Genomic DNA, 57,671 nt, shown 5'->3' on the forward strand with positions numbered 1-57,671 from the left:
TTACCATCATTTGATAAAAATATCTCTTTTGTAAATTTTCCTTTAACTATTGTTGACATATATTATTAAATTTTAAACTAAAACATACTAAATAATGACAAAAAATGCATCCTATTAAATCGTTAATTTTTTGTTTTTAATTCATTTTGAAAATTTTCTATACTTATAAAAGTATAATATAAAGATATTACGTAAGTCAGGAGTAAATTATGTTAGATCTAAAATGATTATTACAAAATCAAGATAAAGCAATAGAAGGTTTAAAAAATAGAAATTTCGACACAAATGAAGTGCTAAAATTAATTGATTTTGTTACAAAAAGAAACAAAAAAACTTTTGAAGTAGAGCAACTTCAAGCGCAAAGAAATCAATTTAGTGAAGAAATTGGAATTTTAAAAAGAAATAAAAAACCGGTTGATAAAGTTTTAGAAAAAGTAAATGAAATTAAAACATTAATTGAAAAAGAAAGTATTGAATTAAATTCTTTAAATGAACAAGTAGAACAACTTGCTCTAAGCATTCCAAATATTCCTTATCATGATGTGCCTGTTGGTAAAAGTGAAGATGAAAACGTTGTAATTAATGAATATCCAACACTAGGAAGAGGTTTAGTAAAAAACGTAAAACCTCACTATGAAATTGCAAAAGATTTAGATATAGTGGATTTTGAAAGATCAGTAAAATTAGCAGAAAGTCGTTTTGTTTTATACAAAAAAGATGGAGCTAAATTAGTTAGAGCTCTTACAAACTTTATGTTAGATACCCATATAAGCAATGATTATGAAGAATTAATGCCAGCACATTTAGTTAACTCAAAAATGTTAATTGGCACAGGACAACTTCCTAAATTTAAAGAAGATTTATATAAATTAGAAAATGAAGATTTATGATTAATACCTACTGCAGAAGTTCCTGTTACAAATTATCACAATCAAGAAATTATTGACTTATCAAAAACTAAGAAATTTGTTGCATACACTAAGTGTTTTCGTTCTGAAGCAGGAAGTGGTGGTAAAGATACTCGTGGATTAATCAGACAACATGAATTTCATAAAGTAGAACTTGTAAAATTGTCAAATAATGAAAATGTTTTACAAGATTTCTACGACACAGTTGAAGATGCCAAAAGTATTTTAAAATTATTAGAAATTCCTTTTAGAGAACTTTCATTATGCACAGGAGATATTGGTTTTAGTTCAGCTAAAACAATTGACTTAGAATTATGAATTCCAAGTGAACAAAAATACCGTGAAACTTCTTCAATTTCTGTTTTCTTTGATTTTCAAGCCAGAAGATCAATGATTAGATACCGTGATAATGACAATAAAATTCAATACGCAAACACTATAAATGGTAGTGGACTTGCAATTGATCGTGTTGTGGCTGCTATTTTAGAAAATTATCAAAATGAAGATGGAACAATTTCAATTCCTAAAGTATTAGTTCCTTATTTTGGTAAAGAATTGATTAAATAATGCAATTAGCTTCAATAGTACTACTTATATTAGTTTTAATTAGTGTTGTTGTCACATTTTGCTATGTTTTTTGAGAAATTAAAAACATTAAGGCAAGAGTTTTAAATAAAAATCACGATAATAATTTACTAAAAGAAAATTTAAATGATTTAAACACTAAAGTTGAAAAACTAAAAGAAGAAATTTTAAAAACAAATGGTAGCTTAGCTGAAAAAATTTCAAACAATATTTCTTCAAATGATAAAACAATCAAAAATATTAATGATAACGTTTTTCACTGAAAAGAAACATTTAGTAATGAGTTTCAAAGTCTTAATAAAAATTTCAATGAAATAAAAGAAAAAATTTTAAAAGATAACACAGAGCAAATTGAAAAACTTACAAATCAAGTTTTAGATAAATTGGAACACATTACAAAAAACTTTAATAATTCAATTGAAAGTGGTTTAAAAGATATTAATAAAACTTTTGAAGAAAAATTATCAAAAGATATAAATGAAAAATTAAATACACATTTTTCAGAAATAGCAAAAAGAATGAATGAACTAAATGGCAGTTTAATTAAATTTGAAACCATTCAAAGTTCAGTTATGACTTTAAATAAGACTTTCACAAATGCAAAGTTATATGGCCAAGTTGGTGAAATTAACTTAGAAAATATTTTAAATGAAATTTTTGGAACTTCTACTGAACTTTTTCAAAAACAATTTAATATTAACCCAAAAAATGATAACAAAGTAGATTTTGCAGTCAAAATTTTTGATAAAAGTAATGAATCACTTTGACTTCCTGTTGATTCAAAATTTAATTTAGAACTTTATAGAAAATATATAGATGATCAAAGTTATTTAAATAAGAAAAATTTAATTGATACAATTAAGCAACAGGCTAAATCAATATCAGAAAAATATATAGTACCAAATATCACATTAGATTATGCTATTATGTTTTTACCTTCTGAAGGACTACATGGATTTGTATATGATAATAATGAATTAGTTGAACAATTATGAAGAAATTATAAAATAATTCCTGCTGGACCATCAGCAATAGTTTCGGCATTAAATTGTGCACACTTATTATATAAGCAAGCACAAATATCTAAAGATGCTCACAAAATAATTGGATATTTAGAAAATATAAAAACTAATTTCCAAAATTTATATAAGAATCTAGCTAATATTAGAAAATACAATCAAGATTCAATTGATAAAATAGATGTAGCTCTAAAACAAGCAGATAAATTTAATAGAAATGTAGAAGATATTTTGGGAAAAAAACTAGTAAGTGATGTAAAAAAAATAAAAGTTAAATCTGAAGAATCAGATGATCTAGAATAAAAAAAGACTTAATAACTTTTTTTATTCTTTTTTTATTATCATTAATAATATAAGAAAAAAATAAGGGAAATATATGAAACAATATTTAGAACTTTTAGCCTTGGTAAAAACAAAAGGTATAAAAAAAGATGATAGAACAAATACCGGAACAGTAAGTTATTTTGGAACACAAACAAGATATGATCTAAAAAGGGGATTTCCTCTTTTAACAACTAAAAAAATGGCATGAAAATCGATTGTCGTTGAATTGCTTTGATTTTTAAAAGGTGATACAAACATTAAATATTTAGTAGATAACAATGTAAATATATGAAATGAATGACCTTATGAAAATTTTAAAAACTCTTCAGAATATAATGGTGAATCAATTAAAGAATTTACACAAAAAATTAAAGAGAACAAGGATTTTGCAAACAAATTTGGTAATCTTGGTCCTGTTTATGGAAAACAATGGCGCAATTTTTTTGGATTTGATCAGATCAAAAAATTAATAGAAGATATAAAAAACAATCCATTTTCAAGAAGACATATAATAAGTGCATGAAATCCTGCTGAAATTGATAAAATGACTTTACCTCCATGTCATGCATTTTTTCAATTTTATGTTAATGAAAATAAAGAACTTTCGCTGCAACTATACCAAAGAAGTGGAGATTTATTTTTAGGCGTACCTTTTAATATAGCTTCTTATTCTTTACTTTTAATGATGGTTGCACAAGTATGTGATTTAAAAGTTGGTGAATTTATTCACACAATAGGAGATGCACATATTTATTTAAATCATTTAGAACAGGTGAATTTACAAATTCAAAGAGAACCTAAAAAATTACCAAAAGTTAAGTTAAATCCAAATATCAAGAATATATTTGATTTTAAATTTGAAGATATAAAATTAGAAGACTATGAATTTTGACCAACTATAAAAGCAAAGGTGGCTGTGTAATGATTAAATTAATTGTTGCAATGGATAAAAATAATTTGATTGGAAGCGGTACAAAGCTTCCTTGAAAAATATCAGAAGAACTGAAACATTTTAAACAAAAAACACTGAATCACGCACTGATTTTTGGTAAAAACACTTTTCTTTCTTTACCACCATTATCATCAAGAAAAATATTTGTTTTATCTGATGTAAACATAGATAAAGCAGATAAAATAATAAACAATGAACAACAACTTTTTAACTTATTTAATGAATATAAAAATAGCGAAGAAACTTTATTTATTGCTGGTGGAAAATTTGTTTATGAGCATTATTATCAATATGCAGATGAATTAATTATTTCTAGAATAAAAGAGAGTTTTAATGGCGATGTGTATTTAAATTTAGATTTAAGTAATTACGAGATTACAAAAAAAGACGAGTATGAAAAATTTGTCGTTGAATACTGAAATAAAAAAAATAATGCAAAGTTATAAAACGTAACTTTGTTTTTTTATTTAAAATTCAGTAATTTTGTTTTACTTTTGAGTATAAAAATAAATTTTATTTTAATTTTAATTAAATGGTTTTATAAATCAAACTTTTTGATATAATTTTTATGCAATTTATTAATTGCCTCTAGCAAGTGGGAGATTTATAATAGTAAATCATTTGCACCACAATTTTTGAAAGGAAAATTTTATGGCTAAAGAATTAGTAAGAATTGCTAAACTACAATTTAATGCTGGACAAGCAAAACCTGGTCCTGCATTAGCTGGTTTAGGAATTGTAATGCCTGAATTCACAAAACAATTTAATGATGCAACAAGAGATAGAGGAAGTGAACCTGTCCCTGTTAAAATTTGAGTATATAAAGACAAATCATTTGATTTTAAAATATTTACTTCACCAGCTTCATACAAATTAAAAGAAGCAGCTAAAATTAACACAGGAGCACATAATTCTAAAAAAGAAGTTGTTGCAACAATAACAGTTGATCAATTAAAACAAATAGCAGAATATAAATTACCAGACTTAAACACTGACGATTTAGAAGCTGCAATGAAACAAATAGCAGGAACAGCAAAAAATATGGGAATTAAAATCGAAGGTTACCCTGCAGAAGAAGGAGTTAACTAATGAAAAAAATTTCAAAAAACTTACAAAAAGCAAGAGCTTTAGTAGATAAAAATGCTGTTTATTCATTAGAAGAAGCTATTGAATTAGCTAAAAAAGCTTCATATGCAAAATTCGATGCTTCAATCGACCTTGCTATCAAATTAAATATTGATACACGTAAAGCTGATCAACAATTACGTGGAGCTGTTGTACTTCCACACGGAACAGGTAAAACAGTTAAAGTTTTAGTAGCAACAGATGATGTTACTGCTCAACAACAAGCCAAAGAAGCAGGTGCAGATTATGTTTATTCAGCATCTGAACTTCCTGAAGTTTTAAATCAAGACAAATATGATTTTGATGTTATAGTAGCTGATCCAAAAATAATGGCAGTTTTAGGAAAATATGGTAAAAAATTAGGACCAAAAGGATTAATGCCTAACCCTAAAACAGGTACTGTAACAATGACACCAGGTAAAACAGTTGAAGAACTTAAAAAAGGTAAAGCAAATTACCGTGCAGAAAAAGCTGGAATTATTCACTCATTAATTGGTAAAGCATCAATGCCTACAAAAGATTTAGCAGAAAATGCTCAAACATTAATTAGCACAATTAAACGTCTAAAACCAGCGGCAGTAAAAGGAACATATATGTTAAACTTAACAGTTTCTGCTACAATGGGTCCATCAGTAAAAATTAAAATTGATTAATTCTTAAACAGCCTTGGGGCTGTTTTTTTATGCAACTTAATCAAAAGAAAAAACATAATTTACTATATACTTAATATGAATTAATAAGGTGGTGATATGAAAAAATCTTCTAAAATAATATTATTAAGTATTTTAGCTTCAATAGTAGCTGCAACTACTTCTGTGGGTGTATATTATGCTGTTATCAATAATTCTAAAACCAATGATAAAAATACATTAAAATTAGTACCTTCAGATAAAAGTAATTCAGATAATAATTCTGAAAAAACTAACAATGAAAATTCAGAAGAAGTAATGAATGAAGAAAATACAAAAGAATCCGAAAAAGATATTAATAATAATTTATCAGAAACTGAAAATTCACAAAACAATACAAAAAAAGATACAGAATCAAACACAGATTCTGAAAACCAAGAACAATCATCGACAGAAACTACCAATGAAAAAGATAACAATATAGAAGCTATAGATTATGAAAATAATGATGATTCTTCAAACGATGAAAATAATGAGTTTGTAAATAAAATAAACAATTCATACAAAAAAATTATTGATGAACAACAAAATTTTTTAAATTTATATCAAATGTCTAAAGCAGAAAATACAAAATATAAATATGAATTTTTATTAGACGAAATAGATAAAATAATTGAAGATTTTGATGAACTCAAAAAGCCAATTAAATATGATGAACATGAATTAAATGTCTATAAACAAACTTACTCTTTTTTACACGATGAATTCTTAAAAATGAAACAACTAAAATCAGATTTATCTGCTCAAAAAGACACTCAACCTGAACATTATTCAGATAATTTTGATAAAAATAATGTTAAAAAAGATGATAATAATTTCAAAAATGATTATAGTAATTATCCTGAATTAGATGCTATTAAAAAATCAACAAACAACCAAAATAATAACTTCAATCCTGAAAGAACATTCATTAATTCACAAGCTTTAAAATTTATTGATTTAGCAAAAAATAATATCTATGATTTCAATGAAAATAATTACACAATAGAGCAAAAAAATAAATTAAATACTTTTCTTCATGGAACAATAATTAAAGGAGAACAAAACAAAAATACACAAATAAGACTGGTTTTTGACTGAATTAGAAAAAATGTTCGATATGCAACACAATCTAATCAAGCTAAATTAAATCCTTTTTTAGTTAAAGAATATTTATATGCTGTTTGTGGTGGTTATAGTATTTTATATAAAGCTTTTTTAGATTTATTAGATATTAAAACTGTAATGGTTATTGGTTGATCTTCAGCTGGTGCGCATCAATGAAATGCTATTTTAGACCCCGAAACTAAACAATGATTTTTCTCTGATGCTACGTGAGGAGTTATAAGTGAAAAATATTTTAGATTAGATGCAAAAGAAATTTCTAATGATCATATGGTTGAACGTGTGTTAAGCTTAGATTACTTAAAAGACAACATAAAATACGAATATTGAAATGGTTTATCAGTAAAAGATTCATTAGTAAATAATCCAAATATTCCCGATAAATTAAATGATATTATTGTTGAAAATATTTCTGATAGTATTTTAAATAATGACAAAATTTATACTCTAAGAGTTCCTAGATTTGTAAAAAATATTGAATATGTAGGAACAAGAGGAATACACAACTTTGAAGTAGCAAAAGAGAATAATTTTTTCAGTTCACAAAATGGTTTATTGTATAGCAAAAACTTCAAAAAACTGTTAATGACACCTAAAAATTCTGAAGAAAAATTTATTGTTATTCCTAAAGAAACAACAGCATTAAATGATGGAAAAGAATTATTTGAATCGCCTTTTATTAAAAGTATAGAAGTTGAATCGGGAAATTTTGCTCTCGCATCATATAAAGGTGTATTATACAACAACAATTTTAGCCAAATGTTATCAATTCCTAATGGTTTAACTGATTTAGTTGTACATTCAAAAGTGAAATTCCAAGGACAAGAAATTTCATTTAAAGATAATATTAAAACTATTATTTTAAATGAAGGAATTACAAGGATTGAAGACTTTACGTTTAACAACTTAAAAAACTTAGATTTTGTCTTAATTCCTTCAACAATAAAAGAAATAAAAGACAATGCTTTTTGACAAATAAATGACATAACACTAAAAACTCATGAGTATAATAAATATGTTGAAGAATTTGCAAAAAATCATAAATTTAAATATGAAATTATAAATAGTAACTAACTTAAATTTAGGTTAGTTATTTTTAGTATTTTTCATAAATAAGTTTGTTATTTTGCATATAGGGTTTTAAAAAAATAAATTTTTGGTAAAATTTTTATAGTATAAATATTTATTTATAAATTTGAAAATTAATAACAAATAGAGGTATTATGACTGTTAAAAAAATATACGAAACACCAGCAAAATTTGATGGACAAACATTTAAAATCGAAGGATGAGTTGCAAACAATAGAGGAAACACAAAAATTCGTTTTTTAGAAATTAATGATGGAAGTTCAGTTAAAAATTTACAAGTGGTTTTAAAAAATGAAAATATAGATTTAGGTTTAGTTGAATCAGCAAGATTAGGTAGTGCAATTTATGTAATGGGGAAATTAGTATATACAGAAACCGCAAAACAACCTATTGAATTACAGGCTGAAGAATTTAAACTTTTAAGTGTATCTGATGAAGACTATCCAATCCAAAAAAAAGAAATTACATTAGACTTTTTAAGAGAAATTCCACATTTAAGACATAGAACAAATTTACTTAGAACAGTATTTTTAATTAGATCAACTTTAGCTCAAGAAATTCACAAATATTTTTCTGAAAATGATTTTATGTATGTAAATAGTCCAATCATAACCGGAAATGATGGTGAGGGTGCTGGAGAATTATTTGTTGTAGATGATGAAAACACAGAACAATTTTTTAAAGCAAAAGCAACACTAGGAGTAACTGGTCAATTACATGCAGAATCATTTGCATTAGGATTTAAAAAAGTTTATACATTTGCACCAACTTTTAGAGCTGAATACTCACACACATCAAGACATGCTGCAGAATTTTGGATGATTGAACCAGAATGTGCATTTTATGACTTACCTAAGATCATAAATCTTGCAGATGATTTATTAAAAACTTCGATTAAAAATACAATTAAAAAATTACCAAATGAATTTGCATATTTAGAAGCTAATGTAAAAAGCAATCTTTTAGAAGATTTAAACAAATTTATTGAAACAAAATTACAAATTCTTGATTACAAAGATGCATTGGAGATTTTAAAACAAAATAAAGATAAATTTGAAGAACAAAATTTTGAATTTGGAATTGATTTAGCTAGTGAACATGAAAAATTCCTTGCAAATGATTACATTAAAGGGCCAGTTGCTGTTATAAATTATCCAAAACAAATTAAAGCTTTTTATATGTATCAAAACTCAGATAATAAAACAGTTGCTGCTTTTGATTTATTAGTACCTGGTATTGGCGAATTAGTAGGTGGGAGTCAAAGGGAAACTGATTACAATAAATTACTAAGTAGAATGCAAGAATTAAACATGAATATTGAACCTCTTCAATGATATTTAGATTTAAGAAGATACGGTGATTATATGAGTAGTGGGTTTGGGATTGGTTTTGAAAGATTAATTATGTATGTAACAGGAATAAGTAATATAAGAGACGTTATTCCTTACCCTAGAACTCCTGGAAATTTAAAAATGTAGGGTTATAATGAAATTAAATATAATAATACCTTTATACAATCCAACAGAAAGCATAAAAACAACACTCTCTAATCTTTTAGAACAAAAAAATAAAAATTTTAATTTGCATATTATTATTGACAATCCTTCATCTGAACATTTAGAAGAAATTTATGAAATTAGAAATTTATTTGGAAATAAGAATTTTCTAATAACAATAAATTCAAGACACCAATCAATCAATAAAGTTATTTATGAAGCTTTATTAGATTCAAACGAAGAATATTCATTTATTTTTTATCCTGATACAGAAATAAACGGTAATTGAGTTGAAAATATCTTAAATGTTTTAAATGAAAAGAAAGTCGATGTTATTGAAACTAGAGCAATGTATCGTGGTTATGTAAAACATGATGAAAAAATTAAACCACTAGAAAATAAAATATATGATTTATCAAAAAATGAAAATCCAATTGTGTTTAGTTCTCCAGTTATGTTTAACAAAGTTGTAAAAACTAATTTACTTACAGATATTTTTGCAAATTGAAAAATATTTAAAAGCGCAAACAAAGAATATTCAGTAGATATAAATTATTCAATTCTTTTATCTGCTAATACTTATTTTTACACAAGCGAAATTGAAACATATAACTGAAATTACACAACTCAAAATATAAATATAAAAAGCTTAAAAAACGAATGAAAATTATTACAGCCTTTATTTGAAAAAAAATATTCAAATTTAGAACTTTGAGAATTTTGTAAATTTTATAACTATCAAATTTTTGTAGCTGGTTATTTAGGTTACATAAAATATTGAAAAATGAGATTACTTGGAAAAAATCTTAACTTAAAAGGAATAAAAGATGCTCTTATTGAGCAACTTGAAAATATTTATAAAAATAAAGAAATTTATCAAAATAATAAATACATAATATATACAAATTTGCAAAGTTTAGTCGATGAAAAATATAAAGTTGAAGAAAATTGAAATGATATTTTTTATAAATTCTTATAATGTCAAAAACAAAAACACAAAATATTAAAGCTTCTTTTTGAAGAAGATTCTTATCTATGATTATTGATTTTATTATTTTCTTTGGATTTTTATTAATAACTTCTATTTTAGTTATAGATAAAAAAATAGCAAACTTTCATAAAAACTATTTTTATTACATTTGAATAGTTTTAATAATTATTTATATTTTATTAATTTGAATAATTATTCCCATCATTTCAAAAGGTCAAACAATAGGAATGTTAATCACTAAACTCAAAATTATTCCTAGTTTAGACAAATATAAATTAAATAATGTGATTTTACAAAGACAAATTTTATTTGCTTGATTATGAATTATTGTTTTGTGTTTATTTATTATTTTTGTGAGCCCTGAAACATTTATTGAAGCATCAAAACTCAATAAACAAACGATAAATCAATTAACCATTACACAAAGAGGATTTATTTCTATTCCTCTTACACTAAGCGCAGTAACGGCTTTTATGGATTCTTTTTTAATCATTACAACAGCTAAAAATTCAAGAATAAGTTGAAATGATAGTTTTTCAAATTCTTTTGTAGTATATAAAAACAAATTCGAAACAATAATAGAGGATGATGATTGACAAAACAATAATATAAAACCCAAAAAAAGAATATTACCAAAAATAAATTTTATAAATTAAGGAGCTAATTATGGAAAATGAAGTAATAAATGAATTTAGTATAGATTCATTAAATGATCAACAAAAGCAAGCAGTATTACACACAAGGGGACCACTTAGACTTATTGCAGGGGCAGGAAGTGGAAAAACCAGAGTTCTGACTTATAAAATTGCTCACTTAATTAAAAACATGAATATTTCACCGTCAAAAATATTAGCTGTAACTTTTTCTAATAAAGCAGCTAATGAAATGAGAGAACGTGCTTTAGACATGATTGATAATACATATGAAAAACCCGTAATCTCCACATTTCACGCACTATGTTCTAAAATTTTAAGAAGAGAGATTTCAAATATAAATTACCCGAATGATTTTCAAATTTTAGACGAATTGGATCAAAAACAAATTTTAAGATTAATATATGGAAAATTAGGAATTGATTCGCAGGAATACAGTACTTCAAGTGTTTTAAGTTATATCGATAATGCAAAAAATCTATTAAAAACTCCTACTCAAGCAATAGAAGAAGCGGAAGAAGAACAAAAAATTTTAAATAAAAAACATTCAGAAAAAGATTTAAGACCTTATATTTACGAAGAATACGAAAACCACTTAAAAAACACTCATTCTTTAGATTTTACAGATTTATTAGTATATACAAGACAAATTTTCTATGACCCTCAATACAAAAATATTAGAGAAAAATGAGAAAATATGTTTGATTATATTCTTGTTGATGAATTTCAAGATACAAGTCAAATTCAATATGATATTGTTAAAGTTTTAGCAAAAAATCAAAATATAACAATTGTTGGTGATCCCGATCAAACTATTTATACTTGAAGAAATGCTGATATCAACATAATTGTTAATTTTGATAAAGATTTTTCAAATGTAGAAACTATTAAACTAGAACAAAATTATCGTTCAAGTAAAAAAATAATTGAAGCAGCAAATAAATTAATTAGTAAAAACATATTAAGAGTTGAAAAAAGACTTTTTACTGAAAATGAAGAAGGTGAAAATATTGAATTTTACTGTGGATTTAGTGATGAAGCTGAAGCAAGATGAATTGCTGCAAAAATTGGTGAACTTAAACGTAAAAGAGTTCAACTAAAAAACATTGCAATCTTATATAGAACTAACTCATATTCAAGAGCAATAGAAGAAGCTTTAATGTTTGAAAATACAAACCATAAAGTTTTTGGTTCAATAAGATTTTATCAAAGAGAAGAAATAAAAGATGCTCTAGCATATTTAAGAGTGATTCACGATGGATCTGAAATTTCACTATTAAGAATTATTAATAAACCTTCAAGAAAAATAGGTTCTGAAACAATTCAAAAACTGCTAACATATGCTTCAAAATACAACGAAGACTTGTGAACAACACTAGAATCTAGATTTGTTGAATTACAAAAAATAACCGGAATAAATCGAAGCACACTCGAAAATATCGCTAATTTAATTAATGCCATTAGATGATCAAGAAGAAGAATTCAAACAACAGGTATTTCCAAAGTTTTATATGAACTAATTTATCATAAAATAAACTATTTTGGTTCTTTAAAATTAACAGAAGATGAATTAGAAAATAAAATTGAAAACTTCAAATCACTAATTGCAGCTATAGAAAATTGAGAACACAAAAACCCAAATAGCGGAATTGATGAATATCTTCAAGAAATAACTTTAATAACTGATAGAGATCCGGAAGATGATGTAAGTTCATATGTTTCATTAATGACTGTTCATAATGCAAAGGGACTTGAATACGATTATGTATTTATTGCTGGACTTGCTGAAAACATTTTTCCACATTATCGTTCTATAGCACCACAAGGCGAAAAACCATCAATGTTTTCAAAACCTAAACCTAATGCTGTTTTAGCAAATCCAGAACTTCTTGAAGAAGAAAGAAGATTAGCATATGTTGCTATAACAAGAGCTAAGAAAAAACTATTTGTAAGTTTTTCAACCTCAAAACATAATGAAGAAAGCAGATTTATACAAGAAGCGGGTGTAAGAGGTACAGGTAGATTGATAGGAATTGCAAATTCATTTAGCATTGCAGATGATATAAATGAAAATATAAAAATAATAGCAGGTGATAAAATCGTTCATTCTAAATTTGGTAAGGGTGTGGTTTTAAGTTCTATGGGAGATGTAATAGAAGTTAAATTTGATATAGATGGTTCTCAAAGAATGCTTTCTAAATCACAAGCACCTATTAAAAAATACATTGATGAGGATGATGATTAATTGTGAGTTTTCAAATATTAATATTTATATTTACTTTAATATTATTTACAATTGTTTGTATCATAATTTTCGCTTATATAAATAAACATAAAAACAATTATGGCGTTATTCCTTTAACAATTGATTATAAAAACAAAAGAATAAAATTATTATCTTATAAAAAAAGTTCAATAAACTTAATGCCCTTTACAAAAAATGAAAAATTAAATAGTGGTAAATGACTTTCTTTTGATGAATTTTCTGATTTATTTTTAGAGCCATATAAAAACAACCTTTCTAAACTTTTTCAAGAAATAATCAACAATAAACAAGATTTAACAATTAATTTAATGACTAAAAAATATAAAATTCAATTAACCCTTATAAGTCCAACTAATATAGAAGAAGAAAATGCTGCACTTTTATATTGACAATCAATATATAAAGAAAAAACTGCGCAATTAACTTATGTTGATGACTATACCAATATAGCTAATGAAAAAAATTCTTTTAAAATTTTCTTTAATTTAAAAGAAAGAAACATTCATAAAAAAGATTTATTTTTAAAATTTATAAGCACAAAATTAAATAAAAAATATAAATATAAAATTTTTGTTAAATATTCAATAATTTATCTTTCTGTTAACTTAACAAAAACACATATATTGAATAAATATTTTTATAAATTGTTAAAAATTTTTGAAGCGTCGTTTTTAAGTAAATTATGTAACGGAATTATTTTTATTCCTTCTAACTTTCAAATTTCTAATTTAGATAACAATATTAACTCAATAGATTACTTGCAGTTTTTAACAAAAAAAGAATCTAAAGTTATTATTTTAAATAATTCTCATTTAACAAATGAAAGAGTTGAGGAATTTGAAGGAAATTACAAAAAAATTTCTAATTTATTGCAAAAAGGAGTAATTAAATACATTGAAAAACCTGTTTATGAGTTTTTTAATAAACCTTCTGATATAAAATTTATTTATCCTGAAATAGATAATAATAATCAAGAATCAAATTATGTTTTAAAGAACACAGGTTTAAAGTACAATTTTTTAGATAAATTTGTTAATATAAAAATAGAAAATAATACAAATATTTATTTTTTTCCAATAATAGATTATGATTTTTTATACTTATCAGGACAAGAAATTAAAAAATCCTTTATAGATAAAATTAATCAAATAAAAATTGTGGTAGTTGTAAAAAATTTAAATAATTTAGATTTAATTTATACAAAAGCATTAAGTTTAAAAACATATGGAATAGATGTTATCGTTGGAGTCGCTACTTTGGATAATAATATTATTCAATTAATACAAAAAATAAATGCAGATTTTGTAGTATTAACAAAAAAAATTACCTCTTCATTAGATACATCAAAAAATTTTAGTTACTTAGTTGGATTACTAAACTTTGCAAAAGATTCTAATGTAAAATTTATTTTTGAGGATTTAGACATAACAAAACAGGGTTATAAAATAAGAAAAAATTTAAATATTTTCTTATACTCAAAGGAGATAGAATAATGAAAAAATTAGGTATTGTTATAGATTCTTTTTCTGGTTTTACAGAAAAAGAAGCAAATGGTTTTGGGTTTGAGTTTCTACCACTACAGATAAATGTAGGTGGTGTTAATAAATTAGAAGGAATTGAAACTTCTAATGTTGAAATATTGGTTCAACTAAGAAATGGGTTAGAATGTAAAACTTCATTACCACCTTTTGCTTATATGGAAACATCACTAAAAAAATGATATGAAAAATATGATCAGGTAATTATCTTACCTTTAAACAGTCATTTATCTAGTGAACATGATTTTTTAAAGAAAATAATAGAAAATAATAATTACGGCGATAAAATAGCTATTTTTAATAATAATTTTTGTGCTTATCAATTTGTTTGGGTAGGTAAAAAATTACTAAAAATGAATGAAGAAAATGCTTCTATAGATGAAATGATAAAGTTTTTAGAAGAATATAATGAAAGTAGTTTAAATTACATAATACCAGCAAATTTAAACACATTAATTCAAAGTGGGAGATTAAAAAAATACCAAAAATTACTTTTAACAAGTTTAAAATTAATTCCTATAATTAAAAATAAAGATGGTATTTCTCCAGATACTGTAAAAAGATCAATTAAATCGGCAATAAATAAATCTATTGAAAAACTTATTTTATTTATTGGAGGAGAAGAAAAAATAAAAGATTATAATTTCTGAATAATAAATACAGGTGATCCTGAATTAGTTAACATAGCAACAGAAACCTTTAAATCATATAATATTTATCCAGCATTTAATACATTGGGGGCAAGTTCAATTATGATCCACGCAGGAATTGATTCAATTAGTGTGGGGGTATCTAAACATATAAATGTATAAACACAATAATTTTCAAGAATTTTATTTAAATAGCAACCAACACAAAATATATTACTCAGTTTCAGGTAATCCAAATGGAATTCCTGTTATTTTTGTTCATGGAGGACCTGGTGGTGGTACAACTTCAGAAGATACTAGATTTTTTGACCCCGAAGTATTTAAAGTTATTTTATTTGACCAAAGAGGATGCGGAAAAAGTTTACCAGCAGCAGAAATTAAAAACAACAACACTCATTTACTAATAGAAGATATGGAAAATATTAGAAAAATCTTAAACATCGATAAATGAATAATTTTTGGTGGATCATGAGGTACAACACTTTCGCTTCTTTATGCACAAAAAAACCCAGAAAATGTTATTCACATGGTGCTTAGAGGTATTTTCTTAGCAAGAAATTCTGATTTAGAATGATTATATGGAAACAATGGTGCAAGTGTATTTTTTACCAAAGAATATGAAAAATTTCAACAATATAGCAATCAAAACACAACACCCTCAATAATTAAGTTTTATTATGATCACATCCAAAACAAAGATCTAAATATAGCAGTAGAAGCAGCTAAGCAATGAGCAGATTGAGAAATGTCAGTTATAACACTTTTACCTAATAAAAATACTATTGAAAATGCTCAAGATATAATAAATTTCAGCATTTTAGAAACTCATTATTTTATTAATAATTGTTTTATAGAAGAAAATCAAATTTTAAATAATGCTCATAAAATAAAAGATATTCCTATTGAAATAATTCATGGGCGTTATGATGTTGACTGTAGAGTTTCTTCTGCTTATGAACTATCTAAACATTTAAATGATTGCAATTTACAAATAATAGAAGCCGCAGGACACTCTTCAAGAGAAAAAAGTATAGAATTAGCTCTTTTTGAAACAATGGAAAAAATTAAAAACGTTTATTAATTAAAAAACAAAGAACCAGTTTTAATACTGGTTCTTTTTAATTTTTTATAAAAATTTAAAAATCATTAAGTTAAGGGTTTTGATTATATTTTAATGTATTTTGTTGCTCTTCCTCTACCAACTTGTTTTATCTTATTAATGTTTTGCAATTCATTTAATGTCCTCTCTATTGTTCTTTTTGATATTTTTGGGCATAAATCATGATGTCTTTTTTAGATAGAGTAATTAATGATTTTTCAAAGACAAAAAATATTATCTCTACTGAAGTTAATTTTTTTTCCAATTAAATTAAATATTTCATCACATTCTTGATATGCTTTTAATAAAATACCTAACACATATCTTATAAAAGGAATTTTATTATTTTTATTATGTCAATTCTCGCTTGATTTTTGTAATTCGTAATAATAAGAGTCTTTTGTTTGTTCAATAAGCATTTCTATACTTATGTATCTTCCAACAAAAAAATGAAATTTATAAAGTAAAAGAAGCATCAACATTCTACTCATTCCCCCATTACCATCATCAAAAGGGTGAATGTATAAAAAATCATGTATAAGTGTGGGTATTAAAATAATGGAAAAATATTTACTTTTATCGCTTCTTTGTAAGCTAATATCATATTATCAATATAATTTTCTGTGTCAAAACTTTTTACAGGTTCAAATCATGTTTTTTTATTTCCAAATGAATCCGCTTCTATGATGATGTTGTCTGATGTTTTAAATTTACCTTTATAATTTGCATGAGAATAAGAATATAGTTGATTATGAAGTGTTAATATATTACTTTTTGTAAACTCGATGTATTCATAATTTTCATTAATTATATCAAGCACATATCTATAGCCTGTAATTTCTTCTTCATTTCTATTTTTAGGCTTTATTTTTTATTCATTAATTCATGTAGTCTTGTGTCATTTGCATAAATTTCCTCTATAACATTTGAATACTTTGTACTTTGTATTTTGGCGTATTAAACTATTTTTTATAGACCTCATTATTACAAAGGCGAAAAAATAACAATAAATTTTAAAAAGAGGGAAATAAGAAATGTATACAGTGCTTACAATAAAACAATACTCAAGACATAATGATTTTGTTTTTGTTGATGTGGTAATGAAAAAACAGTTAAACTTAAATTTAAAATATCACAGTACCTTGCTTTGGTGTTTAAAATAAAAAACCATTTTTTATCTTTATTTTTTATTTTAAATTAATTTTGTTGTTTATTACTCCATATATAGATTTGCAACAATGTTCTTTGTATTCTTGAGTTTGTATATCTTCTACTTGTGCAAGCTTCAATGAATTCTTCTCAAGTGTCTAAATATATATGTTTTTTAAATAAATTTTCCATTCCCTCTGAAACCATTTTAATTTCTTTAAGTATTTCAACAGGGGTATTTTTTATTATTTCTTGAATTTCTTTATAGTGATTTTTTAGTCTATCTGGCATCTTATTTATAATAACCGGACTAAATTGAGAAAAATCTTTATTCTCAAAAATAAGTTCCCTAATATAAGAAGCACTGGCAAATTCTTCTTTTGTAAAATCAGAATGAAATGGTATTGTTCTTTTTATACAGTGTGGTGTGATTTTATAATCATTAAAAACAATTTCTTTTACGTATTCAAATCCTAAAATATCGTTAGGTAATTTAAATTCTTGCCCAATCAATTCTTTTAGTGATTCAGAAGAAGATCTAACAAAAGAAAAACCTTGTTTTAATCATTTTTTTACATTTTTATTATATTGATCTATATTGTTTTTTATTGCATTTGCAGCTTCAACAAACACAGAAATATCTTCAGTTTCTGAACCAAAAAAAACATTATCTATTTTATGTTTATGAATTAATTCTATTGCTCCCTTTGCAAATATATGTGCTGCTTGAGCGCTGTAATTATAATCCAATTTTATAACTTCATTTGCTCCATATTTTAAAGCTAATTCTTTTCTATATTCAAAATCTAAAACATTAAAATCTCCGCGTTGTGTGTAGTTATCGGTTAAAATAATATAAATTTTTTGATCTTTAAAAATTTTTTTTGCTTGTTTTAGTTGATATATGTGTCCATTATGAAATGGATTATATTCCGCAATTATAGCAACAGACATAGTTTCTCCTTTGTTGTAAATATTTATACATTAATTATAATAGTTTATATATAAATATGATGTCAATAACTTTTATGTAAAAAAGTGTCAATATTTATTTATAGACATTTTATTTACATTGATTTTGATAAATTTTAGCTTTTTATTTACCTTTTTTAGACATTTTGATATGATGCGATGGTTTTTACACTAATTTTAAAAAGGTTATTGACATAATATAAACATTTTATTAAATAAAAAAATGTCTATATATAAGTTATTTTTTATATTTTTTACACTTATTACACAACTTATTATTATTAATTAAACTAAAAATAAAAAACTTTTTTCTTTTTTCATCCCCTATCTGGATTTTTAATTTATTTATAATATAATATATAAATTATGTGAGATACAATAACAGCAATAAGTTCAGGGAAAGTAAATCAAGCTATTTCAATAATTAGAATAGCAGGACCTGAAGCAATACAAATAATAAAAAAAATTTTTACAGGTAAAGAAGGGAAAAATAAAGAAATCACATTTGGTCTAATAAAAGATAATCAACAAATTATTGATGAAGTATTAGTTGCTTGATTTCCTGGAAAAAATAATTATATAGGAGAAGATACAGTTGAAATAAATTGTCATGGTGGTATAGTTGTTTCAAATATGATATTAGAATTAATATTATCACATGGGGCAAGAATGGCTGAACCTGGAGAATTTAGTAGAAGAGCATATTTAAATGGAAAAATTGATTTAGTAAAAGCTGAAGCAATAAATGATTTAATTCATGCAAAAACAACAAAACAAGCGCAAATGTCTATTAATAAATTTGATAATAAATTTTCTAATTTAATTAATAATTTTCTAATAGATATTACATATTTAATTGGTCATTTAGAAGTAAATATAGATTATCCAGAAATTACAGATGTTGAAGAACTTACATCAGAACTAGTTAAACCTAAAATAAAAGAATTAATTAATGACATTAACAAAATTATTAAAGTATCAGAAAATGCGACAAAAATTTACGAAGGTATTAATGTAGCAATTGTTGGAAAACCTAATGTTGGAAAAAGTTCATTATTAAATGCTTTAATTAAAGAGTCAAAAGCAATAGTTACTGATATAGCGGGTACAACTAGAGATATAGTTGAAGGGAGTTTTCAAATTGAAGGTATATTATTTAAATTAATTGATACTGCAGGAATAAGAAAAACTACTGATAAAATCGAACAAATCGGAATCGAAAAGGCAAAACAAATCATAGAATCATCTGAAATAGTAATTCATGTTGTAGATTCAAATTCAGAGCTTGATGAAGAAGATTTAGCAATAGAAGCAGCATCAAAATTTAAAAAATATATTCGTGTTTATAATAAAAATGATTTGTCAAAAATTACTGACAAAAACAAAATTAAAATTTCTGCATTAAATAATGATTTAGAAGAATTAGAAATAGCACTTGTTGAAAATTACAAAGATATTGATTTAAACAGCGATTATTTAATTTACAATACAAGACAATTAGCTGCTATAAAATCAGCTAAATTAAACTTAGAAGAAGCGTTAAATGGTTTAGAATATGGATTTGGTCCAGAGGTTATTGTTGTTGATATAACAGAAGCTTGAAAAAATATAGGAAGCATTGTAGGTAAAGACTCACCTGATGATCTTCTAACAACAATTTTTAGTAATTTCTGTTTAGGTAAATAATATGGAATATAAATTAAATCAAATTTTAAAAAATCAAAAAACTACAGAATTTAGTTATGATGCATTAGGAGTAATTAGAAAAGAAAATTACTCTATTTTTGTATTTGGAATGCTTGAAAATGAAGAAGCTGATATTGAGTTAATTAAAGTAAATTCTAAATTTGCATTTGCTAAAATTGTTAATTTAATTAAAAAAAATCCAAAAAGGATCAATGATTTGAACTTAAAAGCAGTTTCAAATAATGCTTTAAGTATTTTAAAATATGAAGATCAACTACAATTTAAACAAAACATTGTTTCTTATTTGTTTAAAAGACAACTAAATTATGAAAACATAAATTCTATAATTCCTTCTGAAAATCAGTGAAATTATAGAAATAAAGTAGTTTTATTTGTTGAAAATAAAAACAACAAATATAAATTAGGTACATATGAAAAAATGTCACACACATTAATTGAAGAAGAAAATTATAATTTAGCTGTTTATCCTATTAATAAGGTTGTTAATTTTTTAAGTAAAAATATTAATTTTTTTAATTTATATTCAAACAAAATTAAAAGAATAATGATAAGAGCAACAAAAGAAAATAATCAAGTTCAAGTTGTGTTTGTTACTGAAAATAAACAACCTTTTCCTTTAAAATTTTTAAGTTTACTAGAAAATGAAATCAGTGAAATTGTTTCTATTATTCACAATATTGACGATAAGAAAAATAAAAATAATTTACTTGGTAATTTTTATAAAGTTATTTTTGGTAAAGAATATTTAATTGATACATTAGGGGATTTTAAATTTAAGTTGAATTGAAATTCTTTTTTTCAGGTTAATGCAAAACAAGCTATAACACTTTATAATGCAATGTTAAAAGCAATAAACATTACTAAAGAAGATGTTGTTTTAGACGCATATTGCGGAATAGGTACAATTACTACTTTTTTAGCTCAAAAAGCAAAAAAAGTAATTGGCGTTGAAATTGTAAAAGAAGCAATTGATAATGCAAAAGAATCACAAGAAATAAATGCAATAGAAAATATTGAATTTTATGCAAATGATATAGATAAACAAATGAAAATATTAAATCAACAAAACATAAAATTCGATGTAATTTCAGTAGATCCCCCTAGATCAGGTTTAACAAGTGAATTTATGGATTTAATAATTAAACAAGCACCAAAAACAATTTCTTATATTAGTTGTAATGTGCATACGTTAGTTAGAGATTTAGTTTACTTAAGTAAATATTATAAAATTGATTTTGTTCAACCGATTGATATGTTTCCACAGACTCCACATATAGAAATTGTTGTTATTCTTTCTGAAATAAATGTTGCTTCATAATAGATCAATAACAGTTTTTATGATAAAATAACAAACAACAATGAAACGAGGAAAAATGAAGAAAAAACAGTCATTATGATTAATGTTGATTCCTTTAATAGCTGCTGGTGGAGCAGGGATATATTTAACATTTAATAGTAAAATAACTCAAGATAATAACAATAATAACACAAATCAAGCAGAGGCGAATTTTAGTGCTAAAGAAAGAAGTCAATTAACTTCCCTTGCTAAAAAAGAAACAATTTTTGTTAGACCTCCTTTTGCTGCGAAATTTTTATTAAAAACAAATAATAAAGATATAACAGTTGTTTTTGATCACTTAGATAGTCCAGATAGAAGAGAAAGTAAAAAATATAATGAACCATTTCCAGCCCAAAGTTTAGCTGATAGTAATGTTAGTTACCAAGATCTAAAAAAACAAGGAGCACAAGAGGTAAGTGAATTTTTAGCTATTGATGATGTTCTTAAATATTACAAAGATGAATTTAAAAGTGCTTTAACAATATTTGGTGGAGATACTAATATCAAAAACGACAATTATTATTTAGCAAGAAAATTTTCAAATGAAATAGAAAGTACATTAGAAAATTCACTTCATTTAAAAAGACATAAAGAAAAGTATTTAACTAGTTTAGGTACAAAAGGTAATTATGCAAACCAATATGACAAAATGTTCTTTATAAATGCTGATAAAGAAAATTTTGAAGTTGATACAATAAAAGACGATCAATTAAAACAATTTAAAGTTGATATTTATAAAACATTTAAATATTTTATTGAGAAAAGTATTTTAAAAAGATATGATGATTTTAAAGAAGCAAAAAATGATAATTTAACAATTAGAAATAGAATTAGTGATCATGCTCCAGTATTTACTGACGTAAATTTAAAAAATGTAACAAAAATAAACACAATAAAAGTTGATAAAAAATTAGTTCAAGATTTTGAAGGTTATAGAAAAAAAGATAACACAATAAGAATAGCACACTGAAATATTTTAAACTATAAAGGTGGAGGAGCTAAAAGTCTAGCAATAGCAAATATAATTTATAAATCAGGTTTTGATATTGTTGGATTAACAGAAATAAATGATAATCAAGGTGCAAGTGTTCAACAGATAGTTGATAATTTAAATAAATTAGATAATTCACAAAGATTTAAATACGTTGTTCAAAATGCAAATGATACAATTATTCCAAAATTTTTACTAGATTCTGAGAGATTTGGTAAAGCTCAACAAGAGCAAGTTGCAATAATTTATGATTCAGAAAATTTTGAATATAAAGACTCAAAAACATATACAAAAACAATACCTTATTTCATAGATTAATTAAACTCGCAAAAACCGAGTTTTTAATTACAAAAATTCCAGGTTTATGTCTTATTTAATTTTGCTTATAAAGATAATTTATTTGAAACAATTAAAAATACATCTTCTTTTGTTATACTTAAAACATGATTAAACATTAATCAATATGTTGATATGTTTAGAGCGACATATGGGATTGTTATAAATAAAAAAAGGTGAGCAATGAAAAAAACTACAAAAATAATTTTATTAAGTATTTCAATTCCAACAGTAACTGTAGCTACTTCCGTAGCTGTATACTATGGAGTGGTTAATAATTCTCAAACAAATGATAAAAATATATTAAAACCACTACCTTCAGATAAAAGTAATTCAAATAATAATTCAAAACAAAACATAGATAATAGTTCTGAAAAAACTAACACTGAAACTTCAAAAGAAAAAAATAATAATTCAGATAAAACAACAAATAAAACAAATGGTACAGAAAAAGAATCTGATATAACTAAAGATTCTGAAAATAATGAAGATTATTCAAATAATACAAGCGCTGATGAAAATTCAAGTGAAGTAAATAGTAAAGAAACAACAAGTGAATCAGATAAAAATACTAAACCATCAGAAACAGAAGATTCAAATAATACATCAACCGAAAATGAAACTTCAAAAGATGGTGAAAAAGATTCTGATTCAAATACAAATCTAGAAAACAACGAAGAAACTTCAGAAAATAAAAATGATATAGAAACAGATACAGAATCAAACACAGATTCTGAAAATAAAGATAGTGGAGATTCATTAGAAACCACAGATCCTGGAAACAGTAGCGACTCTTCATCAGAAGAAGCAGATTCAACTAATGAAAAAGAAAGTGATTCAGACACACCTGTAGATATTGAAAATAATGATAATTCTTCAAATGGCGTAGGTAATACAGAAAAAGGCACAGAAACAAACACAGATAATGAAGATAATAAAAATTCATCAGAACTAGGAGAATCAAATAATCAAGATGATAATTCTGATTCAACAACTGACAGTGAAAACACCAGTGATTCTTCAAGTGATAGCACTGATAGTGAATCATCAAATGAAACAGATGCTACAGAAAAAGAATATGATACAACTACAGATTCTGGAAGTAATAATGATTCATTAGAAACTGAAAATAAAGACACAGAAGATGATGAAGAATCAAAACTAGAAAATAATGTAGCGCCTTATTCTGCACATGAAAGAAGTGCAGTTAATTCATTAGGTGAAGATGAAACAATTTTTGTTAGACCTCCTTTTGCTGCAAAATTTTTATTAAAAGCAAATAATAAAGATATAACAGTTATTTTTGATCATTTAGATTCACCGGGGCAGAGAAAAGCAAGTAAAGGGAAAGAAAAATATGAATTTAAGCCATCAAAAGACGAAGCAAAAGCAGTGTTTCCTGATAAAGCTAAAAATATAAAAATTTCAAATCAAGGAGCACAAGAATTTAGTGAGTTTTTAGCTATTGAAGATTTACTTAAATATTACAAAGGAGAGTTTAAAAGTTCTTTAACAATATTTGGAGGGGATACAAACATTCATAAAGAAAACTTTTCAATGGGAGATGTTTTTTCAGATAATGTAGGTAGTACATTAGATAGAAATTTAGAAATTTTTGAAAAAAATGAAAAGGAAAAAATCTGAAATGAAAAATATTTAACAAGTCTAGGTAATAAAGGCGATAACTATTCAGAACAATATGACAAAATGTTTTTCATAAATGATGATGAAGCTAATTTTGGTGTTGAAGTAATAAAAAATCAAGATGCTAAACAATTTAAAATAGATACCTATAAAACTTTTGAATATTTTATATCAAAAGAAATATTAAAGAGATTAGAAGGTTATAAAGATGATTATAAAATGGGTGACTCAGGAATAATTAAGTATGGAATTAGTGATCACGCCCCTATATTTACTGATGTAAATTTAAAAAATGTAACAAAAATAAACACAATAAAAGTTGATAAAAAAGTAGATAATGATTTTGAAGGTTATAGAAAAAAAGATAACACAATAAGAATAGCACACTGAAACATTTTAAATTTCCATGGTGGGGAAATGAAAAGTACTGCAATTGCTCACATAATTTATAAATCGGGTTTTGATATCATTGGATTAACAGAAATAGATCATAATGAAGGAAGTCACGTCCAAGAGATTGTTGATAAATTAAATGAATTGGTAGGATCTCAAAGATTTAAGTGTGTAATTCAAAATGCAAAAGACACAGAAGTTCCTGAATTTTTAGTTGAATCTAAACGTTTTGGTGACAAGCAAGAAGAAGAAGTTGCAATAATTTATGATTCAGAAAACTTTAAATATAAAAACTCAAAAACATTTGCTAAAAAAATAAGATTTTTTGCTTCTGACAAAAAATAAAAAACAAAAAGCAACATTTCAAATGTTGCTTTTATTAATTTTTGTGTTGTTTTTGTTTTAAAAAAAAACACCGACAAAACGGTGTTTATAAATTGTTTATATTTCTATTGTCGAAGTTACAATATCTGAAAAAGTTTGTGTATAAACAGAAATTGCTCTATTGTATTGTAATTTTCAAAATTTATATTTAAATGTAATTGTGTTATTTTCTTTTTTAATATCATCTACAATATATAAAACATATTCTTTGTTAATTGTTGTTGTAACAAAATGAGAAAATAGGTTAGTTTTTTCGATTGGATTTGTGGAGTTATTTATATTTGTAATTCATTCATCCACATTAATATTATTGTTTTTGTTTATTTTGAAATTAGTTTTTATTTTTGATGCTTGATCACTTGTTATTGTTTCTAAGGTAGCTTTTTTAAAACCTGAAATTATTTTTTGAAAAACAATTACATTTTGTGTAGTTTTATGTCTTAATTCAACAATAAAATTCAGTGTATTATCAGATTTATTGATGATAAAATTAAACATTTTAATTATATAGTCTGACAGATTATCACTTAAAGTAACATTTGTATATTTTTTTAAAATATTAGAATTTAGAGAATGTTCTTTTTGAAACTGACTTGCAAAATCATTTACAGAAATTTCACTTATATTGTCTTTTGCAACAATTTTTACAAATTCATTAATTTTATTTTCATCAAAAATTTGTTTATCTAAATCATATGCTTGCAGATATTTATCTTTTTTTACCATTCCAAAAGTTACTCCAACTATTGTTGAAATAGCAACAACACCCGACATAAATCAAATTAAATTTTTTCATCTATTACTTATTCTTTTCATTAATTTTCACCTTTTTCAAATTCATCATCTATATCTGTATAATCTTCTGAATTTTGGTCATAATTTGATGTATTTTGTTCAGAATTTACTATTAAATAATCTAATTCTTCATTGTTAAAAATATTATTTTCTAAAAAATCATCTATTATTTCTTCTTTATCATCATCTGTATTTGTGGGTACTTGAGAATCCATATAACCTGTAGAAATAGCTTCTTCATTTATATTATGAGCAAAATTTTGAATTTCATTTTCCTCAAATTCATCATGTATTTCTTCATCATCTTCATTTAATTGTGCTGTAAACATATTTTTGCCATCGCTTAAATTAAGTTCTGCAGAGTTGTTATTATTGTCATCACCTCTTGCTTGGAATAATGTTTCATAATCATTATCAATATTATTTAATTCTTGAGTGACTTCTGAGTATTTTTCTAATAATTTTTTATTTTGAAAGTCATTTAAATTATTATTAGAATCCTCAATTAAACCCTGTAATTCCAGTAATGAAGTATCAAAGTCACCAATTTGTGTGTTTTGTGTGTATTTTTGTGTATTTTCATTATTTAATTCAAAAAAATCTTCACTTTTGTTGTCATCATTTTCTTTATTGTTTTGTTGAATGAAATCTTCGCTTTGAAAAATATTTGTAAATTCTTCTTGGTTATTTAATTCATTTAAAGAATTTGTATTTTGAATTTCATTATTTTTATCTATAGAATTACTTGTAAATATAGTATCTCAATCCTCGTTTATTGTTTGAATTTTATTTGTTTGATTCATTTCTTCTGTTTTAATACTTTCATCTCACACAAACTCATCTAATTCATTATCAGAATTTGTTATTTTATTGTGCAACATTGTAATTTCTTTTGTTAACTCTTCAGAAACAACCTCGATATTATTTTTAGACACAATATCTTTAATATTATTAATTATATTTTTTTTGTTTATTTTTCACTCTAGTTCTTCAATAACTATTATTGGATAATTTTTATTTATTAAAAACAAAATATTGTCTTTAAATTGTAAATATAATTTTCTATTACCGGCATAACTATAATCATCTACCATAATAGCTAAAAGCAGTTTTTGGGTTTCTTTATTAATTATCGCTATATTAATTGATTTGGTTCCAATTACATAATCTTTTTGGATTTCTAACAGCGAATCTTTTTTTATTATTTTTTCTTCTAATGTTTCTTGAATTTCATTTATAAAAAAAGGAGAAATATCAAAGCTTATTGTTTCTGTTCAACTTTCTTTTTTGGAATTTTTTATGTAATTTTTCTTACTATTTTCATTTAGTTCTAAAAATTTTAACCATTCTTTTAAAATTTTCATATCATCAGTTGAAGTTTCTGAAATTCTTATATCATCTGAATTTAATGACTTTACAACAATCATTTTTTCTTTTGCTCTAGAAATTGCAACGTTTAAAGCATTTTTTCCACCTGGTCTTGCTACATATGTTGAACTTAGTGATGTGTTTTTATCATAGACCACATTAATAACAACTAAATCTGCTTCATTTCCTTGGACATTTTCAATGTTTTTAATTGAAAGATTACCATTAGAAATTGCTTCTTCTAATTCAGGATATTTAGATAAAATTTGATTTTCGATGTAAATTTCTTGTTTAGAGTTAAAAACAAGAAAAATGATGCTTTTATATTTATGTATTTTTTTGTTAATTATTTCAAGTGCTGTGTCTGCTTCTTTTTCATTTACAGAATTATTTCATGTACCATCTACTTGAATTACTTCAATTGAAGATTCAGATAATTTACTTTGATAATCATCTATAACATCTAATTTAGAATCATAAAAATTTTTAGAACTAAAAGTCATTAATGATGCCTTTTTAGAACGATAATTTTTATCTAAAAGAACATTATAAACCCCTCTTGCTTGCGCATAATCTAAAACAGATTGAATATTTTTAAAATCTTCATCCTCTTCTACTGCAAAGGAAGTACTAAATCATTTTGTTGGTTGCATTTGTTTATCATCACCAGCAAGAATTTTTCGTTTTGCTAAATATAAAATAGGAATTGCTTTTTCTAGGAAAATTTGTGAAGATTCATCTAAAATTGCGTAATCAAATTCTTCCTTACCCCACATACTTAAATCAGTATCTGGTGTTGTAATGATGATTGAAAATAATTTTTTAATCATTTCTTTATGTTCATGAAAAAATTTGTATGGACTTTTTCCCGCAGAACGCACTGACAAAGCAAATTCTCTATATTGTCTTTTTTCTTGTTCGTTGAAGTTATCAATTTTTTCTTTAGTTTTTTGAATAAGCATTTTAGCCAATTTTTTAGGGTCATTTAATTCTACCGTTTTATTTTTTAAAGAATTTTTAAAAAAAGATTCAACTAATTGTAAATTTTCAAAACTTACTGTTCCAATATATTTTATTGCATTATCTATATCTACACGAAGTAAATCTAAATTATTAGCAATGATTTGAGCACTTTCTTTAATGTTTTTTGGAAATCCATTAGTCATTTTCATAAATGCGCTTGGTTTTTTTCCTTTATTATTTTTATACAATGTTGAAGCAATTGACATATAGTCAGTTTCATATGTATTTAGATTGTAATTTATATATTTGTCTAATTTATTTAAATTTTCTAAAAGTTCAGAATTTATATTTACTTGCGACATTGTTGAATAAGCATTTAAAACATTTTGATATTCTGGCATAGATTTAATTTCTGTAGCTCTTTCAACAATTTCCTTGTCTTCATTTGACATTATTTTAAAATAACTTTCCCCATCAACGCTATTAAAATTTTCAATTTTGGATACAAAATCTTGCAGTGGTTTATAAAATGCTTCTAATTTCATATTTCTATCTTGCAGAATGAAAATTCCAAAAATAGAAATATCTTTTAATCTACTTTTAATTACCTCAAGCGCAGCTCTTTTTTGTGACACTATAATAGCAGAAAGATCTCGAGCAAGTATATTTACTATTAAGTTTGTTATTGTTTGGCTTTTTCCTGTACCAGGAGGGCCTCAAATAATGGTATCGTGATATAAAGCACTAGTGGTTGCATAATCTTGGGAAAAATTGGTTTGTTGTATTTTATACAAACCAAAATTTTTAAGAAAAATAACATCTTCAATTTTTTTCTTGTAATTATTTTTATTGTAATCTGTTGCAAAAATTTCTTCTACTTCATCATTTTCTATGATTTTTTTCATTTGGTTTCATAAGTATCCACTTGACACTTCAAATAATCCTAAAGTTAACCCTGAATAAATTGATATTGTTGTATTATTATTTATCTCTTTTGCGTTTGGAATTTTTGTATTTATACTTGGGGGTATTTGATAAAATTTATTTCATTGATTGTAGAAGTAGTTATATATTTCTTCTATAGTTTTTTGTGAAAAGTCAAAATTAGACGTGTCAAATGAATATCCATGTGATTGTAAAAAAGCAACCAATTTTGTATTAACTTTAACATCACTTGAACTTTTTATAAAAACAAGCGAATTTTCAATTTCGATACGAACTTCTTTAAAAAATAAAGGTGCAAAAACATCTTTTTTATCAGTTGCAACATTTATAAAGAAAAACCCAAGGTGCAATGGTCAAATATTTTTTTCAATAATTGAATTATCTGATTTTGACTTAATTTTTTTTCATTTAATAACTGAGCGCTGGAAACGACTTTCTAAAAATAAAGTTATTTTGTGTTTTTCTTTTTCAAAGTCAATATCTAATCTGTTTTGAACTTCAATTGGTAAATTGATTGAATACTCATCATAATATTGAATAATTTCTTCTTTTGTTCTTGCTTGTTGAATTTTCTTGATTAATTTTTTTTGTCCATATTCACCAAATTCAACCGAAAATGTGTGCTGTTTACACAATTTATCAAATGTATCATAATCAGACATTTTAAAAACATCAAAATATTTTTCATTATCGATACTAAAATTTAATGTGCTATCAGTATTATTTATATCTAAAAGATTAGTTAATAAAAAATCATAGCTACGGTTTCTTTGCATATAAATCTCCAAAATTTTAATAATTTAAATTATTAATAATTTAATTATATTATAACTTTAAAATCAAACCTTAAAACAACAAATAAAAAACCGGAAATTAATTCCGATTTTGAATTTTGTCATTTATTATTTTTTGTAAATATTGAGCATTGTTTCCGGTTATTAATGATATTGTATCTGTTTTAAATAATATTCCTTCAATGGAATTTAAAGATTTTATTTTATCAATTTGAATATTTTTTCTACTTTTAAGTTCAATTTTGAGTATTTTATGAGTAGAAGAAACACTATTTATGTTTTCTATACCATTTAAATAATTTATTAATTCATCAATAGGAAATTTGACTTTATTTTCTACTGAAAGTTGAGAATTTACTTGTTTTTGTCTATAAGATTTTCAAAATAATTTAATAGTTCCTAAAGTACACACAATTGATAAAATGTATAGAAATTTATGTAATTTTTGCAAAGCTCCTCCAATAACATTATTAATATTATACAAACAGAACAAATTTTATAATGTAAAAAGAAATAGTTTTATATATACAAAATTTTAAAACAAACAAAAAATTGTGTTAAAAATCAGTATATTTGAGTATAACTTATATTTTATTTTAAAATTTTGCAAATTCGAATAAAGCCTTAAATTACTCAATAAAAAAACAACCATTTTTAATGATTGTTGTTTTTAATTAAAAATTATTTTTTTAATTCTAATCCTCAAATTTCTTCAATTTCTTTTGAATTCATATTATATCCTGATGCTATTTTTGCCATCGCTTCAGTATATGTTAATGGTGTTGTTGTGTTTTGTGCATATTTTGTAAAAAAGTCTTTTAATACAACATTGTATTTTGCTACTTCATCATTAATTTGTTCAATGTTATATTTTTCTTTGTAAATTCTATTTAATTTTGGCTTTGCTAAACCTTCAGATTTTTTATGACCTATTGACAGACCAATAACTGGAAATGCTTGCCCTTTAATATCTAGAGCATCAATTATTTCATTAACTCCAACCCTTACTAAACCTAAAAAACATGTTCCTAAACCTAACTCAATAGCCATTGCCTGAGCAGTTGTTGCTTGAATAAAAGCGTCTCCCACTGCAACTGTATATGTTTCAGAATCGTGGCTGTTGTATTTATATTCTGGAAATTCCTTTAAAGCAATATTCATTCTGTTGTAATCCGCAAGAAAAACAATAAGCATTCCACAATTTTCTAATTGTTTAGCCTTTGGATGTATTTTTGATAGTCTATTTAAAACGGCTTGATCTTTTACAATAATAGCTGATGATGAATGTCAGTTTGATGATGTTGGTGCATTTGCAATTGCATCCAAAATTTGTTTTTCTTCATCTTCTGTTAATTTTTTATCTGGATCAAAATCCCTTACACTATATCTATGTTTTATCTTTTCACTAAATGTCATTTTTTCTTATCTCCTATAATTTAAATTTTATAATTCTTTAATTAAAATTTTTAAAAAATTTTTTAAATGAAATCAATAAAATAGGTTATTTTTTCAGTTTCTATTTACTATGTAAATAATTTATAATATAATAAAGAAATACAAATCAAAATTGAGGTTTATATTATGAAGAGATTATTAAGTGGAATAAAACCTACTGGGGAATTAACGCTAGGAAATTACCTGGGAGCATTAAGAAATTTTATTAATTTACAAAATAATTTTGATGCATATTATTTTGTGGCAGATTTACACGCTTTAACCACAAATGATAACAATCCAGAAGAATTAAAAAGAAGAAGAAAAGAAGCTGTTGCATTGTATTTAGCGTGTGGGTTAGATCCTTCAAAATGTACAATTTTTTACCAATCACAAGTCTATGAACATGGAATGATGCAGTGACTTCTTACTTGTGAAACAACACTTGGTGAATTGAATAGAATGACACAATTTAAAGATAAGAGTCAAAAATCCCTAAAACAAGGAAATGGAACTGAAAGTATACCCACAGGATTGTTGATGTATCCTACATTAATGGCAGGAGATATCTTATTGTATGGCGCTGAATATGTGCCTGTTGGAGAAGATCAAACACAACATGTTGAATTAACAAGAACAATAGCAAGAAGAGTAAACAACAAATATAAAACAAGTTTAGTATTGCCAGAAGCTTATATACCAGAAGCAGGAGCTAGAATAAAAGACTTACAGGATCCCACATCTAAAATGTCTAAAAGTGATAAAACTTCAAAAGGTACAATTTATCTTTTAGAAGATCCAAACTTAGCATACAATAAAATTTTAAAAGCAGTTACAGATTCAGAAAATAAAGTATATATATCAAATGAAAAACCTGGGGTAACAAATTTATTAAATATTTACGCAGGACTAAAAAATATAACTATTAAGCAAGCGGAAGAGCATTTTAAAGATAAAAATTACAAAGTTTTTAAAGAAGAAGTTGCTACTGAAGTTAAAAATCTTTTAGTCGATATTCAATCTAAATTTAAAGCATCACTTGATGAAGTGGAAAAAGTAACAGAAGAAGGAGCAAAAAAAGCCCAACTTATAGCAAAACCATTATTAAATGATTTACTTAAAAAAATGGGTTTTTAAAATAAATTATGAACAATGATTATAAAACAAAACTAAATCACACAACAAGCCATTTACTTGCTGCAGCGGTATTAAAACTTTATCCTGATACTAAACTAGGAATTGGTCCAGCAATAGAAGATGGGTTTTATTATGATTTTGAATTTTCTCAACCACTTTTAGAAGAAAATTTAAAAGATATTGAAAAAGAAATGAAAAAACTTGCAAAAGGAAATTGAAAAATGGTGCAAGTTTCTGAAAAAGATTATGATTTAAATTCTCAACCATATAAAAAAATTCTTTATGATGAATTTAAAACCCAAAACAAAGAAGTAACATTTTATAGCTTGCAAAACCCAGATAATGGTCAAGTTTTATTTACAGATTTATGCGCAGGAAATCACGTAGATAATGTAAAGGAAATTAAACATTTTAAAATATTATCATTAGCAGGTGCTTACTGAAAAGGTGATAGTAAAAATAAAATGTTAACCAGAATTTATGGTACGAGTTGACAAACAAAAGAAGAATTGGATAATTATTTACAAATTTTAGTAGAAAGAAAAGAAAGAGATCACCGTAAAATTGGAAAAGAATTAAATATTTTTACTTTTAACCAATTAACAGGACAAGGTTTTCCAATTTGATTAGAAGACGGGATGAAAATTCACAATTCTATTCGTGATTATGTAACTAAGTTAGATAAATTATATGGATTTAAAGAAGTTTTAACTCCTCATTTTGGTGAAAAGAAACTATATGAAATTTCAGGACACTGAGCTCATTATCAAGACACCATGTTTAAACCAATTGAAATGGATAATGAACAATTAATTGGACGTCCAATGACATGTCCACACCATATTATGTTATTTAATATGACAAGACGTTCATATCGTGACTTACCAATTCGCTATAGTGAACAATCAAGATTATATAGATATGAAAGATCAGGAGCTTTAACAGGGTTAGAAAGGGTTAGATCAATGGATCTTACTGAAGGGCATGTTTTTGTAAGACCAGATCAAATCAAAGATGAATTTAAACATTTATACAAAATGATATTAGAAGCATTGAATGATTTTAATATTGAAATAGATCATATTTCACTTTCACTTCGCGATCCAAAAAATACAGAAAAATTCTTTGATAATGATGAAATGTGAAATAAAGCTGAAAATGATTTAAGAGATTTATTACAAGACTTAAAAGTTGAGTACAAAGAATTTATTGGTGAAGCAGCATTTTATGGTCCTAAGATTGACATTCAAATTAAAACAAGTATTGGTAGAATCATTACAATGTCAACACTTCAATTAGACTTTTTATTACCTACAAAATTTGATATGAAATTTGTAGATCAAAATGAACAATTAGTTACCCCTGTTTTAATTCATCGTGGATTAATTGGTACATATGAAAGATTTGTTGCAATTTTGCTTGAACAAACAAAAGGAGCGCTTCCATTTTGATTATCACCAAAACAATTGGTTATTGTTCCAATTTCAGATAAACACTATGAATATTCACAAGAATTGTACTCATTTTTCTTAAAAAATGATATTAATGTTGAATTTGATTCAAGAAATGAAAGAATGAACAAAAAAATTAGAGAAGCTCAAATTCAAAAAGCAAAATATGTCGCAATCATTGGAGATAAAGAAACAGAAGAACAAACAATAAGTTTAAGAGCTTATGGCCAAGATAATACTGAAGTATTTACAAAAGAAGAATTATTAAATAAATTTATAGCATTAAAAAGAGAATTAAAATAATGTCAAATTACAAAATAGAAACTTACAAAATTGAACGTGTGTGTGGTTTAACATATCATTGAAGAATTGCGCTATATAATATGTTATTTATAGTGTTACCTTCTGTTCTGCTTATTTTTCTTTTAGGGCATGATATAGAATCAATATATAACTCTTATTCTCATAATTTAACTTGATGAATGCTACTTTTAATTACTTTTGGATTTTGATGAATATATGTTTTAAATACTTTACTTTTTATTTATGTATTTAAGTGATTTGGTTTTGAGATATTTAATGTATTAATGCCAATTTCTGTAGTGCTTTTATCCTTAACCATGTCAAGTGCATTTAGTGAAGAATTATGATTTTTAAGAATCATTTTATGTATTGTTTTATTCTTTAGTTTTTATCCAACAATTTTAGTAAATAAACACATAGCAAAAAAACAATTAGCAAAGAAAAAACAACAAGATTTAATTCAAAGACAAAAAAATAAATCATTATTAGATTAAAAAAGAGCGAGATATTTTAAAATATCTTGTTTTTTACACAAAGGAACCAAAATATGAAAATATTAGATAATAGTGCTATTTATTTTTCCAAAACAGCTAAAATAGCAAAAAAAACACTAAAAAATAACATTACAACATTACAATTTTTTCAAAGAAATGATAATGTTATTTTGTGTGGTATAAATGAGGTTTTAGATATTTTAAAAACACATACAAATACACAAAATTATAAAATAAGCTTCTTAAAAGAAGGAACAATAATTAACAATAAAGATGTTGCATTAGAATTAGAAGGTCCCTACTGAGAATTTGGTGAATTTGAAGGAATAATAGATGGTATTTTGGCGCGCCAATCTTCAATTGCAACTAATGCTTATAGAATTAAACAAGCAGCTAGAAATAAAATAGTTGTATCAATGGCAGATCGTGCAGATCATTATAGAAATTTAAGTGGTGATGGTTATGCTATTGAAATTGGTGGAATAACTAATCATGCAACATATGCATCAAGTAATTTTAAAAAAGAAAATACTTGAGGTTCAATGCCGCATGCATTAATACAAATGTTTGATGGAAATATAATTGAAGCTTGTAAAGCTTATTTAGACACTTTTGATACTGATAAGTTAGTTGCTTTGGTTGATTTTCATAATGATGTAATAACGGATTCTTTAAAAGTTTTAAAAGAATTTAAAACAAAATTAAGTGCAGTTAGAGTAGATACCTCAATTTCTATGATTGATAAAATGTTTGTAAATAATGAAAAAGAATATGGGGTAACTCCCAACCAAATAAAACAATTAAGACAAGCATTAGATAATAATGGTGGAAAACACGTAAAAATTATTGTATCTAGTGGTTTTAATGCTGAAAAAATTACATATTTTGAACAAGAAAATACTCCAGTAGATATATATGGAGTTGGTGGTGCTTTAACTAAAATATGAATTAATTTTAGTGCCGATGCAACAAAAAATAATGGAAAATTATGTGCAAAAGCAGGTAGAAAATACAGAGAAAATTCTGAACTTATTGAGTATAAAGAAACAACAAATAATTAATTTGCAACTGATAACAATTTTATAAATTACTTTTGTGATATTATTGATTAATTACAAAATAAAGTCTATATCAATAAAACAAAACTATATTATAATATAGTTGTGAAGTCGAGAAAATTTAAGAAAAAAATTAAAAGGAGTAGTGTGCTCGTTTTTGGTGTACTCTTGGCAACAATACCATTACTTGCAGTATCTTGTAAGTATGAAGAGCTGAATAAAAATGAACAAACACAAACCCTAATTTGAGAAAATAAAATTAAAAACAAAGAGGTTTTACCAAATATTTTAGAAATACAAGATGCAGCTGATGTGAATTTTTATTATTCATCATGGGGTATACAACCATTTTATAATTTAATTCGACTTGCGATGCTTTCTAAGCAAAATGTAAAATTTTATGTTGATGGTGATAGAGAATTTCAGAACTCTTTAAATGAAGGGAAATTTTTAGATTTTTTAAATAATAAAAGAAAAACTAATAAAATTACACAAAATACAATTGACATTTTAAAAGGAAGTAGTGAATATGATTATTATGAAATTGCAGATAAATATGCAAAGGAAAATAAAGATAAAAAAATAAATGTTTTTCTTAATTCAGACCACATAACAAATCACATATGAAGCAAGTATTATAATTCACTTACTAAATTATCAAAAAATAATAACGTAAATTTAATAGCAATTGAAGACTCAGATTTATTGGGTGATTTTTTATATGATTCATTTTGAAATACAAAAGAATTTAAAGATCTATGATTTAATAAAGAAAACAATGAATGAATGATACCTGCAAACGGAAGAGTAAGTAGACAAAATCAATATCTTTTAGCAAACACAATTGACAATTTAAAATTGTTTTTTAGTAGTGGAATTTTAAGTACAAAATTAATAAATTTAGGATTTAAAAACATTTATTCATTTTTTAATGACGAAAATAAAACATTAAAAGATATTATTTTTTCAGAAAGAGATAACCAAAAAGATAAACCAAAAAGGTTATTTTCATATTGGCCTGAAATAATTGGTTTAGATTGAAAAAAAGAAAAATCAATTGTTGATAAAGTAAAACAAACAGAAAATAAACCAACTTTAATCGTTTTAGGAACAAGTCGTGCAAAAAACGATATTAATAATTTAGATATTATTGTGGAAAAATACTCGGAAACATACAGTATTTTTTACAAGGGCCACCCTGGTTCAAATTATATTTCTAGAAATATTGAATTAAGATTTAGAGATGATAAAAAAATTTAGTAAATGTTTTGGAATCGCAAATTCAATCTGAAGAATTAACTACAAATCACGCAATAGAAGAAAACGGTTTATATTTTGATAAATGAATTGGATTAGATAGTATTTCTAGTGCATTATATGGAATAGATAATAATAAAAACTCTATTGAAGATTTACTTGCTGTATATGACCTTAAAAAAGGTAAATTAATTTTTCAAGCAGAAAATAAAGAAGAATTTTATGACTCTATTAAGTTATTGTTAAAAAAATTAAAGGAAAGTAAATAATATGAAAAAGTCAATTTTAAAAATCTTTTTGAGTGTGTTTTTGTTGAGTGTGGCAATTGTTTTAATAGTTTTAGCTGCTTTTTCAGATTATAAAAGAATGTATCAAGGACCTGTTTGAATTACACAACTTTATCATTTAATAAATTGACAAGCAAGAGATATGCAAGATGTTATTTACAAAATAAAAATTGGATATATAGTTTCATCTACTTTTGCTACATTAATAACCATAACTTTTCTTACAACATTTTATTTCTTTTATGTGCGCAATTATATTCCTAAGAAATATTGTTTAATAACTAAAATACAAACAATAATAAGTAAAAAAATAATCAAATAAAAAAATAACAAAACCAAAAACAAAAAAAGCTTTGTTATTTTTTATTGCTTAAATTATATTTCATTAAATTCTTTAAAAAGCGTTTTGAAGGTTTCTAAATTAAGTTCCTGTGCTCTTGTATTTTCATTTAAATTTAATAAGTTAAATTTCGACAAAATTGTTTCTTTTGAGTATTTTATCAGTAAATTGTTGAGCAATTTCTTTCTTTTAAAAGAAAAACAAAGTTTTATAAATTCTAGAAATTCAGTTGTATTGAATTCAATATCAGTTTTAAATTCAAAAGAAACAACGCTTGACCACACCTTTGGAGCAGGATTAAAAGCATTAGGGCTTACATCGAATAATTTTTTTACGTTGCAAAAATAATTACTTGAAACAGTTAATTTTGAGTAATTTTTTGTTGATGGTTCAGCAATTATTCTTTGAGCTACTTCTTTTTGCATTAAAATTATTGCTTTGGAAAATTTGTGATAATTATCAAATATTTTAAATAAAATATCACTTGTTATATAGTAAGGAATATTTGCAACAATAACTGAGTCTTTTTCAATGGATGATAAATTTTCTTTTAAAAAATCAGCATGAATTAACTCAAAATTATCATCTTTTATATCGTTTTGCAAAATTTCTATCATATCTTTATCTATTTCGTATGCAATTACTTTTTTGGCTTTTTTTACAAGTAATTTAGTTAAAGCACCTTGACCTGGACCAATTTCAATTACGGTTTTATTTTCAATATCGGTTGCATTTGCAATTTTAAAAAGAATATTTTTATCTTCTAAAAAATTTTGTCCTAAAGATTTTTTTGCTTTTATTTGCATTTTATTTTAAATACTTTCTCTACATTATTTTCAGCTTGTTTTATTAAGGTATTTTCTGAAATCATTTTTAGTGCTGCTATAAATTTATAAGTATATTTTACATAAGGACTTTTATTTTCTTTTCCACGCATAGGAGTTGGTGCTAAATAAGGTGTGTCAGTTTCAACAAAAATGCGATCAAGAGGTATATTTTTAACTGCTTCTTGTGTATCTTTTGCATTTTTAAAAGTAACTACTCCTGAAATAGAAAAATAAACATTAGGATTTTTTAATAAAACTTCTACATCATCTTTGTTACCAGAAAATGAGTGAAAAATAAAAATCATATCTTTATATTCTTCTCTAAAAACAAATTTAATAGCATCTTCCATTGCATCTCTTATGTGTAACATAACGGGTATATTATGTTTTTTTGCAACCTCAACTTGACTAATTAGTGAAATTAATTGTTCTTCTTTTGATGGTGTATTATCATAATGATAATCTAACCCTATTTCACCGATTGCAATTACATCTTTTGTAATTATTTTTTCAAGATCTAATCCGTCTTGCATACCATTTGATTCATTTGGATGAATACCAATAATAGGATATACAAAATCTAATTTTGAACTTAAATTGATGGTTTCTAAGGAGTTATTAAGATTAGTTCCTACCATAAAAAGTAGTTGCATTTCTTCTTGGTGTCAATCATTACAAATTTGTACAGGATCTTCAAAATATTCTTTAAATGGATGTGTGTGTATGTCAATATATTTCATATTATTCCTTTTTTTATATAAACAATTATAATTTAAAGTATATATTAATGAGGAGAATTATGGACAACATTATTAAATATAAACAAACTAAAGAAGAATTTGACAAAATGATTCAACAAATTGCTGATTTATGTAAAATTCCTTCTGTTTCAGTTACAAATTTAGAAAATGAATTTCCTTTTGGAAAAGAAGTAGATAATGCTTTAAATTATGTTTTAAATTTATCAAAAGAATTTGGATTTAAAACTTTTAAAGATGCAAAAAATCGTTATGGGTTTGTGGAAATTGGTTCAGGTAAAAAACTTATTGGTATTTTATGTCATTTAGACGTTGTACCTAGCGGTGATGATTCACAGTGAGAAAGTGCTGCTTTTGAACCATTAATTAAAGAAGATGAAATTTTTGGAAGAGGTACTTTAGACGATAAAGGTCCATCAATTATAACTTTACATGCAATGAAATATATTCTTGATAATAATTTAATTGACGATAATTACACAATTAGAGCTATTTTTGGTTTAAGTGAAGAAACAACCATGGAGTCTATGAAATTTTATTTAAAAGATTTTGGTTATCCAGATTTAGGATACACACCAGATGGAGAATGACCGCTTGTTTTTGCTGAAAAGTTAATTTTTGATTATAACTTAAAATTTGACCAATACCAAGATCTGAAATTATATGCAGGTGAAGTTTATAATCAAATACCTGATGCACTTGTTGTTGAAACAAAAGAAGCAAATGATTTATCTAAATTATTTAAAAAAGAAGATATCGAAATTTTAGATACAAACAAATTTTTAGTAAAAGGTATTGCAGGTCATGGATCAACACCAGCAGCAGGTGATAATGCTATTTTAAAATTTATAAAAACTGTTGTTGAACATGATAAAAAATATCTTGAAAATGATTTTTTCAAATATATGTATTTAAACTTTAAAAACAGTGATTTTTCAATGCCTGATTTATTTTTTAACTATGAAGATGAAAGTGGAGTTTTAACTTCAAATCCCGCAATTTTAAGAACTGAAAATAATGAATATGTTATTGGTTTTGATATGCGTGTACCTGCTAAAAAAACACCAGAACTAGTAACAAAAGATTTACTACATTATTTAGATGTGAATGAATACAAATATACATTTGAAATGGTAGGATCTAAAAATGCTAAATATATAGCACCCGATTCTGAACTTGTACAAACATTAATGAATGTATATAGACAAATTACTGGAAATTATGAAGAAAGACCAATAGCAATTGGTGGTGGAACTTACGCAAGAACTTTTGAAAATTGTGTTGCTTTTGGTGCAACCACCAAAATGGAACTTATGCATGCTCCAAATGAAAGATTCACATTTAAAGAAATAAAAATGGACTTAGAAATCTATATAAACGCTTTAAAAGAATTACAAAAATTATAAAACAAATTTATTTATTAAAAGCCGTTTTAGGCTTTTTTAATATTATTTGACAACAATTTATATTGATTTTTGAACTAATTTGTGTGAATCAAAACTCAATAAAGACTAATGCGCTATTCAAGGTTTGAAAAACAAATAACAACACTTTCTTTTTGTATTAATATACAAATTTTTTTGTCAAAACCAGTTAATTTTTTTGTGTTTTTTTAAGTAAATGTTGTTTTTTTTTTTTTTTTTGATTTGTCATTATAATTTCGTTTGATTAAACAAATTGAAAGGAAAAAATGGCTGAAAAATATAACTATATAAAATATGATGGTGATTCATACTTAGATGAAAATAAAGAAATTTTAGAGTGATTAATTCACAAACATAATGCATCTGAAATCACCGATAGATCAAAGATAACTGTTTCACCGGGTCAAGTTGCAATTTTAGTACACAATGGAAAGATTGAAAAAATTCTAAGCAATGGTACTACTGAAATAAAAAGTGAACTTCTTCCTGGAATTGTGCAAATTCAAAAGAAAGGTTTTAAAGGAGCTAATACTTTTCCAATAGAAATATATTTTATTAATACAAGGTTAAAATTAGATTTTTTATGAGGAACAAGTTCTCCAATTGAGCTTAGAGATCCAATTTATGGAATTATTTTACACTTAATGGCTCGTGGTCAAATGGCGTTTGAAATAAAAGACTATCAATATCTTTTCGATACATTAATTGGAACTTTTAGTAATAATTCAACAATTTATTTTTCGTATGTTTCTAACTTTTTTAAAGGTGTAGTAAATCAAAAAATTAGAGGAATAATAGGAACTACAATTTTTGACAAAAAAATTCCATACGATAGATTAAATTTATATATTAACGAGATTCAAGATAAATTAAAAGAAACCATTTTAGATGCGGTTAAAAAATTTGGGATGAATATTGTTGATTTAAATATCGAAACCATTGAAGCTTGAGATGAAGATGTAAATATGGTAAATGATATCCTAAAACAACGTGCACATTTAGATATTATGGGTGAAAATAATTATCGTTTACAAAGAGGATATGATATTTTAGAAAAAGGTGCTTCAAATGAAGGGGGAGCAGTAGGAACGTTTATGGGAGTTGGAATGGCTCAAAATTTTAATGCTAACATAAATAATCAAAACAGAGGAATTATCCCATCTACAAACAACTCTTCTGAACAAAATACTGATTTTGTTTCATGTATACATTGTTCGGCAAAAATTAAAAAATCAATTAAGTTTTGCTCAGAGTGTGGTCAAAAACAACAATTAACATGTACACAATGTAAAGCAAATATACCAGTAAATACTAAATTCTGTCCTGAGTGTGGAAAGGATCAGATAAATGAGTAATAGTAAAGCAATTAAAGAAAGTAAAATAAGAATTATTCCATTTTTAATTTCTTATGCAATTATTTTAATATGTTTAATTTTAATTCCCTTTTTGATCAATGGCGTGAATTTTTTAGTACCATGAAATAATTCGGGGTGATCTTCAGGGAAATTTTCAACTTACATAGTGATTAAAATTGTTGCAATCATTACAATGATATTAATTGGAATTTATGTTGCAATAAGAAAGTTATATCAATGATATTTTATTGTTTTTATGGCACTTGCAGCAACATTACAATTTACTCCATTAATTGCTAGATTAAGTCTAAATTCAACTTGAAATCCTATTTTATTAACAATTTTTATTTTTCTATTTGAGTTAGTGATTTTAATTTCTGTTGTTGGTACATTCATTTACTCAAATGAAAGAATAATTAAATGAGCACCTTCTTTTAATCCAAGCGAAATACAAGTAAGACAAAGTACTAGAAATGAAGATGGGACATCATCTCAAACATATAATAATAACTATAAAGGATAATTAAATGAATAAAAATATATGTCAAAACTGTGGAGCATCTTTCTCACCAGATAAAATCAGATGTAAATATTGTTTAACCCATAACCCAAATTATGCAATGAGCAAGCAAGAATTAAAAGATTTAAAATCTGAAGAACAGATACAAAATAAATTCATTGATAAATTGTTACAAACAAATGAGAATCAAATGGGTGGAGTAAATATAAATATCAATAATGGCACACAATATAATGAAAGTCTTCAACAACGTGCCGCAACCTTAAAATCACAATTACAAAAGGAAATAAACATAGGTATATGGATTTTATGATTATTTCTATTTATGCCGGGTGCTCTTGTGTATGCATTTACAAGAAAAACACCAGGCCCTAAAGTTGCAATAAAAATTATATCTGTAATAATTTTTATTGTTTGATTAATATTAGTGGTATTGTGATTTGCCACAACAAGAAGCCATGCCTCAAGCTACTATTAAAAAAATGACAAACACAGTGTCTTATGTGTTTGTCATTTTTTATAAATTAGTTTGTGTGAATTTTAAATTAATAATTTTACTTTTTATGTAACTAAAGCATTAACTTTGGTGTTTTTTTCATATATCAAACGGTTGAATATCATTTAAAAAATTCTGACAAGTTTCTAAATGTTTTTTATCTTCTTTATAACTTAAAATTTCATAAGCTTCTGATAGGGTTACTCATTTAGCTTCAGTAATTTCTTCTTCTTGTTTTGTTATTTTTTTACTTGTGGGGATACCTATGAAATAAATTACTTCTTTTGGTATATTGTCATATATCACATACTTACTTTTTAGTCTAATTTCATTTGTTGCAAATGGTATTGCTTTAATACCTGTTTCTTCTAAAACTTCACGTATTGCTGTTTCTTCTTCTGTTTCATTTTTTTCAACATGACCCTTTGGAAATCCTCAATGGGTTCTTTGATTAACAATTAAAACTTCAGTTTCTTTATTTTTGTTTAAATCAAATAAAATCAAACCACAAGACTTTTCTTTTTTCATAATACCTCCAAGCCAATAAAAAATGGCGATCACGAAGGGAATTGAACCCATGACCACAAACTTAGGAGGTTTGTGCTCTATCCTACTGAGCTACGTGACCACTATTATTATTTTATTATAAATTATATTTTAATAAAACTTATATAAAAACACAAAATTAATTTATTAAAATCAGTATTAAAATAAAATTAAAATAAACACCTAAGTTGCTTTTTTGCTATAATCATTGAATATGGATACATTTTTAAAAATTGGCGAAGTGTTCGGATGATTCGGAGCATTTGCAACTGTATTTCTAGGATTACCACAATTAATAAAATTAATAAGAGAAAAAAGCGTAGGAAAGGTTAAATTTGTAAGTTTTTGAGTATTTTATTGAGGATTATTCGCTTGGGTTTTATTCGGAACATTTTTACCAGGTGGATTAGTTCAAGTTGCTATCTCAAACTTATTATGTATTTATATATATTCAGCTGTTATTTTTTATTTATATTACTATGATGAAAATATTGGTAAATTAAAAAATAACAAAAAAATTATCTTGCTGAATGTAAGTATAATTATCGGAGTTTTTTGTATTTTGTCAACAGCGATGACAATATATGGAATTATCCCTAATACACAAAAGATTCACAATTCAGTTGTACAAATGATTTTAGGAATAACAATTCCTTCATTTACCTGTTTAGCATTCATGCCACAAGTATTTTACAGTTTTAAAACAAAAAACTTTGCAGGAATAAGTGCATATATGGTGCTGATGTTTATTATGAACAATGTTTTTTGAATAATATACTGAGTATCAAGACTAGTAGAACAACACACATATGCATTTGCGATATCACTTGGATGACAAATATTTAGCTTAATAATATTTAGTGTTCAAATGATATATACAATTGAGTATTATGTTAAACTTAGAAAAACAAAAATTAAAATAAAAAGCCACTCATAAATAGTGGCTTTTTTGTTATCAAATTTTTACTCTTTTTTCTGGAGATACATACATTTTATCTCCTTCTTTTATATCGAATTCTTCATAGAATTCATCCATATTTGAAAGTTGTATATTAGCTCTTAATCTTGTTAATGAGTGAACATCTGTAAGAAGTAGTAATTCAGCATATTTAGGTAAATATTTAGCTCTTCAGATTGTTGCATAGTTAATCATAAATTCTTTTGCGTTAAAATCTTTTTGCATTTTAGCAGATTCAAAAGCACAAGCAACTCCGCCACAGTCAGCAATATTTTCAGATACTGTTAATTTTCCATTACTAATTCCATACTCTGTTTCAATTCCATCAAATAATTCAATCATTTTTTGTTCTTTTTCTTTTAGATTTTCATAATCTTTTTCAGTTCATCAATTTTTGATGTTTCCATTTTCATCAAAATTTGCACCATTATTATCAAAACCATGTGAAATTTCATGAGCCATAACTGTACCAATACCCCCGAAATTTTGTGAAGAAGATTGATCTATTGAATAAAAAGGAGCTTGTAAAATAGCTGCTGGGAAAACTATTTTATTATCTGTTGGTGAGTAATATGCATTTATCATAGCAGGTGACATACTTCATAAAGTTTTATCTTTTGTTTTTAAGTATTTATTTAAATTTTCTTCAACAGCTAATTTTCTAAAGTTTAAAAGGTTTTCAATTAGGTTTGAACCTTTTTGATAAGTTTTTGTCACCATAAAATCGTAATAAGCATTAATTTTATCTGGATATCCTACATAAGCTTTAAAACTTGAAAGTTTTTTTTGTGCTTGTTCAATTGTTTCTTTTGATAATCAAGTATTTTCAGATAATCTTTTTTGATATACTTTTATCATTTCTGAAACCATTTTTTCAACATCTTGTTTTGCTTTTGGTCCGAAATATGTTTCACCATAGAATTTACCAAATACCATACTAAATTCAGATAAAGCTAAATTTCTTGCTGAAAGTTGTTTTTCAGTGGCTTCTTTTACACCTGTAAATCCACGACGGAATTCACCCGCTAAAACTCTCATTTCATCGGTTAAAAATGGTGCAAAATTATAAATAGCATGAATTAATAATCTTGCTTTGTAATTTTCAAAATTTTCTTTTGTAAAAATATTATCAAAATTTTCTAAAAACTGTGGATACATTACATTAGCAAATTCAACTTTATTATTTAAAAGATCTTCAACTACAGAAATTATGTCAACGCTTTTAACTTGTTTTTTAATTTCTTCTGAAGTCATTATGTTTGCAATATTTAGTATTTCTGCTCCAAATTCAGGACTTGGTGTGTATTGTCATAATGAACCATCAAAATTTAATGCTTTTTGAATTAATTCTTCAGCTTCATTATCTTTGTAGTTAAATTTTGCTAAAAGTTTTTTAGTTGATTCTTCAAATAATTTATATAATGCAGCTTTTTTTTCTTCATTTTCATACATATTTTTAGCTGGTAATATAGTTGATGGATTACCCATGTATAAAATTTCTTGTTCTGAATTTTTTAAATTTGTATATACTTCAACTTCGATTGGAAGATATAAACCTATATAGTGCATTTTTTTATAATTTTTAAACACATCATCAAAAGATTTTAAACTGTTAATGAAATCTAAAATATTTTGAACAGGTTTTTTTCCTAGTTCTTCTCTTTTATCCCAATCATTAGCCATTTTATATAGCTTAATCATTTCAGTTAATTTTGGGTAATTAGTAGGAATTGTTGTTAAATCATTAGATCATTTTTCTATAAGTTCTTTTTGTAATTCTTCTACTTGATCATGTAGAATCATGAATGTTCCTGTTGCTGTTTTATCAGCTCTAATTTTTGCTGATTTTAATCATTCTCCATTTACTGCTTCATAAAAATCATTTTTTAATAATTCTTTATCCATATTTATTCTCCTATTTTCTTATCTTGTATTAATTCTTTTGCTTTTGATAGTTCAACACTAAAAAATGTAGTAACTCCACGATTTTGCATTGTTGCTCCATAAAGTTTATCAACTCTTTCCATTGTTCCTTGTCTATGAGTAATTACAATAAATTGAGTATCTTGTTTTAATTTGTGTAAAAATTCAGCAAATCTAATAACATTAGCTTCATCTAATGCAGCCTCAACTTCATCTAAAATACACAATGGAAGGGGTTTTGCTTTTAGTATACTGAAAAGTAAACTAATTGCAATAAGAGCTTTTTCTCCTCCACTAAATAATTTTAAATTTTTAACTGATTTTCCTGGAGGTTGTGCAATTATATCTAATCCAGTTTCTAGTAAATTATTTGGGTCTGTATACTTAATTTCAGCCATTCCCCCACCAAACATTTTGTTAAATACAAATTTAAATTCATTATTAACTAATTCAACTGTGCTAGTAATTCTATCGATAATTATTTTATCCATTTCATCAATGGCTTTTTCAATGATATCTTTTGCTTCGGTTAATTCTTTTTGAGATTCGCTTATTTTGTCATAACGTTGTTGAGTTTGTGTTAATTCTTCAATACTATCAACATTGACATTACCTAACTCTTTTATTTCAACTTTTAAGTTTTGCACAATTTTTTTAGCAGATGAATAATCTATATCTGGGTTGTAGTAAAGCTCTTTTGCGTTTTCATAAAGTAAAGAATATTGTTCACTTAAACGTTTATTCGCTTGTTCAATTACTGAATTAGCTTTAGTTTGTTGGACTAAATATTTTTCACGAATAGCCATTGTTTCACGGTAATTTGCATTTAATTCTGTTTTTTGATCAATTAGTGCGTCAATGCTAATATTAATTTCTTTTAGTTTTTGATTTTTTGAATTTAATATTGCTAATGTTGTATCTCTTTCTGAAATATAAGTTTCAATTGTTTGACTAAAATCAATATTTTCTTCTAGGGTTATTTTTTTATTTGTGTGTGTTTCGTATTGATTTTTTAATTCATCAAATTCATTAATAGCTTCATGTTGTTTTTGCTTAATTGCTGATAATTGTACTGAAAGTTCTCTATTATTAGTTGTTAATTGTTCTTTTTGGAATTGTAAATCATCACGAGTTTTTGTTAATTCATTGATTTTTTTAGTAACTTGAGGAATTAGATCTTCCAATTCTTGAATTTTTTTATCTAATTCAAATGTATTAGATTGTTGAACACTTTGCCCACCAGTCATTATTCCACCAACTCTTATAATATCCCCATCAAAAGTAACAATCATGTATTTTTTTTCAAGTAATTTTGATAATTTATTAGCTTCATCGATATTGTTTGCGATTAAAATGTTTCCTAATAAAAATTGTCTTAAAGCATCAAATTCTTTTTTGGTTTTAATGAGATCACTTAAAACACCAACAAATCCTTCTTGTGTTTGTGCTACAATCAAGTGTTCTTCACGTATATATCTTGGTTTTATAGAAGAAAGTGGAATAAATGTAGCCCTTCCTGCCTTATTATTTTTTAAAAATTCAACAGCACTTACAGCGGTTTCTGGTACATCTACAACAATATTTTGCAGCGCGCTTGCAAGCACAGTTTCTACTGCTAAAGTATATTCTTTTGGTACTTCTAAAAGATCAGAAACAATACCTTTATAACCTTTGAATAGTGATGAGTTTTCAACTATTGTTTTTGTACCTTTAGTTAAAGTTAATTTATTATCTCTAATATCTTTAAATTGTTCTAATCTAGCATTTAATTTTGAGCGATTATCGTAGTGTGAACTTAAAGTTTTATTTACTTCAAATAATTGTTTGTGAATTTCAGTATTTTTTTCAGATAAATCTTGAATTTTCATATTTGCTTGAGTTTCAAATTGTTTGTAAGAAACTATAATTGCGTTTAATTCTTCCAATCTTTCTTTAATTGATTCAATTTTTTCTGATAGTGAAACTTGAATTTTTCCTGATAAAATTCATTCTCTTTGTTGTTTATCTTGAATTGACCTAACTTGTAAGTTACTAATTTGTTCATTTAGTGAATTAATTTTTAAGTTAAAATCTGAAATTTCTTTATCCAATTCTCTTCTTTGTTGTGTAACTAAGTCTAATTGTGATTCAACTGTTTGTAAATTATCATTTAAATTTCAAATAATATTATCAACATCACCATATTCATTTTGTAAATTATTAATAATTTCATTAGCTTCATTTAATTCATGCACTAATAAAGCAACTTCAACTTCTTTAAGTTGTGAATTTTTGTCTATAAAAACTTGTGCTTTTTCAGCTTGTCTTTTTAAAGGTTTTAGTTGTCTATCAAGTTCTTCCACTAATGTAGTTATATTTACTAAAGCTTCATTAGTTTTTTCTAATTTTTTTTGTGCTTCAGCCTTACGAACTTTGTACATGTTTGTGCCAGCTGCTTCTTCAAAAAATTCACGCCTTCTTTCAGGTGTTGCTTCAGCTACATCGCTTATTGTTCCTTGACTAATTATTGCAAGTGAAGATTTGGAAATACCACTTTGCATAGCAATTTCTTTTATGTCTTTCATTCTTGCTAGTTCACCATTTATATAGTATTCATTTGAACCTTTTCCACGATATAGAACTCTCGAAATTGTAAATTTATCATGTGGAATAGAAACTTCTCTATCTGAGTTATCAAAAGTTAAAATAACCTCAGCTTTATCCATTTCTTTTTCAGTTTCTGAACCACTAAAAATTACATCTTCCATGCTGTCACCACGAAGAGCTTTTGAAGAAGATTCACCTAAAACTCATTTAATAGCATCATTTATATTACTTTTTCCACTACCATTAGGACCAACAATAGCAACTATTTCACCATTAAATTTTAAATTTACTTTATCAGCAAATGATTTAAAACCATAAGCTTGTACTTCTATTAATTTCATATTCCCCCTAGATGTTTAGATTTTCTAAAGCATTTTTTGCTGCATTTTCTTCAGCTTCTTTTTTATTTTTACCAATTCCAACTCCATATTTTGTTTTGTTGTAAATAACAGTTGAAATAAAACCATCATCATGTTTTTTTGTTTCATAACTTACTGATAAATCATTTGATTGGATAAATTCTTGAAAAAGAGTTTTTGCATCTTTATTTTCTTTATTTGCATAATATTCAACTTCAGTAAAAATAGTTTTTTGAAGAATTTTTTCTACTGCTTTCATCCCCAAAGAAAGATATGTTCCGGCTATAAAACTTTCAAAAATATCAGCATAAACTTTTTTAGAATTTTGTAATTGTTGAATAGCACCTTTAGAAGCTTTTAATAGTGAAAATAAACCATATTTTTGTGAAATTTTAGCAAGATTTTCAGTTTTTACAAGAGTGGATCTCAATGTGGTTGCGTGTCCTTCATCAATGTCATTATGTTTTAAAAATAAATATTCTGATACTTTAAACTGTAAAATAGCATCTCCTAGATATTCATTTAATTCATAACTTTTATATTGTCTATGTTCATTTGCAAATGTTGAATGAGTAAATGAAATATCAAAAAAAGTAAAATCTTTTAAACCAGCAGTGTTAATTTCAAATTTGTGTAAAATATCTAGTAATTTTGTAGTAAATTCATTATTCATTATTTTCCTCAATTTCACTCAAGTGTACTTGAATTTTTTCAATGGTTTGTGCTTCTATAATTTGTTTTAATTGGTTCAAAGCACCGTAAAAAGCATTTTCATCACTTCTACCATGTGCTTTTGCAACTATTTTATTAAATCCTATTATTGTTGCAGCTCCTACTTGTTTATAATCAAATTTATTTTTAATTTTTCTTAATTCTTTTTTTAATAAAAGAGCTGCTAATTTATTAATTCAAGAAGCTAAAAATGCATCTTTTAATAGAATAAAGAATGTAGAAAAAGCACCTTCCATACTTTTTAATAAAATGTTGCCTGCATATCCATCAGAAACAACAATATCAACATCACCATTTAAAATTTTGTTGGGTTCAATAAAACCGGTATATTTAAATAAATTTTTATTATCTTTTAATATTTCATGCGCTTCTTGTTGTATTATTTGTCCTTTGTAGTCTTCTGTACCAATATTTAAAAGTGCCAATTTGGGATTATTTTTGTTAAATAATGATTTGTAAAAAATTGTTGCAATTTTTGATCATTGTATTAAATATTCAGTTTTTGTTTCAATATTTGCGCCGACATCTAAAAGTAAAAATTGCCCTCCATTTTTTTTGGGCATTAAAGGCATAAAAGCAGGTCTAGATACTCCCTGCAATCTTTGTAATTTTAGTGTTGTAATAGTCACTAATGAACCTGAATCTCCACTGCTTAATAAAGCATCTACATCATTTGCTTTAGTAAATTCTGTTGCTTCTAACATAGAAGAAGGATTTTTTAGAATCTCGCGAAGATTTTGAGTTTTGGTAACAATAAAAGGTGAATGATTAAAAATCACATTTTTAGGTAAATTTATGTTCAGTTCTTGTAAATCTTTATTATCACCAAACAAAATTAAAGTATAATCAGAATTTTCAAGAGCTCATTTATAAGAAGCTTTTATTGCGTTTTTTGAACCATTATCATTATTTAGTGTGTCTACAACAATTTTTTTCATATTATTCGATAGCTATATAGTATGGATATAAAGCTTGTCCTCCATTATTAATTTCAACCTCAACATCAAAATTTACTTGAATATATTCTTGAAGTTCAGTGGCATCTGCTTCACTTGCATCTTGTCCATAATAAATAGTAACTATTTCGGTAGAATCATCAATTAATTCATCAAAAAGAGCTTTTGCAGCATCATTTTGATTTGTATGTGTTGATAAAACTTTACCTTTTGTAAGTGCTAAGTATTGTCCTTTTTTAATTCTTACACCATTAATTCTTGTATCCTTTACTGCATATGTAACTTCCGCACTTTTAATAGATTTTACTGCATCTTTCATGTTTAATTCATTATCTTCTGGACTTGAATCTTCATTAAAGTTTAGAATTGCTGAAATCCCTTCAACCTGAGTTTTTGTTGGAATTATGACAACATTTTTCTTTTTACCAGAAATTTGTGAAGCTTGTTGAGCAGAAAGAGTAATATTTGAATTATTAGGTAGAATAAAAATTGTTTTTGCATTAATTTTGTTAATTGCAGAAACTATATCAGCTGTTGAAGGATTATTTGTTTGTCCACCCTCAATTACAAAGTGAGCACCCAGAGATTTAACCATATCAACAATTCCATCACCACTATTACATGTTATCAATCCACAATTTACATTTATAACTGCATTATCATTTGAAATTGGTTTGTTTGTGTTACTATCTGTGCCTTGTTTTTCTTTTAATTTTGTTGTATTTTGTTTTGAATTGTTTGCTTGTTGAGTCATGTTTTCGATTTTAATTTTTACAAACTCACCTAAAGTTTGCACACTATTTAAGACAGTTCCCGGTTTTAAAGCATGAATATGGGCTTTTAAATAATTGTTATCATGAACAACAACAATACTTGAACCTAATTTTTCTAATTTTCTTACTAAATATTCTTTATTAAATTTGTTTGGTTTATTTAGTTCAATGATAAATTCAGTACAGTAACCAAATTCACCTTCAAAAACTTCAGTGTCATTAATAAAACGATTAATATATTCATCTGTGTCTATTATTTCAACAGGTTGACCTTGAAAATACAAACTAATTCCTTCAATAACTTTAACAAGTCCAAACCCTCCACTATCAACAACCCCAACTTCTTTTAGTATCGGTAATAAATCAGGAGTTTTTTCTACACTTTCATTTGCACTAATAAAGGCTTTTGCAAATACATCTTTTACAGAAGCACTTGCTAAAACATTTTTTGAAAGAGATTCACTGGTTTGTCTAATTACAGTTAATATTGTTCCCTCTATAGGTTTTAATACTGCTTTATATGCTACATTAGTTGCTTCATTAAATGCATTAATAAGGTTATTGGTATTAGCACTTTCTAAATTTTTAAAAGCATTTGCAAAACCTCTAAAAATTTGAGAAAGAATAACACCTGAATTTCCTCTTGCTCCTAATAACATTTGTTGTGCAACTAAGTTTGAAGCATATGATAAATTTTCTAATTCGTTATCTGGTATATTTTCTAAAAATTCTTTTGCAACTTTTATGGTTGCATACATATTTGTTCCTGTATCTCCATCTGGTACTGGAAAAACATTTAAGTTGTCAATTGTTTTTTTATAATTACTCAGATTATTAGCGGCTGAAATAACAGCATTTTTTCATTGTATTCCGTTCATATTTATTGAATCCCTCTTATAAAAATATCTAAATTTCCTAAATTTATTTTGTTTTTGTTTAATGTGTAATTAATGGTTTGATAAATTTGTTCAATAATGCTTTTTGCTGAAACATTTGAAAGAATTATAATTCCTATTGAAATATTTAATTGACAATTATTATCGTTAATAATGATTTGTTGATAATTTTCATTTTTTAAATTTTCTGAATCGTTTAAAAAATCTAAGTCAGCAAAACCAACAATTCCCACTATGCTAGAAATAGCATTTAAAATATCCGTAGTGATTTTGTCTTTTTCCATAGTTAATATTTTATATTATTTTTAGTAATTTTTATTAATTAGTAATATTAGGAACATTTTATAGTTTTATTTTTTTATAATAATTTATTAAAAAGATAACAAGAAAAAAATGGTTTGTGTTAAAATATTTACGCAATGCTAAATAATTACGTAATATATTTAAGGAGTAGAAATGCCAGGTAAAGATAGTTTAACCGGACGTAAAGCTCTAAGCGGTAACAAAAGATCACATGCTTTAAATGCTACAAAAAGAAGATTTGATTTAAATTTACAAAAAGTTACCATTTTAGACAACGGACAAAAGAAAAAAATCCGTGTAACCGCTAAAACAGCAAGAACATTAAGAAAATATGGTCTTACTGCTTAATTTATAATTAAAATCTCACAAAAGTGGGATTTTTTAATAACTTTTTTTATAATTTATCTAGAAGAGTTAAGGACAAGACATGGAAATAAAATTCAAACATTATTATGCAAAATATAACCAAAAAAATGATTCACAATTACTTGATATAGATTTTGAAATACAAAGTGGAGATATGGTTTCAATAATTGGGCCATCAGGGGCTGGAAAAACAACAATTTTTAATGCTTTTTTTGGAGATTTAATTAAAGAACGTGGTGATTTTTGCGTAGATGGTGCAAATATTGAAAATTACAACAAAAAGCAAAGAAAAGAACTTTATAAGAGAATAGGTTTTTTAAGTCAAGAAACAAACTTAATTCCCACAGATGATGTATATACAAGTATATTAAGAATATACAAATTCCCATTTGTAAAAAAACAAGTTAAAGAAAAAATATATTCATTATTAAAACAATTTAATATGTTTGAATATATTTTTACTAGAATTAGCGAACTTAGCGGTGGTCAAAAACAAAAAATTGAACTTATCAAGTTAATATTAATTAATAAAGATTTAATTTTAGCTGATGAACCTACAAATAGTTTAGATCCTGAATCTAGTATAGAGTTTTTAGAAATTTTAAAAAAATTAAATAATGAAAATAATATTACAATTGTAACAATAATTCATGACATATCTTTAGCAAAAAATTATTTTAAAAAATTCATAGCAATTAAAAATGGAAAAATGGTTTCTAAAGGAAAATGAGCGGATTTTGATCAAAAAACCTATGATTTAGTCTTTAAAAAATAAAAAATGTTGATTTTTATTAAAATTGCAAGTTTAAAAATTTATAATATTAATATAATTATTTTTTAGGGGTTAAAATGGAAAAAATTTATAAAAATTCAATTATTTTTGGAATGGATAATTCCTGAGATTTGGCAGAAGAAATCGGACAAATTTTAGAACTAGAAGTTCACAAACCAAATAAAGTAACATTTGCAGATGGGGAAACCTTATTGTCAAGTGATATAACAGTTAGAAATTTAGATACATATATTATTTGTAATACCGGAAGAAATGTACACGATAATTTAATGGAACTATTGATTTTCATAGATTCATTAAAAAGAGCTAGTGCTAAAACAATAAATGTTGTTATGACATATTATGGATATGCAAGACAAGATCGTAAAGCAGATGGACGTCAACCAATTACAGCTAAATTAGTTGCAGATCTTTTAGAAGTTGCAGGTATTACAAAACTTACAACAGTAGACTTACATAATTCATCAATTCAAGGATTTTTTAATGTTTCAGTTGATGACCTAAGAGCACAATTAATATTTTCTGAAGAATTAAGAAAAAGAAATTCAGAATTTACAGTAGTAAGCCCTGACCATGGTGGAGCAGTTAGAGCAAGAACATTAAGTGAATTAATTTCAAATGATATAAAAATAGCAATTATTGATAAAAGAAGAACCGCACCTAACGTAAGTGAAGTTATGGGTGTTTTAGGTGATGTAAAAGACAAAAACGTTGTTATTATTGATGATATTATTGACACAGGTGGAACAATTATTAAAGCAGCAAAAACTTTAAAGGAAAATGGTGCAAAAGATATTATTGTTGCTGCAACACATGGAATTTTTAGTAAAGGTTTTGAAATGTTTGAAAATGAAGAAAGCATTAAAGAAGTTATTATTACTAATTCAATGGATGTAGATAACTTAAGAAAATTTAAAAAAATCAAAATTTTATCACTAGGATTTTTATTAGCGCATGTAATTAAGCAAAATATCAATAGAAAATCATTAACAGAAATTTATAATGCTTACAAAGACGGAAATTGAGAAAATTTTAATTAGTTTTAATATAAATTTATCAGATAGTAAATTAGAAACTCTTTTTAAATATTATCTCTTAATAGAAGAAAAGAACAAAGTTATGAATCTTACAGGATTTCATGATGAAAAACTTATAATAGAAGGCTTTATTGAATCATATTTAGTTTTAGAAAAGGCCTTCGATTTATCTGACCCCAAAAAATATAAATTGCTTGATATAGGAGCAGGAGTTGGATTTCCCAGCTTACCCTATTTAATAATGACTGATAAAAATATTGAATTAACAATAATTGAACCATTAAAAAAACGCTGCTATTTTTTAAACCGTGTTTCTGAGGCCTTAAAACTTAATATAAATGTAATAAATGACCGCGCTGAAAATGTTAAATTAAAAAATGAGTTTGACTTAGTCACTGCAAGAGCTGTTATGGAATTGAAATATTTAGTCGAAGTGTCGTGTCAATTAGGAAAAGTAGATAGTCAACAAGTGTTTATAAAGGGTTCAAATGTTAAATCTGAAATTGATGGTGCAAAAGATATTTTAGAAATTTTAAACTTAAAATGGGCTGTAAAAGAATATGAAACTAAAGGAATAAGAATAAATAATTTAGTTTATATTTTTAAAACTGAGTCAATAAATCCAAAATTTCCAAGACCATGAAATATAATAATTAAAAATAAATAAAACGCTGAAAATTGTTTCTCGCGTTTTTTATTAACCTTTGCAACGCTAAAAATAGTAAAAAATATATTTAATAAAAAATATTGTAAAAAAAGACTCTTATAACCATTATAATAATAATGAGCAATTTGGCTTAATTTCCAGATTGCTTATTAGGGTTTATTATTATTTTTTAAAAATATTTATTGAAAACAAATTAATTATCTGCTTCTATTATTTCAAGATTAATACTAAAACCACCATTATTTTAAGTTATTAATCTCTCCTTTCTTTGTAAGTCCAAAAGACTATATATTATATTAAGATTAAAGGATGCCTCAATAATACGGGCATCTTTTTATTTTTTAAAACACAAAAAAATATTGCTAAATTTAAAAATCATGTTATAATTAAAAAGCTTTGTTATCGACTGACAGTGTCAGTATTTTTAATTTTACTTTTTTTCATATCTTATATTTTTTTCTTGGTAAAATGAAAGTAAGAGTAAATTAGAAAATAAGGAGAAAAGAAAAATGACACAAATGAAAGATAAATTTAAAAACGTTATTGTTAAGACACCAGCTTCAACAATGATTAATGGAATTGCTTCATCAGAAGAAGCACAATCATTACCTCCAGTTAATTATGAATTGGCTCTAAAACAACACGCAAATTATATAAAAACATTAAAAGAAGCAGGAGTTGAAGTTACTATAGCTCCTAAAAATGAAGATTTTCCAGATTCATGTTTCGTAGAAGATACAGCAGTTATTGTTACAGGTGAATTTGCAGTATTAACAAATCCAGGTGCTGATACAAGAAATGGTGAAAAATTAGAAATGTTACCATATCTACAAAAATTCTTTGACGATGAACACATCTTTAAAATTCAATTCCCAGGAACAGTAGACGGTGGGGATGTTATGATGGTAGGAGATACATACTACATCGGAATGTCAGATAGAACAAACCGTGAAGGAATTAGACAATTCCACAACATATTAGCAGCTCACGGTAAAAAAGTTGTTCCAGTTCCAATGACAGAAATGTTACACCTAAAAACAGGAGTTAACTACTTAGAACACAACAATCTATTAATTTCAGGAGAATTTTTAAATTACCCAACATTTAAAGACTTTAACCAAATTGTTGTAGACAAATCAGAAGCTTACTCAGCAAACTGTATCTGAGTAAATGAAACAGTTATAGTTCCAGCAGGATACCCAGGAACACTTAAAAAAGTTCAAGATCTTGGAATTTACAAAGTTGTTGAATGTGATACATCAGAATTCAAAAAATTAGATGGTGGATTAAGCTGTCTATCATTAAGATTTTAAAAAATAACAAACACCCTTATTGGGTGTTTTTGTACACAATAAAACACAGATTTA

Annotated in this window: 52 protein-coding genes, 1 tRNA gene and 1 pseudogene (1 of these 54 running past the window's edge); 35 read left to right on the forward strand and 19 right to left on the reverse strand. The window is 25.3% G+C overall.

Annotation, left to right across the window (positions count from 1 at the left end):
• Positions 1-59, reverse strand: the start of a protein-coding gene (locus N8G13_RS00730; RefSeq protein WP_262289039.1) for an AAA family ATPase. It extends 2,104 nt beyond the left edge of the window; the window shows 59 of its 2,163 coding nt (coding positions 1-59); its start codon is at positions 57-59; the stop codon falls past the left edge of the window.
• Between the two features lie 150 nt (positions 60-209).
• Here N8G13_RS00730 and serS point away from each other — a divergent pair, with 150 nt between their 5' ends.
• The 14 genes from serS (at position 210) to pip (ending at position 16,470) form a co-directional block, all read left to right on the forward strand.
• Entirely contained in the window at positions 210-1,475 is a 1,266-nt protein-coding gene (gene serS / locus N8G13_RS00735; RefSeq protein ID WP_262289040.1) for a serine--tRNA ligase, read from the forward strand.
• A complete protein-coding gene (gene rmuC / locus N8G13_RS00740; RefSeq protein WP_262289041.1) occupies positions 1,475-2,815 on the forward strand; it encodes a DNA recombination protein RmuC in 1,341 nt (446 codons plus the stop codon). The genes serS and rmuC overlap by 1 nt, the downstream gene beginning before the upstream one ends.
• A gap of 73 nt (positions 2,816-2,888) precedes the next feature.
• Positions 2,889-3,758: a thymidylate synthase gene (locus N8G13_RS00745; protein ID WP_262289042.1), complete on the forward strand. Its 870-nt coding sequence runs from the start codon at positions 2,889-2,891 to the stop codon at positions 3,756-3,758.
• The gene (locus tag N8G13_RS00750) at positions 3,758-4,234 is read left to right on the forward strand and encodes a dihydrofolate reductase (protein ID WP_262289043.1); all 477 of its coding nucleotides are present in this window, start codon (positions 3,758-3,760) and stop codon (positions 4,232-4,234) included. Before N8G13_RS00745 ends, N8G13_RS00750 begins: the two co-directional genes overlap by 1 nt.
• Before the next feature lie 205 nt (positions 4,235-4,439).
• A complete protein-coding gene (gene rplK / locus N8G13_RS00755; RefSeq protein ID WP_216535895.1) occupies positions 4,440-4,877 on the forward strand; it encodes a 50S ribosomal protein L11 in 438 nt (145 codons plus the stop codon).
• Positions 4,877-5,566: a 50S ribosomal protein L1 gene (gene rplA, locus N8G13_RS00760; protein ID WP_262289044.1), complete on the forward strand. Its 690-nt coding sequence runs from the start codon at positions 4,877-4,879 to the stop codon at positions 5,564-5,566. The genes rplK and rplA overlap by 1 nt, the downstream gene beginning before the upstream one ends.
• Positions 5,567-5,662: 96 nt before the next feature.
• A complete protein-coding gene (locus tag N8G13_RS00765) occupies positions 5,663-7,780 on the forward strand; it encodes a transglutaminase domain-containing protein (protein ID WP_262289045.1) in 2,118 nt (705 codons plus the stop codon).
• A gap of 149 nt (positions 7,781-7,929) precedes the next feature.
• Positions 7,930-9,273 carry an asparagine--tRNA ligase gene (gene asnS, locus N8G13_RS00770; RefSeq protein ID WP_262289046.1) on the forward strand — a complete coding sequence of 448 codons (1,344 nt, stop codon included), beginning with the start codon at positions 7,930-7,932 and terminating at the stop codon, positions 9,271-9,273.
• Positions 9,274-9,280: 7 nt separating this feature from the next.
• Positions 9,281-10,270, forward strand: coding sequence for a glycosyltransferase family A protein (locus N8G13_RS00775; protein WP_262289047.1), 990 nt, complete (start codon positions 9,281-9,283; stop codon positions 10,268-10,270).
• Positions 10,270-10,938, forward strand: a complete 669-nt coding sequence (locus tag N8G13_RS00780) for an RDD family protein (RefSeq protein ID WP_262289048.1) — start codon at positions 10,270-10,272, stop codon at positions 10,936-10,938. Before N8G13_RS00775 ends, N8G13_RS00780 begins: the two co-directional genes overlap by 1 nt.
• Before the next feature lie 10 nt (positions 10,939-10,948).
• Complete coding sequence (locus tag N8G13_RS00785) at positions 10,949-13,180, forward strand: ATP-dependent helicase (protein WP_262289049.1); 2,232 nt, start codon at positions 10,949-10,951, stop codon at positions 13,178-13,180.
• A 2-nt stretch (positions 13,181-13,182) separates the two neighbouring features.
• A complete protein-coding gene (locus N8G13_RS00790; RefSeq protein WP_391510154.1) occupies positions 13,183-14,694 on the forward strand; it encodes an MHO_4530 family protein in 1,512 nt (503 codons plus the stop codon).
• Complete coding sequence (locus N8G13_RS00795) at positions 14,694-15,551, forward strand: DegV family protein (protein WP_262289051.1); 858 nt, start codon at positions 14,694-14,696, stop codon at positions 15,549-15,551. The genes N8G13_RS00790 and N8G13_RS00795 overlap by 1 nt, the downstream gene beginning before the upstream one ends.
• Positions 15,544-16,470, forward strand: coding sequence for a prolyl aminopeptidase (pip, locus tag N8G13_RS00800; protein WP_262289052.1), 927 nt, complete (start codon positions 15,544-15,546; stop codon positions 16,468-16,470). The genes N8G13_RS00795 and pip overlap by 8 nt, the downstream gene beginning before the upstream one ends.
• Positions 16,471-16,682: 212 nt before the next feature.
• Here pip and N8G13_RS00805 read toward each other — a convergent pair whose 3' ends face one another.
• From N8G13_RS00805 to N8G13_RS00815, 4 genes and pseudogenes are all read right to left on the reverse strand, one after another.
• Complete coding sequence (locus N8G13_RS00805; protein ID WP_262289053.1) at positions 16,683-16,979, reverse strand: hypothetical protein; 297 nt, start codon at positions 16,977-16,979, stop codon at positions 16,683-16,685.
• Between the two features lie 15 nt (positions 16,980-16,994).
• Positions 16,995-17,048, reverse strand: a pseudogene (locus N8G13_RS03325) (hypothetical protein); the annotation flags it as partial.
• A complete protein-coding gene (locus N8G13_RS00810) occupies positions 17,039-17,308 on the reverse strand; it encodes a hypothetical protein (RefSeq protein ID WP_262289054.1) in 270 nt (89 codons plus the stop codon). The pseudogene N8G13_RS03325 and the gene N8G13_RS00810, both read right to left, overlap by 10 nt.
• A 377-nt stretch (positions 17,309-17,685) precedes the next feature.
• Positions 17,686-18,591 (reverse strand): nucleotidyltransferase, encoded by a 906-nt coding sequence (locus tag N8G13_RS00815; RefSeq protein ID WP_262289055.1) that lies wholly within the window; start codon positions 18,589-18,591, stop codon positions 17,686-17,688.
• 384 nt (positions 18,592-18,975) lie between these two features.
• On the opposite strand from N8G13_RS00815, the gene mnmE reads away from it, so the two are divergent.
• From mnmE to N8G13_RS00835, 4 genes are all read left to right on the forward strand, one after another.
• Entirely contained in the window at positions 18,976-20,295 is a 1,320-nt protein-coding gene (gene mnmE / locus N8G13_RS00820) for a tRNA uridine-5-carboxymethylaminomethyl(34) synthesis GTPase MnmE (RefSeq protein ID WP_262289056.1), read from the forward strand.
• A 1-nt stretch (position 20,296) separates the two neighbouring features.
• Positions 20,297-21,634 carry a 23S rRNA (uracil(1939)-C(5))-methyltransferase RlmD gene (gene rlmD / locus N8G13_RS00825; RefSeq protein WP_262289057.1) on the forward strand — a complete coding sequence of 446 codons (1,338 nt, stop codon included), beginning with the start codon at positions 20,297-20,299 and terminating at the stop codon, positions 21,632-21,634.
• Between the two features lie 55 nt (positions 21,635-21,689).
• Positions 21,690-22,964 carry a hypothetical protein gene (locus tag N8G13_RS00830; RefSeq protein ID WP_262289058.1) on the forward strand — a complete coding sequence of 425 codons (1,275 nt, stop codon included), beginning with the start codon at positions 21,690-21,692 and terminating at the stop codon, positions 22,962-22,964.
• 201 nt (positions 22,965-23,165) lie between these two features.
• Complete coding sequence (locus N8G13_RS00835) at positions 23,166-25,364, forward strand: hypothetical protein (protein ID WP_262289059.1); 2,199 nt, start codon at positions 23,166-23,168, stop codon at positions 25,362-25,364.
• Between the two features lie 96 nt (positions 25,365-25,460).
• Here N8G13_RS00835 and N8G13_RS00840 read toward each other — a convergent pair whose 3' ends face one another.
• The 4 genes from N8G13_RS00840 to N8G13_RS00855 form a co-directional block, all read right to left on the reverse strand.
• Positions 25,461-26,219: a hypothetical protein gene (locus N8G13_RS00840; protein ID WP_262289060.1), complete on the reverse strand. Its 759-nt coding sequence runs from the start codon at positions 26,217-26,219 to the stop codon at positions 25,461-25,463.
• Positions 26,219-30,250 (reverse strand): AAA domain-containing protein, encoded by a 4,032-nt coding sequence (locus N8G13_RS00845; RefSeq protein WP_262289061.1) that lies wholly within the window; start codon positions 30,248-30,250, stop codon positions 26,219-26,221. The genes N8G13_RS00840 and N8G13_RS00845 overlap by 1 nt, the downstream gene beginning before the upstream one ends.
• Before the next feature lie 97 nt (positions 30,251-30,347).
• On the reverse strand, positions 30,348-30,719 hold the full coding sequence (locus N8G13_RS00850) for a PTS glucose transporter subunit IIB (RefSeq protein ID WP_262289062.1): 372 nt from the start codon (positions 30,717-30,719) through the stop codon (positions 30,348-30,350).
• A gap of 230 nt (positions 30,720-30,949) precedes the next feature.
• Positions 30,950-31,684 carry a nitroreductase family protein gene (locus N8G13_RS00855; protein WP_262289063.1) on the reverse strand — a complete coding sequence of 245 codons (735 nt, stop codon included), beginning with the start codon at positions 31,682-31,684 and terminating at the stop codon, positions 30,950-30,952.
• A 165-nt stretch (positions 31,685-31,849) separates the two neighbouring features.
• Between N8G13_RS00855 and trpS the strand changes: the two genes are divergently transcribed.
• From trpS to N8G13_RS00890, 7 genes are all read left to right on the forward strand, one after another.
• Positions 31,850-32,839: a tryptophan--tRNA ligase gene (gene trpS, locus N8G13_RS00860; RefSeq protein ID WP_262289064.1), complete on the forward strand. Its 990-nt coding sequence runs from the start codon at positions 31,850-31,852 to the stop codon at positions 32,837-32,839.
• Between the two features lie 8 nt (positions 32,840-32,847).
• A complete protein-coding gene (gene thrS, locus N8G13_RS00865; protein WP_262289065.1) occupies positions 32,848-34,593 on the forward strand; it encodes a threonine--tRNA ligase in 1,746 nt (581 codons plus the stop codon).
• Positions 34,593-35,087 (forward strand): hypothetical protein, encoded by a 495-nt coding sequence (locus N8G13_RS00870; RefSeq protein ID WP_262289066.1) that lies wholly within the window; start codon positions 34,593-34,595, stop codon positions 35,085-35,087. Before thrS ends, N8G13_RS00870 begins: the two co-directional genes overlap by 1 nt.
• Positions 35,088-35,140: 53 nt before the next feature.
• Positions 35,141-36,148: a nicotinate phosphoribosyltransferase gene (locus tag N8G13_RS00875; protein WP_262289067.1), complete on the forward strand. Its 1,008-nt coding sequence runs from the start codon at positions 35,141-35,143 to the stop codon at positions 36,146-36,148.
• Between the two features lie 165 nt (positions 36,149-36,313).
• Positions 36,314-37,405, forward strand: coding sequence for a hypothetical protein (locus tag N8G13_RS00880; protein WP_262289068.1), 1,092 nt, complete (start codon positions 36,314-36,316; stop codon positions 37,403-37,405).
• A gap of 8 nt (positions 37,406-37,413) precedes the next feature.
• A complete protein-coding gene (locus N8G13_RS00885; protein WP_262289069.1) occupies positions 37,414-37,671 on the forward strand; it encodes a hypothetical protein in 258 nt (85 codons plus the stop codon).
• A 1-nt stretch (position 37,672) separates the two neighbouring features.
• On the forward strand, positions 37,673-38,011 hold the full coding sequence (locus N8G13_RS00890; RefSeq protein ID WP_262289070.1) for a hypothetical protein: 339 nt from the start codon (positions 37,673-37,675) through the stop codon (positions 38,009-38,011).
• Positions 38,012-38,064: 53 nt separating this feature from the next.
• Here the strand turns inward: N8G13_RS00890 and rsmA are convergent, their stop codons facing one another.
• Together rsmA and N8G13_RS00900 are read right to left on the reverse strand one after the other, a co-directional pair.
• On the reverse strand, positions 38,065-38,835 hold the full coding sequence (gene rsmA / locus N8G13_RS00895) for a 16S rRNA (adenine(1518)-N(6)/adenine(1519)-N(6))-dimethyltransferase RsmA (RefSeq protein ID WP_262289071.1): 771 nt from the start codon (positions 38,833-38,835) through the stop codon (positions 38,065-38,067).
• A complete protein-coding gene (locus tag N8G13_RS00900) occupies positions 38,826-39,596 on the reverse strand; it encodes a TatD family hydrolase (protein WP_262289072.1) in 771 nt (256 codons plus the stop codon). The genes rsmA and N8G13_RS00900 overlap by 10 nt, the downstream gene beginning before the upstream one ends.
• 59 nt (positions 39,597-39,655) lie before the next feature.
• Between N8G13_RS00900 and N8G13_RS00905 the strand changes: the two genes are divergently transcribed.
• From N8G13_RS00905 to N8G13_RS00920, 4 genes are all read left to right on the forward strand, one after another.
• Positions 39,656-41,020: a Sapep family Mn(2+)-dependent dipeptidase gene (locus N8G13_RS00905; RefSeq protein ID WP_262289073.1), complete on the forward strand. Its 1,365-nt coding sequence runs from the start codon at positions 39,656-39,658 to the stop codon at positions 41,018-41,020.
• Positions 41,021-41,304: 284 nt separating this feature from the next.
• On the forward strand, positions 41,305-42,393 hold the full coding sequence (locus N8G13_RS00910) for an SPFH domain-containing protein (protein ID WP_262289074.1): 1,089 nt from the start codon (positions 41,305-41,307) through the stop codon (positions 42,391-42,393).
• A complete protein-coding gene (locus N8G13_RS00915) occupies positions 42,386-42,916 on the forward strand; it encodes a hypothetical protein (protein ID WP_262289075.1) in 531 nt (176 codons plus the stop codon). Before N8G13_RS00910 ends, N8G13_RS00915 begins: the two co-directional genes overlap by 8 nt.
• Positions 42,917-42,920: 4 nt before the next feature.
• The gene (locus N8G13_RS00920) at positions 42,921-43,391 is read left to right on the forward strand and encodes a hypothetical protein (RefSeq protein WP_262289076.1); all 471 of its coding nucleotides are present in this window, start codon (positions 42,921-42,923) and stop codon (positions 43,389-43,391) included.
• Between the two features lie 99 nt (positions 43,392-43,490).
• On the opposite strand, the gene N8G13_RS00925 is transcribed toward N8G13_RS00920, so the two are convergent.
• Positions 43,491-43,937: a bis(5'-nucleosyl)-tetraphosphatase gene (locus tag N8G13_RS00925; protein ID WP_262289077.1), complete on the reverse strand. Its 447-nt coding sequence runs from the start codon at positions 43,935-43,937 to the stop codon at positions 43,491-43,493.
• Between the two features lie 23 nt (positions 43,938-43,960).
• Positions 43,961-44,037: transfer RNA gene (locus tag N8G13_RS00930), tRNA-Arg, on the reverse strand.
• A gap of 132 nt (positions 44,038-44,169) precedes the next feature.
• Between N8G13_RS00930 and N8G13_RS00935 the strand changes: the two genes are divergently transcribed.
• Positions 44,170-44,892: a PQ-loop domain-containing transporter gene (locus N8G13_RS00935; RefSeq protein ID WP_216488387.1), complete on the forward strand. Its 723-nt coding sequence runs from the start codon at positions 44,170-44,172 to the stop codon at positions 44,890-44,892.
• A 15-nt stretch (positions 44,893-44,907) separates the two neighbouring features.
• Here N8G13_RS00935 and N8G13_RS00940 read toward each other — a convergent pair whose 3' ends face one another.
• From N8G13_RS00940 to N8G13_RS00965, 6 genes are read right to left on the reverse strand one after another with little or no spacing between them, the layout of a single operon-like run.
• Positions 44,908-46,818, reverse strand: a complete 1,911-nt coding sequence (locus N8G13_RS00940) for a M13-type metalloendopeptidase (protein WP_262289078.1) — start codon at positions 46,816-46,818, stop codon at positions 44,908-44,910.
• Between the two features lie 2 nt (positions 46,819-46,820).
• Positions 46,821-49,763, reverse strand: coding sequence for an AAA family ATPase (locus N8G13_RS00945; protein ID WP_262289079.1), 2,943 nt, complete (start codon positions 49,761-49,763; stop codon positions 46,821-46,823).
• Positions 49,764-49,770: 7 nt separating this feature from the next.
• A complete protein-coding gene (gene rnc / locus N8G13_RS00950) occupies positions 49,771-50,454 on the reverse strand; it encodes a ribonuclease III (protein ID WP_262289080.1) in 684 nt (227 codons plus the stop codon).
• A complete protein-coding gene (plsX, locus tag N8G13_RS00955) occupies positions 50,447-51,451 on the reverse strand; it encodes a phosphate acyltransferase PlsX (RefSeq protein WP_262289081.1) in 1,005 nt (334 codons plus the stop codon). The genes rnc and plsX overlap by 8 nt, the downstream gene beginning before the upstream one ends.
• A 1-nt stretch (position 51,452) precedes the next feature.
• Positions 51,453-53,120, reverse strand: a complete 1,668-nt coding sequence (locus N8G13_RS00960) for a DAK2 domain-containing protein (RefSeq protein ID WP_262289082.1) — start codon at positions 53,118-53,120, stop codon at positions 51,453-51,455.
• A 2-nt stretch (positions 53,121-53,122) separates the two neighbouring features.
• Positions 53,123-53,422 carry a hypothetical protein gene (locus tag N8G13_RS00965; RefSeq protein ID WP_262289083.1) on the reverse strand — a complete coding sequence of 100 codons (300 nt, stop codon included), beginning with the start codon at positions 53,420-53,422 and terminating at the stop codon, positions 53,123-53,125.
• A gap of 172 nt (positions 53,423-53,594) precedes the next feature.
• Between N8G13_RS00965 and rpmB the strand changes: the two genes are divergently transcribed.
• From rpmB to N8G13_RS00990, 5 genes are all read left to right on the forward strand, one after another.
• The gene (gene rpmB / locus N8G13_RS00970) at positions 53,595-53,789 is read left to right on the forward strand and encodes a 50S ribosomal protein L28 (RefSeq protein ID WP_171113371.1); all 195 of its coding nucleotides are present in this window, start codon (positions 53,595-53,597) and stop codon (positions 53,787-53,789) included.
• Positions 53,790-53,868: 79 nt separating this feature from the next.
• Positions 53,869-54,582, forward strand: a complete 714-nt coding sequence (locus N8G13_RS00975; RefSeq protein ID WP_262289084.1) for an ATP-binding cassette domain-containing protein — start codon at positions 53,869-53,871, stop codon at positions 54,580-54,582.
• Positions 54,583-54,656: 74 nt separating this feature from the next.
• Positions 54,657-55,640: a ribose-phosphate pyrophosphokinase gene (locus N8G13_RS00980; RefSeq protein ID WP_262289085.1), complete on the forward strand. Its 984-nt coding sequence runs from the start codon at positions 54,657-54,659 to the stop codon at positions 55,638-55,640.
• Positions 55,603-56,304, forward strand: coding sequence for a 16S rRNA (guanine(527)-N(7))-methyltransferase RsmG (gene rsmG / locus N8G13_RS00985; RefSeq protein WP_262289086.1), 702 nt, complete (start codon positions 55,603-55,605; stop codon positions 56,302-56,304). Before N8G13_RS00980 ends, rsmG begins: the two co-directional genes overlap by 38 nt.
• Positions 56,305-56,813: 509 nt before the next feature.
• Entirely contained in the window at positions 56,814-57,617 is an 804-nt protein-coding gene (locus tag N8G13_RS00990) for a dimethylarginine dimethylaminohydrolase family protein (protein WP_216488361.1), read from the forward strand.
• The last annotated feature ends 54 nt before the right edge of the window (positions 57,618-57,671 follow it).

It is taken from the genome of Mycoplasma zalophi (assembly GCF_025486335.1).
In the GTDB taxonomy this organism is placed as follows: Bacteria; Bacillota_I; Bacilli_A; order Mycoplasmatales; family Metamycoplasmataceae; genus Metamycoplasma; species Metamycoplasma zalophi.